Annotated in this window: 53 protein-coding genes, 11 tRNA genes and 2 riboswitches (1 of these 66 running past the window's edge); of the genes, 57 read left to right on the plus strand and 7 right to left on the minus strand. The window is 36.6% G+C overall.

The genetic code is table 11. The features are described from left to right. The 8 genes from BCI01S_RS16490 to BCI01S_RS16525 form a co-directional block, all read left to right on the plus strand. Positions 1 to 20 carry the 3' portion of a hypothetical protein gene (locus BCI01S_RS16490; protein ID WP_061800117.1) on the plus strand. It extends 694 nt beyond the left edge of the window, so only the last 20 of its 714 coding nucleotides appear in the window; its start codon lies beyond the left edge, outside the window; the stop codon is at positions 18 to 20. A 416-nt stretch (positions 21 to 436) separates the two neighbouring features. After that, on the plus strand, positions 437 to 688 hold the full coding sequence (locus BCI01S_RS16495) for a hypothetical protein (RefSeq protein ID WP_047944217.1): 252 nt from the start codon (positions 437 to 439) through the stop codon (positions 686 to 688). 272 nt (positions 689 to 960) lie between these two features. Continuing rightward, positions 961 to 1,503 carry a helix-turn-helix domain-containing protein gene (locus tag BCI01S_RS16500; protein ID WP_047944216.1) on the plus strand — a complete coding sequence of 181 codons (543 nt, stop codon included), beginning with the start codon at positions 961 to 963 and terminating at the stop codon, positions 1,501 to 1,503. A gap of 45 nt (positions 1,504 to 1,548) precedes the next feature. Continuing rightward, a complete protein-coding gene (locus tag BCI01S_RS16505; protein ID WP_047944214.1) occupies positions 1,549 to 2,655 on the plus strand; it encodes an ABC transporter ATP-binding protein in 1,107 nt (368 codons plus the stop codon). Beyond that, entirely contained in the window at positions 2,645 to 3,442 is a 798-nt protein-coding gene (locus BCI01S_RS16510; protein WP_047944213.1) for an ABC transporter permease, read from the plus strand. The genes BCI01S_RS16505 and BCI01S_RS16510 overlap by 11 nt, the downstream gene beginning before the upstream one ends. A 1-nt stretch (position 3,443) precedes the next feature. Then, positions 3,444 to 4,247 (plus strand): ABC transporter permease, encoded by an 804-nt coding sequence (locus tag BCI01S_RS16515; protein ID WP_047944212.1) that lies wholly within the window; start codon positions 3,444 to 3,446, stop codon positions 4,245 to 4,247. Beyond that, positions 4,244 to 5,317 (plus strand): ABC transporter substrate-binding protein, encoded by a 1,074-nt coding sequence (locus BCI01S_RS16520; protein WP_061800122.1) that lies wholly within the window; start codon positions 4,244 to 4,246, stop codon positions 5,315 to 5,317. Before BCI01S_RS16515 ends, BCI01S_RS16520 begins: the two co-directional genes overlap by 4 nt. A gap of 96 nt (positions 5,318 to 5,413) precedes the next feature. Next, positions 5,414 to 6,199, plus strand: coding sequence for a divergent polysaccharide deacetylase family protein (locus BCI01S_RS16525; RefSeq protein WP_061800127.1), 786 nt, complete (start codon positions 5,414 to 5,416; stop codon positions 6,197 to 6,199). 199 nt (positions 6,200 to 6,398) lie between these two features. Here the strand turns inward: BCI01S_RS16525 and BCI01S_RS16530 are convergent, their stop codons facing one another. The 5 genes from BCI01S_RS16530 to mgtE form a co-directional block, all read right to left on the minus strand. Then, positions 6,399 to 7,904 carry a mechanosensitive ion channel gene (locus BCI01S_RS16530; protein ID WP_061800133.1) on the minus strand — a complete coding sequence of 502 codons (1,506 nt, stop codon included), beginning with the start codon at positions 7,902 to 7,904 and terminating at the stop codon, positions 6,399 to 6,401. 305 nt (positions 7,905 to 8,209) lie between these two features. Then, positions 8,210 to 8,869 carry a potassium channel family protein gene (locus BCI01S_RS16535; RefSeq protein ID WP_047944208.1) on the minus strand — a complete coding sequence of 220 codons (660 nt, stop codon included), beginning with the start codon at positions 8,867 to 8,869 and terminating at the stop codon, positions 8,210 to 8,212. A 177-nt stretch (positions 8,870 to 9,046) separates the two neighbouring features. After that, positions 9,047 to 9,499, minus strand: a complete 453-nt coding sequence (locus BCI01S_RS16540; RefSeq protein WP_047944207.1) for a Dps family protein — start codon at positions 9,497 to 9,499, stop codon at positions 9,047 to 9,049. Between the two features lie 276 nt (positions 9,500 to 9,775). After that, positions 9,776 to 10,936, minus strand: coding sequence for an FtsW/RodA/SpoVE family cell cycle protein (locus tag BCI01S_RS16545; RefSeq protein WP_061800140.1), 1,161 nt, complete (start codon positions 10,934 to 10,936; stop codon positions 9,776 to 9,778). Between the two features lie 154 nt (positions 10,937 to 11,090). Continuing rightward, positions 11,091 to 12,449 carry a magnesium transporter gene (mgtE, locus tag BCI01S_RS16550; protein WP_061800145.1) on the minus strand — a complete coding sequence of 453 codons (1,359 nt, stop codon included), beginning with the start codon at positions 12,447 to 12,449 and terminating at the stop codon, positions 11,091 to 11,093. A gap of 227 nt (positions 12,450 to 12,676) precedes the next feature. After that, positions 12,677 to 12,775: riboswitch (purine riboswitch) on the plus strand. A gap of 63 nt (positions 12,776 to 12,838) precedes the next feature. Between mgtE and BCI01S_RS16555 the strand changes: the two genes are divergently transcribed. From BCI01S_RS16555 to BCI01S_RS16660, 23 genes are all read left to right on the plus strand, one after another. Further along, positions 12,839 to 14,173 carry a 5'-deoxyadenosine deaminase gene (locus BCI01S_RS16555; protein WP_047944204.1) on the plus strand — a complete coding sequence of 445 codons (1,335 nt, stop codon included), beginning with the start codon at positions 12,839 to 12,841 and terminating at the stop codon, positions 14,171 to 14,173. Between the two features lie 99 nt (positions 14,174 to 14,272). Beyond that, complete coding sequence (locus BCI01S_RS25335) at positions 14,273 to 14,431, plus strand: hypothetical protein (protein WP_156485450.1); 159 nt, start codon at positions 14,273 to 14,275, stop codon at positions 14,429 to 14,431. Positions 14,432 to 14,743: 312 nt separating this feature from the next. Then, positions 14,744 to 15,520, plus strand: a complete 777-nt coding sequence (locus BCI01S_RS16560) for a hypothetical protein (protein ID WP_047944203.1) — start codon at positions 14,744 to 14,746, stop codon at positions 15,518 to 15,520. A 27-nt stretch (positions 15,521 to 15,547) separates the two neighbouring features. Next, positions 15,548 to 16,264 carry a DNA/RNA nuclease SfsA gene (sfsA, locus tag BCI01S_RS16565; RefSeq protein WP_235844526.1) on the plus strand — a complete coding sequence of 239 codons (717 nt, stop codon included), beginning with the start codon at positions 15,548 to 15,550 and terminating at the stop codon, positions 16,262 to 16,264. 80 nt (positions 16,265 to 16,344) lie between these two features. Continuing rightward, positions 16,345 to 16,543: riboswitch (cobalamin riboswitch) on the plus strand. Positions 16,544 to 16,669: 126 nt separating this feature from the next. Further along, the gene (locus tag BCI01S_RS16570) at positions 16,670 to 17,635 is read left to right on the plus strand and encodes an ABC transporter substrate-binding protein (protein WP_047944201.1); all 966 of its coding nucleotides are present in this window, start codon (positions 16,670 to 16,672) and stop codon (positions 17,633 to 17,635) included. Continuing rightward, positions 17,622 to 18,659 (plus strand): FecCD family ABC transporter permease, encoded by a 1,038-nt coding sequence (locus tag BCI01S_RS16575; protein ID WP_172865823.1) that lies wholly within the window; start codon positions 17,622 to 17,624, stop codon positions 18,657 to 18,659. Before BCI01S_RS16570 ends, BCI01S_RS16575 begins: the two co-directional genes overlap by 14 nt. Continuing rightward, the gene (locus BCI01S_RS16580; protein WP_061800152.1) at positions 18,659 to 20,125 is read left to right on the plus strand and encodes an adenosylcobinamide amidohydrolase; all 1,467 of its coding nucleotides are present in this window, start codon (positions 18,659 to 18,661) and stop codon (positions 20,123 to 20,125) included. Before BCI01S_RS16575 ends, BCI01S_RS16580 begins: the two co-directional genes overlap by 1 nt. Beyond that, positions 20,122 to 21,084 carry an adenosylcobinamide-phosphate synthase CbiB gene (gene cbiB, locus BCI01S_RS16585; protein ID WP_061800158.1) on the plus strand — a complete coding sequence of 321 codons (963 nt, stop codon included), beginning with the start codon at positions 20,122 to 20,124 and terminating at the stop codon, positions 21,082 to 21,084. Before BCI01S_RS16580 ends, cbiB begins: the two co-directional genes overlap by 4 nt. After that, positions 21,059 to 22,150 carry a pyridoxal phosphate-dependent aminotransferase gene (locus BCI01S_RS16590; RefSeq protein WP_047944197.1) on the plus strand — a complete coding sequence of 364 codons (1,092 nt, stop codon included), beginning with the start codon at positions 21,059 to 21,061 and terminating at the stop codon, positions 22,148 to 22,150. Before cbiB ends, BCI01S_RS16590 begins: the two co-directional genes overlap by 26 nt. Further along, on the plus strand, positions 22,120 to 22,671 hold the full coding sequence (locus BCI01S_RS16595) for a bifunctional adenosylcobinamide kinase/adenosylcobinamide-phosphate guanylyltransferase (RefSeq protein WP_047944196.1): 552 nt from the start codon (positions 22,120 to 22,122) through the stop codon (positions 22,669 to 22,671). Before BCI01S_RS16590 ends, BCI01S_RS16595 begins: the two co-directional genes overlap by 31 nt. A 2-nt stretch (positions 22,672 to 22,673) precedes the next feature. After that, the gene (locus BCI01S_RS16600) at positions 22,674 to 24,179 is read left to right on the plus strand and encodes a cobyric acid synthase (RefSeq protein WP_047944195.1); all 1,506 of its coding nucleotides are present in this window, start codon (positions 22,674 to 22,676) and stop codon (positions 24,177 to 24,179) included. Beyond that, on the plus strand, positions 24,176 to 24,970 hold the full coding sequence (cobS, locus tag BCI01S_RS16605; RefSeq protein ID WP_047944194.1) for an adenosylcobinamide-GDP ribazoletransferase: 795 nt from the start codon (positions 24,176 to 24,178) through the stop codon (positions 24,968 to 24,970). Before BCI01S_RS16600 ends, cobS begins: the two co-directional genes overlap by 4 nt. Then, positions 24,928 to 25,554, plus strand: a complete 627-nt coding sequence (locus tag BCI01S_RS16610; RefSeq protein WP_047944193.1) for a histidine phosphatase family protein — start codon at positions 24,928 to 24,930, stop codon at positions 25,552 to 25,554. The genes cobS and BCI01S_RS16610 overlap by 43 nt, the downstream gene beginning before the upstream one ends. Then, positions 25,503 to 25,940, plus strand: a complete 438-nt coding sequence (locus BCI01S_RS16615; RefSeq protein ID WP_061800165.1) for a bifunctional adenosylcobinamide kinase/adenosylcobinamide-phosphate guanylyltransferase — start codon at positions 25,503 to 25,505, stop codon at positions 25,938 to 25,940. The genes BCI01S_RS16610 and BCI01S_RS16615 overlap by 52 nt, the downstream gene beginning before the upstream one ends. 77 nt (positions 25,941 to 26,017) lie before the next feature. Continuing rightward, positions 26,018 to 26,617, plus strand: coding sequence for a cob(I)yrinic acid a,c-diamide adenosyltransferase (locus tag BCI01S_RS16620; RefSeq protein ID WP_047944231.1), 600 nt, complete (start codon positions 26,018 to 26,020; stop codon positions 26,615 to 26,617). Beyond that, entirely contained in the window at positions 26,598 to 27,083 is a 486-nt protein-coding gene (locus tag BCI01S_RS16625; protein WP_047944191.1) for an ECF transporter S component, read from the plus strand. The genes BCI01S_RS16620 and BCI01S_RS16625 overlap by 20 nt, the downstream gene beginning before the upstream one ends. Next, on the plus strand, positions 27,080 to 27,793 hold the full coding sequence (locus BCI01S_RS16630) for a hypothetical protein (RefSeq protein ID WP_047944190.1): 714 nt from the start codon (positions 27,080 to 27,082) through the stop codon (positions 27,791 to 27,793). The genes BCI01S_RS16625 and BCI01S_RS16630 overlap by 4 nt, the downstream gene beginning before the upstream one ends. Positions 27,794 to 28,029: 236 nt before the next feature. Next, on the plus strand, positions 28,030 to 29,103 hold the full coding sequence (locus BCI01S_RS16635) for a D-alanine--D-alanine ligase (RefSeq protein WP_047944189.1): 1,074 nt from the start codon (positions 28,030 to 28,032) through the stop codon (positions 29,101 to 29,103). 116 nt (positions 29,104 to 29,219) lie between these two features. Beyond that, positions 29,220 to 30,581 (plus strand): UDP-N-acetylmuramoyl-tripeptide--D-alanyl-D-alanine ligase, encoded by a 1,362-nt coding sequence (locus BCI01S_RS16640; RefSeq protein WP_053215785.1) that lies wholly within the window; start codon positions 29,220 to 29,222, stop codon positions 30,579 to 30,581. Between the two features lie 141 nt (positions 30,582 to 30,722). Next, entirely contained in the window at positions 30,723 to 31,415 is a 693-nt protein-coding gene (locus BCI01S_RS16645; protein ID WP_047944188.1) for an alpha/beta hydrolase, read from the plus strand. Between the two features lie 876 nt (positions 31,416 to 32,291). Beyond that, positions 32,292 to 33,758, plus strand: a complete 1,467-nt coding sequence (gene cshA, locus BCI01S_RS16650) for a degradosome RNA helicase CshA (RefSeq protein ID WP_047944187.1) — start codon at positions 32,292 to 32,294, stop codon at positions 33,756 to 33,758. 149 nt (positions 33,759 to 33,907) lie between these two features. Next, positions 33,908 to 34,387: a PH domain-containing protein gene (locus tag BCI01S_RS16655; RefSeq protein WP_047944186.1), complete on the plus strand. Its 480-nt coding sequence runs from the start codon at positions 33,908 to 33,910 to the stop codon at positions 34,385 to 34,387. After that, positions 34,380 to 35,807 carry a PH domain-containing protein gene (locus BCI01S_RS16660; protein ID WP_047944185.1) on the plus strand — a complete coding sequence of 476 codons (1,428 nt, stop codon included), beginning with the start codon at positions 34,380 to 34,382 and terminating at the stop codon, positions 35,805 to 35,807. The genes BCI01S_RS16655 and BCI01S_RS16660 overlap by 8 nt, the downstream gene beginning before the upstream one ends. Before the next feature lie 375 nt (positions 35,808 to 36,182). On the opposite strand, the gene BCI01S_RS16665 is transcribed toward BCI01S_RS16660, so the two are convergent. After that, complete coding sequence (locus tag BCI01S_RS16665) at positions 36,183 to 36,908, minus strand: rhomboid family intramembrane serine protease (protein WP_047944184.1); 726 nt, start codon at positions 36,906 to 36,908, stop codon at positions 36,183 to 36,185. A gap of 109 nt (positions 36,909 to 37,017) precedes the next feature. Here BCI01S_RS16665 and acpS point away from each other — a divergent pair, with 109 nt between their 5' ends. The 14 genes from acpS to BCI01S_RS16735 all read left to right on the plus strand — a co-directional run bounded on the left by acpS (position 37,018) and on the right by BCI01S_RS16735 (position 47,971). Then, the gene (gene acpS, locus BCI01S_RS16670) at positions 37,018 to 37,368 is read left to right on the plus strand and encodes a holo-ACP synthase (protein ID WP_047944183.1); all 351 of its coding nucleotides are present in this window, start codon (positions 37,018 to 37,020) and stop codon (positions 37,366 to 37,368) included. Positions 37,369 to 37,685: 317 nt separating this feature from the next. Next, on the plus strand, positions 37,686 to 38,696 hold the full coding sequence (locus BCI01S_RS16675) for a LolA family protein (RefSeq protein WP_047944182.1): 1,011 nt from the start codon (positions 37,686 to 37,688) through the stop codon (positions 38,694 to 38,696). 153 nt (positions 38,697 to 38,849) lie between these two features. After that, positions 38,850 to 40,007 (plus strand): alanine racemase, encoded by a 1,158-nt coding sequence (gene alr, locus BCI01S_RS16680; protein ID WP_047944181.1) that lies wholly within the window; start codon positions 38,850 to 38,852, stop codon positions 40,005 to 40,007. 335 nt (positions 40,008 to 40,342) lie between these two features. Then, positions 40,343 to 40,624, plus strand: a complete 282-nt coding sequence (locus BCI01S_RS16685; protein ID WP_047944180.1) for a CopG family ribbon-helix-helix protein — start codon at positions 40,343 to 40,345, stop codon at positions 40,622 to 40,624. Between the two features lie 4 nt (positions 40,625 to 40,628). Continuing rightward, complete coding sequence (gene ndoA, locus BCI01S_RS16690; protein WP_016201246.1) at positions 40,629 to 40,979, plus strand: type II toxin-antitoxin system endoribonuclease NdoA; 351 nt, start codon at positions 40,629 to 40,631, stop codon at positions 40,977 to 40,979. A gap of 122 nt (positions 40,980 to 41,101) precedes the next feature. Beyond that, positions 41,102 to 41,311, plus strand: a complete 210-nt coding sequence (locus BCI01S_RS16695) for a hypothetical protein (RefSeq protein ID WP_047944179.1) — start codon at positions 41,102 to 41,104, stop codon at positions 41,309 to 41,311. A gap of 196 nt (positions 41,312 to 41,507) precedes the next feature. Further along, positions 41,508 to 41,873: an STAS domain-containing protein gene (locus tag BCI01S_RS16700; RefSeq protein ID WP_047944178.1), complete on the plus strand. Its 366-nt coding sequence runs from the start codon at positions 41,508 to 41,510 to the stop codon at positions 41,871 to 41,873. 3 nt (positions 41,874 to 41,876) lie between these two features. Further along, positions 41,877 to 42,278 carry an anti-sigma regulatory factor gene (locus BCI01S_RS16705; protein ID WP_047944177.1) on the plus strand — a complete coding sequence of 134 codons (402 nt, stop codon included), beginning with the start codon at positions 41,877 to 41,879 and terminating at the stop codon, positions 42,276 to 42,278. 11 nt (positions 42,279 to 42,289) lie between these two features. Then, positions 42,290 to 43,300: a PP2C family protein-serine/threonine phosphatase gene (locus BCI01S_RS16710; protein ID WP_047944176.1), complete on the plus strand. Its 1,011-nt coding sequence runs from the start codon at positions 42,290 to 42,292 to the stop codon at positions 43,298 to 43,300. Positions 43,301 to 43,355: 55 nt separating this feature from the next. Continuing rightward, on the plus strand, positions 43,356 to 43,688 hold the full coding sequence (locus tag BCI01S_RS16715) for an anti-sigma factor antagonist (protein ID WP_047944175.1): 333 nt from the start codon (positions 43,356 to 43,358) through the stop codon (positions 43,686 to 43,688). After that, on the plus strand, positions 43,685 to 44,155 hold the full coding sequence (gene rsbW / locus BCI01S_RS16720; RefSeq protein WP_047944173.1) for an anti-sigma B factor RsbW: 471 nt from the start codon (positions 43,685 to 43,687) through the stop codon (positions 44,153 to 44,155). The genes BCI01S_RS16715 and rsbW overlap by 4 nt, the downstream gene beginning before the upstream one ends. Next, the gene (gene sigB / locus BCI01S_RS16725) at positions 44,133 to 44,930 is read left to right on the plus strand and encodes an RNA polymerase sigma factor SigB (RefSeq protein WP_047944172.1); all 798 of its coding nucleotides are present in this window, start codon (positions 44,133 to 44,135) and stop codon (positions 44,928 to 44,930) included. Before rsbW ends, sigB begins: the two co-directional genes overlap by 23 nt. After that, positions 44,927 to 45,523, plus strand: coding sequence for a PP2C family serine/threonine-protein phosphatase (locus tag BCI01S_RS16730; protein WP_047944171.1), 597 nt, complete (start codon positions 44,927 to 44,929; stop codon positions 45,521 to 45,523). The genes sigB and BCI01S_RS16730 overlap by 4 nt, the downstream gene beginning before the upstream one ends. A 258-nt stretch (positions 45,524 to 45,781) precedes the next feature. Then, on the plus strand, positions 45,782 to 47,971 hold the full coding sequence (locus BCI01S_RS16735; protein ID WP_061800171.1) for a Tex family protein: 2,190 nt from the start codon (positions 45,782 to 45,784) through the stop codon (positions 47,969 to 47,971). An 88-nt stretch (positions 47,972 to 48,059) separates the two neighbouring features. Here BCI01S_RS16735 and cmpA read toward each other — a convergent pair whose 3' ends face one another. Continuing rightward, positions 48,060 to 48,176 (minus strand): cortex morphogenetic protein CmpA, encoded by a 117-nt coding sequence (gene cmpA / locus BCI01S_RS25340; protein WP_095258007.1) that lies wholly within the window; start codon positions 48,174 to 48,176, stop codon positions 48,060 to 48,062. A gap of 221 nt (positions 48,177 to 48,397) precedes the next feature. Here cmpA and BCI01S_RS16740 point away from each other — a divergent pair, with 221 nt between their 5' ends. From BCI01S_RS16740 to BCI01S_RS16795, 12 genes are all read left to right on the plus strand, one after another. Then, the gene (locus tag BCI01S_RS16740; protein WP_047944169.1) at positions 48,398 to 48,874 is read left to right on the plus strand and encodes a SprT family protein; all 477 of its coding nucleotides are present in this window, start codon (positions 48,398 to 48,400) and stop codon (positions 48,872 to 48,874) included. A gap of 156 nt (positions 48,875 to 49,030) precedes the next feature. Beyond that, positions 49,031 to 49,105, plus strand: a tRNA-Asn gene (locus tag BCI01S_RS16745). Between the two features lie 7 nt (positions 49,106 to 49,112). Next, positions 49,113 to 49,203 (plus strand) — tRNA-Ser (locus BCI01S_RS16750). Between the two features lie 22 nt (positions 49,204 to 49,225). Further along, positions 49,226 to 49,297 (plus strand) — tRNA-Glu (locus BCI01S_RS16755). A 23-nt stretch (positions 49,298 to 49,320) separates the two neighbouring features. Further along, positions 49,321 to 49,397 (plus strand) — tRNA-Asp (locus tag BCI01S_RS16760). Between the two features lie 14 nt (positions 49,398 to 49,411). Next, positions 49,412 to 49,486, plus strand: a tRNA-Gln gene (locus tag BCI01S_RS16765). 1 nt (position 49,487) lies between these two features. Further along, positions 49,488 to 49,563, plus strand: a tRNA-Lys gene (locus BCI01S_RS16770). Between the two features lie 16 nt (positions 49,564 to 49,579). Continuing rightward, positions 49,580 to 49,664 (plus strand) — tRNA-Leu (locus BCI01S_RS16775). Positions 49,665 to 49,720: 56 nt separating this feature from the next. Then, positions 49,721 to 49,804: transfer RNA gene (locus tag BCI01S_RS16780), tRNA-Leu, on the plus strand. Between the two features lie 64 nt (positions 49,805 to 49,868). Continuing rightward, positions 49,869 to 49,945: transfer RNA gene (locus BCI01S_RS16785), tRNA-Arg, on the plus strand. Positions 49,946 to 49,949: 4 nt separating this feature from the next. Continuing rightward, positions 49,950 to 50,026: transfer RNA gene (locus BCI01S_RS16790), tRNA-Pro, on the plus strand. Positions 50,027 to 50,066: 40 nt separating this feature from the next. Next, positions 50,067 to 50,140: transfer RNA gene (locus BCI01S_RS16795), tRNA-Gly, on the plus strand. Positions 50,141 to 50,149: the final 9 nt, after the last annotated feature.

Raw genomic sequence — 50,149 nt, forward strand, 5'->3', positions numbered from 1 at the left:
AATTAAACAGAGAACATTAAATATTACCTAAAAAAACACTTGAATAATTCAAGTGTTTTTTCTTTATCTCCTATTTTGTTCATTATTTTGAACAAAATAGGAGATTGGTATATTCGAAATAGGGGAAAAGAGTCAAAAACAGCATTTACCAATAGGGGATTGATTACCAAAAAAATAGGAAAGAGGAAGAGGTGTTCAATATATTGAAATAAACCTTTTGCCCTATTAACAATTGGGATTTTGAAACGTATTATCTATTTTTTAAAAAAATAGCATAAAAGCCTGTAATTTTTATAAAGGATTAGTATGCTTAACTTAGCAGACTTAGACAGTATATATGGTTTATGGAAAATTTAGACGAAAAAGAATAGTTATGTAAGGGAAAAGAAATCTGTTAATAGCTGCAGTAAAATGGGAGCAATAGGAGGAATAAAGATTGAAGCAATATTCCAAACTACGAATTACGGAAAAAGATGAAAATATTTATAACGCACTGTGTGATTTGTATAAGGAAAAAGGGGGAAAGGTAGGGATTGGCCCTACAGAGATTGGAATAAGAGTTGGTAGAGATTCCTATGATGCTTCAGCATATTGCAATGCATCTTTAAAAAAGCTGATTCATTTTAAAAAAATTGAAAAAATAGATAACGGAAAGTATATACCACTAGCGACAGGGAAAGAAGAGTAATAAAAGGTCGCAGTTGCCTCATAAAAAATGTTGTAGAGCGGTGTTTTGTTTACAAACACTACAAGCTTTAAAACATTATGTTATGGGGCATTTTTGCTTTATAGAAATAATTTATATGAATGCTATTGGAAAATAGTTCACAGAGCGAAAAAGGGATTGAAAGTTAAAGAAATTAATGTATAATAACTGGGTATAACTAAACTTTAAGTTTAGTTATACAAAACTTTTGTGCCTTCAAGTTTACTATTTCTAAACAAAAAGTAGGTTGAATCATGGAAATTGGAAAAAAAATAAAGAATTTACGGTTGAAAAAAGGGTTAACACAAGAAGAATTAGGAGAAAGAACCGATTTAAGCAAGGGATATATATCTCAGCTAGAGAGAGACTTAAGTTCTCCTTCCATTGAGACATTCTTTGATATTTTAGAAGTGTTGGGATGTTCACCGAAAGAATTCTTCGACGATGAAGAGCGAAAGCAGAAGGTTGTTTATACAGAGGAAGATATAACAGATTTTCTTGATGAAGAGAAAGGGTATCGGATTCAATGGCTAGTTCCTGAATCAAATGAAAAAGAAATGGAACCAATACGGCTATTCTTTTCTAAAAATGGAGAATTTAAAAAATTTGAACCTTCTTTATCAGAAACATTTGCATACGTAGTAGAAGGGGAAATTCTGTTGAAATTAGGCAGACAAGAGTATCGGGCTAAAAAAGGGGAATCTATTTACTATCATGCTACAGAGGAACATCAATTAATAAATCTAGCAGATGATGTTACGGAATTAATTCTTGTAGTCACAGATTCTTATTTATAGGAAGAATTCATAAACAATAAAAAAATAAATGAAGAGGGGGATATTATGTCTGAGCAGCATATTATTCAATTTGAAAATGTAACAAAGAGCTATGATCAAGATACGACCGTTTTAGAAAATGTAAGCTTTGAAATTGAGCGAGGAAAATTTTATACATTGCTTGGTCCATCTGGCTGTGGTAAAACGACTGTTTTACGATTAATTGCTGGATTTATGGAACCGACAGAAGGAAATATTTACTTTAACGGTAAGCTGATTAATAAAATACCAGCAAATAAAAGACAGGTAAATACCGTTTTCCAAGATTATGCGCTATTCCCCCATTTAAATGTATTTGAAAATGTGGCCTTTGGTCTTCGTATAAAAAAATGGAAGAAGCAAGTAATTGAAGAAAAAGTAAAAGAGGCTCTACGTTTTGTTAACTTGGAAGGCTATGAGAATAGAGAAATTAGTGAGATGTCTGGTGGACAGAGACAACGTGTTGCAATTGCAAGAGCTATTGTAAATGAACCAGAAATTATTCTTCTCGATGAACCATTATCTGCACTTGATTTAAAGCTTCGTACAGAAATGCAATATGAGTTAAGAGAATTACAGAGAAGATTAGGGATTACTTTTATCTTTGTGACACACGATCAGGAAGAAGCTTTGGCCATGTCAGATGAAATCTTTGTTTTAAATAAAGGACGCATTGAGCAAAGCGGAACACCAACTGACATTTATGATGAACCAATTAATCGTTTTGTAGCAGACTTTATCGGGGAATCGAATATTGTACCAGGGACGATGAAAAAAGATTTTGTTGTTCATTTTGGCAGTAAAACTTTTGATTGTGTCGATGGTGGCTTTGACGATAATGAAGCTGTTGAAGTAGTTATACGCCCGGAGGATTTAGAAATTACTTCTTTAGAAGCGGGAAAATTAAAGGTAAAGGTAGACTCTCAATTATTTAGAGGCGTACATTATGAGATTTGTGGGTATGACGAGGATGGAAATGAATGGCTTGTTCACTCTACAAAGAAAGCAACGGTAGGAACCGAAATTGGCCTTTATTTTGAACCAGAGGCTATTCATGTTATGCGCCTTGGAGAAACAGAAGAAGAGTTTGATAAACGACTAGAAGCGTATGAGGGGGCAGCCAATGAAAAGTAGTACTAAATGGTATACGGTCCCTTACTATCTTTGGATTGTACTTTTTGTTATTGCTCCAGTTGCACTTGTTGTTTATTATTCTTTCTTTGATATTGAAGGGACATTTACGTTTGAAAATTATCAGAAGTTCTTCACACCAGTTTATTTGAAAATGACGTTAAGCTCCTTTTGGTATGCTTTTTTAATAACGTTCTTTTCCTTAATTATTGCATATCCTACTGCGTATTTATTAACTAAAACGAAGCATAAGCAATTATGGCTGTTATTAATTATTTTACCATCATGGATTAATCTTCTATTAAAGGCATATGCATTCTTGGGGATATTTGGAACACATGGTGCAGCCAATCAAATGCTCAATTTCCTTGGAATTGGGGAACAACAAATACTCTTTACAGACTTTAGCTTTCTATTTGTAAGTGTGTATATCTTTATTCCTTTTATGATTCTGCCTATTTTCAATGCATTAGAGAAGATGAATCCTAGCTTAGTTGATGCGTCCCAGGATTTAGGAGCGTCATCTTGGACGACATTTAAAAAGATTGTCTTTCCTCTAACATTAAATGGAGTAAAGTCTGGGTGCCAAGCTGTATTTATTCCAGCTCTATCCCTATTTATGATCACTCGTTTAATTGCAGGGAACCGTGTTATAACATTAGGTACTGCGATTGAACAGCATTTCCTGATTACACAAGATTGGGGAATGGGTTCGACGATAGCTGTATTTTTGATTATTAGTATGATTATCATCATGGTTCTTACGGGGAACAGAAAGAGAGGGATATAAGATGAAAAAGCTATCAAAATGGTCTGTATTGTACTTATGCATTGTTTTTATCATATTATATGCCCCTATCTTTTATTTGATTTTTTACTCGTTTAATAGCGGGGGAACCATGCATGATTTTGATACCTTTACATTTGACTGGTATAAGGAGTTGTTCCAAGATACACGATTGCTCATAATCGTTTTAAATACGATTATTATTGCTCTTTTGTCTGCAGCCGTATCAACTATTATTGGAGTACTTGGGGCTATTAGTATTTCTATGATGAGAAAAAAGGGCTTAAGGAATTCTATTTTGTCTTTAAACAATGTGCTTATTGTAAGCCCTGATGTTATTATTGGTGCTTCCTTCTTAATCTTTTTTACGATCATTGGAATTAAACTAGGATTCTTTTCGGTTCTGTTGTCACATATAGCTTTCTCAATTCCTATTGTTGTGATTATGGTTTTACCTAAGCTGGAAGAAATGAGTCCGACTTTGGTCGATGCTGCATTAGATCTTGGAGCAAGCTGGAAGGATGTATTGACAAAAGTCATTATTCCTTATATTTCACCAGGAATATTTGCTGGTTTCTTTATGGCATTAACCTATTCTTTAGATGACTTTGCTGTAACATTTTTTGTAACAGGTAATGGATTTACCACCTTATCTGTAGAGATTTATTCTTTAGCACGACGAGGGATCTCTTTAAATATTAATGCATTATCGACCTTATTATTCTTATTTACGTTGCTTCTGGTCATTGGTTACTATTTCATTACGCAACGTGTTAATAAAACTCCACAAGCGGGGGTGAGAAAATGAAGTCTCTCATTCGTGGATTAATTGTTATTTTTGCACTGTCCTTCATCCTGCTATTTATTGTTCATCAATTAAATTCAAGCAGAGGATATACGAGTGGTAAGACATTAACGGTATATAACTGGGGAGATTACATTGATGCAGACTTAATTTCTAAATTTGAAGAGGAGACAGGGATTAAGGTTATTTATGAAACCTTTGATTCCAATGAGGCAATGATGACAAAGATTCAGCAGGGAGGAACAAGCTATGATATTGCGATTCCCTCTGAATATATGATCGATAAAATGAAGGAAGAAGATTTATTAATTCCGATTGATCATTCGAAGCTTCCTAACTTGAAAAATATAGACAGTCGATTTATGGATCTTTCCTTTGATCCAGGCAATAAATACTCGATTCCTTATTTCTGGGGAACAGTAGGAATTGTTTATAATCCAGCCATGCTTGATAATAAGAAAATTACTTCTTGGAATGATTTATGGGATAAGGATTTAAGAAATAAAATTATGCTGATAGATGGTGCAAGAGAAATCATGGGGATGAGCTTAAATAGCTTACATTATTCTTTAAATGATAAAAATCATGATCACTTGCGGGAAGCAAAGGAAAAATTGGATACTTTAACACCAAATGTAAAGGCAATTGTGGGCGATGAAATTCGTATGCTCATTGAAAATGAAGAAGCATCAATCGGTGTTTTATGGTCTGGAATGGCTGCTGAGATTATGTGGGAAAATGAAGATGTAGAATATGTTGTCCCAGAAGAAGGATCTAATCTATGGTTCGATAATATGGTTATTCCAAAAACAGCCAAGAATATCGATGGGGCTCATCAATTTATTAATTTTATGCTGGATGCTGAAAATGCGGCCCAAAATACAGAATATGTCGGTTATTCTACTCCTAACAAGGCAGCAATGGAATTTTTGCCAGAGGATATTACAGGGGATGAACGTTTCTATCCAGATGAAGAAATGACATCTAAATTAGAAGTATACGAAAATCTCGGTCATCGTTCTCTAGCAGAATATAATGATTTATTCTTGGAGTTTAAGATGCATCGGAAATAATGAAAACAAGACAGTTCGCTGAATTTTTAGCGGGCTGTTTTTGTATGTAACCACCTGTTATAGAAAATACTAACGAAAAACAAGGTAGGTTATAACATGAAAAAATTAATATGCTTCTTCTGTTTTTTTACGTTTCCGCTGGGAATCTTCGCTCAGGAGGCAGCACCATCTAAAAATCAAGTTAGAAAAGAGCTTGCCATCGTCATTGATGACTTTGGTAATAATATGAAAGGGACAGATGAGATGCTCAATCTACCTGTTCCTATTACGGTAGCGATTATGCCTTTTCTATCTACAAGTAAAGAAGATGCCATTCGTGCCCATAAAAAAGGACATGAAGTGATTGTTCATCTGCCGCTAGAGCCAAAAAAGGGAAAAAAGAGCTGGCTTGGACCAGGTGCTATCACAACAGATTTATCGGATCAAGAAATTAGAAAACGGGTAAAGGATGCGATTGAAAGTATTCCTTATGCGGTTGGAATGAATCATCATATGGGTTCAAAGGCGACAGAAGATAAAAGAGTAATGAGGATTATTTTAGAAGAATGTCGAAATCATAGTCTTTATTATTTAGACAGTAAGACAACAAGTGATAGTGTCATAAAGGAATTGGCCGAGGAAATAAATGTCCCTTATTTAGAAAATGATCTTTTTTTTGATCATATATATACAAGTCAATATATTAATAAGCAAGCTAGTCGATTAGCGAAAAAGCTAGATACAGAACAGGAATTTATTGCGATTGGCCATGTCGGAGTTTCTGGGCCAGCTGTAGTAAGTGTTTTAAAGGAGTACATTCCACTTTATCAAAAAGATGCTGATATTGTACCGCTTTCGACTCTAGTAGAAGGCTATGAACTGTTGGATACAGACATACCATAATTTATATAAGAGTAAAACCATCACGCTATACCGAATAATGAAATTGGTATATAACGCTGGTCTATACTCTCCTAATTAGATTAAACTATGAAACGGGTTTCATAACAATAGGCGTTTTGAAGATATTGTAAAAATACATCGTCTTACCTATATAGAAAAAGGACAGACGAGAATTTTTCGCCTGTCCTTTATAGCTTGGTTAGCTATTTAAAGGATTATCATCATTTGGTTTTTGAATAGAAGTTTGTTCCATTTTTCTATCCAGTTTATCCAAACGTTTTTTAGCAAATTCTTTGCCGCCAAGTCCAAAGGCAAGACCAAATGCTAGTGCAAGACCGCCAAGGATTAAGATAAAGGCAGCGTTGACAATAGAAGAAGCTACCTTTAATTGGTCAAGTGCCATAAAGACAGACAAAGTGATAATCGCATATTTTGCGATAATTGGTAACACTTTAAAGTGGCTGCCTTGTAAAACGCTGCTTAGCAGTTTCTGCACAAGATAACCTAGCCATAAGCCGACGCCAATAATGACAATAGCAGCAATCACCATTGGTAAATAAGCAATAACAGCCGTAGATAGTGTAACTAAAAATTCAAGTCCGACAATATTTAATGCTTGTACAGCTAATAAGAAAACAATCAGAATTTGAACAATTGTCCCAATAATGTTTGAAATACTAGTATTAGCGTTTAAGCCCATTTTTCGCACATACGTATCTAAGCTTAGTTTAACTAATAAAGTAACAACCATTTGTTTTACCCATTTTCCTATCCAAATACCAATTAAGATAAGGAAAATGGCTGTCGCAATATTAGGAATCATTGTCAGAATATCATTTAGCATGTTAATGGCTGGCTGAGAGATTCCTTGAATGTCCAATTTCTCAAGCGCTGAAATAACAGTTGGAATGAGAATTAAAATGAAAACAATGTTCCCGATAACAGAAGATAAGCTTACGTTATCAAGAAGCTTGTTAATACCTAAGCGTTTAGCTAAGGCTTCTGTGCCGATTGCTTGTAGGAAGTTTGTTAGAATCGTACGCACCATTTTTGCAACAAACCAGCCTACTAAAACGATTAATGCTGCTGCTAAAAGTTTTGGTAAGAAAGCAAGCATGTTTTGAAGCATATTAGCAAATGGTTCAGAAACACCATATAAATTAAGTGCACCTAGGATAGCAGGTAAGAATAATAAGAGTACTAAATAGAATACAATATTAGCTACTTTATCCATTATGTTTTGTGGGTTATTCTTTTCTGCAAGATTCCATTTCTGTAATCTCTCATGAACCTTTAAGGTGCTTCCTGTCTTTTTAATAAGATATCTTAATCCGGAAGCAACTACCCAGGCAATTAATAGAATTAATGCTGCCTTTAAAATATTTGGTATTGCTCCTAGAATGGTGGAAAGTAGATTTACCAACGGAGATGTAATTACCGTTAAATTTAATATATTAAAGAATAGGGTAAAGACAAAAACTAATAATAGATAGAAAACAATCTTACTAATTATCTTTTCAGATGAATATTTTTTGGGTTTGCCTTCAGGGAAAATTTTCTCATCAACATTTGTTTTTTGCAGTCCTTTATAAAGGGCTTTTTCAATGATTTTTGCAATAATCCACCCGATAATTAAAACGACCACTGCTAGAATAAAATCAGGTAGCTTGTCCCAAAAGGAATTCCAATTCCAGTTATAGTACATACTCTTCACTCCTTGATTTAAATTAGGCATTTTAAAGAATGTTGTTTCGTATAGAAATGAAATAAGTTAATTTTTACATAAGTAAAATTATTTGTTCCGATGAGCTTTAGAAAATTGATACGTTTCCTATTAAAAACAACAAACTTTAATCAGCCTTAATGTATTCTACTTAATACCCAGTGAGGATAGGATTAAACGTTGGATAAAATGGAGTTTAAGGTAGGAAAGGATTAATAAAAAAAGAGAAGACTGTAATGAAAGCCTTCTCCTAAGGAGTGATTTTCTATTATGTTTTTCTAAAAAGATTATCTTAATGCTTTTTCCTCAAATTTATATAAACAGTCATTACTGCCAACCATAATGAGGATATCGCCCTGATGGATTACTTCATTTGCGGATGGAGAGACAATTGTTTCTCCTGCTCGTTGGATGCCAATAATAGTACATCCATAATTAGCACGGACATCTAAATCTAAAATCGACTTATTATGTATTTTCGGAGAAGCTACCATTTCCACAATTCCGTGTTCTTTTGAAAGCTCTATATAATCAATCATACTATCAGAAACAACATGATGGGCAATTCTTTTTGCCATATCTTGTTCTGGATGAATGACGCGGTCAGCACCGATTTTTTCTAAAACGCGTTTATGATAGACATCGGCTGCTTTCACCCAGACCTTGCTAAGACCCATCTCTTTTAACAGCATGGTCGTAAGGGTGCTAGACTCGACGTCATCTCCAAACGAAACAAAAGCGTGATCAAAATTTCGAATACCGATTTGCGTTAGTGATGCCTCCGTAATATTTGTCATTTGCACACAAAGGGTAGCGAAAGGTCGATATTTTTCCACTTTCTCAAGAGATTGATCAATGGCTAATACTTCCGCCCCCATTTTATGAAATTCTTCCACTAAACTACCACCAAAGCTGCCTAATCCTATCACAACAAATTGTTTTTTCATATTTATCCTCCTAGGGATGAAAAATACATACTTTTGCCATCATTATACTTTTTTATCGAAAAGAAGGAAAATGATTTTTCTTCTTTTCAGAGATAAATAGGGAGAAGAAGCTTTAAGGGAAAATAAAAAACCACTTTTTCGTTAAGAAGACGAAAAAGTGGTTGATTCATTCCAATATTATTCAGAAAGGTATGCAGTTAACATCCATAAGTGTTTTTCAATTTTGCCAATTAAATCAATGGCTAAATCATTGGTAATCACATCTTCTAATTCATCTGCATGTGCTGCTAGTGCTTTTAATTGTGTATTAATATGGCTATAATCCTCTACTAAAGATTTCACCATATCATTTGCAGATCGTTTTTCCGTACTTTCTTGTAAAGTGGAAGTTTCGATAAATTCTTTTAATGTAGAAACAGGTTTACCGCCAATAGCAAGCAAGCGCTCTGCAAGTTCATCTACTGCTTCACCAGCTTCGTCATATAACTCTTCGAATTTTTCATGAAGTGTGAAGAAAAACGGTCCTTTTACATACCAGTGATGTTGATGTAGTTTTGTGTATAATACGCTCCAGTTAGCAATTTGTACGTTTAGTTCTTTTTGTAATTCTACTTTTGTTTGTAATCCCATGTTTAACAAACTCCCTTCGACTGATTATATATTAATTATAACAAATTCTAAATTAAAATCAATACTTATTTATAATTATTTTAATTTAGTTTTTATTACAATTAGATAAAACATAGTCATCTTTTTGCTGCTAAAATTTCTTTATAGTTTTTGTTGTTCTATTAAAATATATACCCTAATTACAGAGGAAAGAAAACAAAAGGGAGAAAGATTTCATCAAATGGACAAATATAAAAAAAGACTCAGCGATGCGCGGAGTCTAAATGTTCCTTATAATTAGAAAGAAAGAGATTTAGAAGAAAACATATAAGACTTATGGTGATAACGAATACTAAATATGAGTCCCATTGCCATTAAATTGCACATTAGAGAGCTGCCCCCATAACTTATAAACGGAAGGGGAATCCCTGTTATCGGCAATAATTGTATAGTCATTCCGATATTCTCAAAAACGTGGAATGTAATCATACTAATAACCCCGACACTTATATAAATACTGTAGGGATTGGCTGTTTGCAATGCAGTTCGAACTAGGTGGAATATTAAAAGAAAATAAAGAATAATGACAATACTGCCCCCAATAAATCCGTACTCCTCCCCAATAATCGTAAAAATAAAGTCTGTATGTCTTTCGGGAATATACACTTCCTCTTTTCCTAAGCCTTTACCACTAATAAGTCCAGAGCCTATCGCCATCAGCGATTTGACTAACTGCAAGCCATCATCGCCAGCATTATGAGGATCTAGCCAGGAATTAACACGAGCGAATTGATAGGGATCCACTCCTAGATATTTTTCTAATAGTTCTCTTCCGAAGATAGCTAAGTATAAAACAATGGAACCAAATGCAGCAGCAGCACCATATAAAGGAATGAGCAGTTTCCATGAAATTCCAGATACTAACATCATTCCAATTAATATAGCCATTAACACGAGTGTAGTCCCAAAATCCTGCAAAATGACTAATGCTATTGGAACACCAGCTACGATCGCCAGTTTACACATCAAAATAAAATCTGTTCGCAGAGATTTATGAATGGTTTTGACATTATGATTATTTATAACTTTAGCAATCGCTAAAATATAAAAGACCTTCATATATTCAGACGGTTGAATACTGCCAATATGGGGAATGACATACCAACTCTGCGCTCCGCCTCTGCGTGGAGTAAATGCCGTTTCTGGAGCAACTAGAAGACCGATTAATAAAACGGCCCCTATTCCATACAAAATCCAAGTGATTTGTTGAATCTGCTCATTATCAAAATACATAATAATGGCAATTACAACCGCGCCAATAACATACCACATAATTTGTGATTGTAAGTAAACAGCGTTCGCGCTGTATATAGCAATACTGCTAACTAGACAAAATAACATAAGCAAAAGACATAATGTCCAATCAAATCTTTCAGAAAAAACATTTCTTGTTCTCATTTCTGCAAACCCCTAGTTCAAATTTCTTACCTATTTATATAGACGGAAATGGAAACAGAATTGTTTCCTTATTTTTCATAATCGATAAAAAAAGATAGTTGGAAAAAATAGACAGGATTTAAAAAGACTGCCTTTTGACAGACAGTCTTTTCTTTCACATTAAATGGGCAAGAAAAATTTGTGCGATTCCGAAGTAAATAAATAACGAAAATATATCATTAAGAGTTGTAATTAATGGTCCAGACGCTACTGCTGGGTCAATATTTAACTTATAAAGAATAATGGGAATAATAGTGCCGGATAGCGTTCCAATGATAAGCGTACAAATTAAAGAAAGACCAACGACTAAGCCAAGCATGAGATCGCTTTGCCAGACATAGGCAATAATCGTAATAATAACGCCGCAGGTAATCCCAATGATCAAACCAACTAATAATTCCCTAAAAATCAGTTTTGTTACAACTGTTTTATTAATCGTATTAGAAATAAGTCCGCGAACAACAACAGCCAATGATTGTGTTCCCGTGTTCCCAGTCATTCCAGAAATCATCGGCATAAAAAAAGATAATGCTACAACTTTTGTAAGAACATCCTCATAATTGCTTATAATACTGCCAGATACAACCCCAATAAAAAGCAGCAAGATTAACCAAGGAAGTCTTCTGTAGGCTGCAACAGATGCTTTTGTATCAAAGTCTATCGATTTACCTGAAGCTGAAAGCTTTTCGATATCTTCATTTGCTTCTTGAAAAACGACATCAATCATATCATCAACTGTAACAATCCCCATTAAGATATTTTCTTCATTAACAACGGGAATGGCTAAGAAATCATATTTTTGGATGGTTTGCGCTACTTCTTCTTGGTCCTGATCCACTGTTACACTAATAACCCGTTCATACATAATGTCACGAATTTTGTCCTGCGGTTCAGCAATCAAAAGATCACGATAGGAAACAACACCAACTAATTTTCTATTCTGATCAATGACGTATAAATAGCTTAATGTTTCCGCGAAATCTGCAAACGATTTTAGTTTATCGACAGCTTCACGCGTAGTGTAATAGTCACGAATCCAGACAAAACGATTCGTCATAAGACGTCCAGCAGTTTCATCTGGGTAGTTCATTAAGTTTTGTACAATAATGGATTCTTCTTTTTTCATTCCAGAAAGGAGTTCTTTAATTCTTTCTGGTGCTAGTTCATTTAAAAGGGAAGCTAGGTCATCATTGTCCATTAAATCTAGAACTTTCCCTGTTTTGTCCATTCCTAATGTATTTAGAACTTCCAGCTGTTCCTCTTTATCCAATTCCTCCAAGAGATGGGCTAATAAGTCGACTTTTAAGAAAAGCAAAAAACGAGCCCTATGCTTATCGGGGAGACTCTCATAAATTTGAGCTATATCATATGGTTGTAGCTCATCAACGATGGATTCAAATTCAGATTTTTTATTATCTTTTAGTGTCTGAATGATGTGAAGTGTGATCTGATTTTCTGTCATTTTGTGTATCATACTTCTCACTCTCCCTTCCGATGTTTATAGGCTATTATTCGACATATACCCTGTTTTATTATATGTAATTAAGTGAAAGAATGAAATGGATAAATCTTTGTAAAAAAGGAGATTTTGAGAAAAAACAGATCCCTTGAAAAAATATTGTTAAGTTTTCTGACAATTAACTTGAAAAGAATTGCCTCTCGATTAAAATAAGGGTATAACATGCATGACCGCAGGCAACTGCTGCTATTGCGCCTTTTTTTCGTATATCCTTAATAATTGGGTTAAGGGTCTCTACTGGAAACCGTAAATTTCTTGCTACGAAAAATATGCTTTGAACTAGCATATTTTTCGTAGTTTTTTTGTGTTTATGCGGAAATTTAAACAAGCATGGGGGAGTTTAAATGGGAAATATGTTAATCAAAAATGCACAGATAGTCACAATGAATCAAGCAGAAGAAATTATAACCGGAGATATTTATATAGAAGGGAATATCATTAAGGAAATAGGAGAGAATCTTGAAAAAAATCACGTAGATAAAATGATTGATGCGACAAATAGAACGGTAATTCCTGGGTTTGTTCAGACTCATATTCACTTATGCCAGACACTTTTTCGCGGAAAAGGGGATGATCTTGAGCTAATGGATTGGCTTAAACAAAGGATCTGGCCACTTGAGGCTGCTCATGACGAGGAATCTATTTATTATTCCGCCATGCTTGGTATTGGAGAGCTATTGGAAAGCGGGACAACAACGATTGTTGATATGGAAACGGTTCATCATACGGAACATGCTTTTCGCGCACTTGCGGAAAGTGGAATCCGGGCTGTTTCTGGAAAGGTAATGATGGATAAAGGAGATGAAGTCCCCTTAGCATTGCAGGAATTAACAGCGGAGTCTATTCAACAGAGTGTAGATTTATTAGAAAAATGGGATGGCTTTGATAATGGAAGAATTCAATATGCCTTTTCGCCAAGATTTGTGGTTTCTTGTACGGAAGAGCTATTGAAAGAGGTGAAGATTCTTTCAGATAAATATGGTGTAAAAGTGCACACCCATGCCTCAGAAAATAAGGGAGAAATTCAAATCGTGCAAAAAGAAACAGGTATGAGGAATGTGGTGTACTTAGATCATCTCGGTTTAGCAAATGACCGCTTGATATTGGCGCATTGTATATGGCTGGATGAAGAAGAAAAGCGGATTATTCAAGAGAAGGGTGTCCATGTTAGTCATTGTCCCGGCTCTAATTTAAAGCTAGCATCAGGGATAGCTGATACACACCATCTTACTTGCAATCATGTTTCCGTCAGTTTAGGGGCAGATGGGGCTCCGTGTAATAATAACTTGGATATGTTTAATGAAATGAGATTAGCTGCACTTATTCAAAAGCCAATACATGGACCAACAGCAATGGATGCGAGAACAGTGTTCCGCATGGCAACCTTAGGCGGAGCAAAAGCAGTCGGACTTGAAAAGGAAATTGGCAGTCTGGAAATTGGCAAGCGAGCAGATTTAGCTATTTTAAACCTGCAAAATTTTCATACCTTTCCGTCCTATGATGTTGATCCTATCTCAAGAATTGTCTATTCCGCAACACGAGCAGATGTAGAAACAACCATTATAGACGGTAGAATAGTAATGGAAAATAAAATCATGAAAACAATAGATAAAAGTATCGTGCTAAAAGAAGCGGATAAAAGTATGAAAAGATTGTTAAGCAAAACAACCATAAGTTGAGCTGGATTTGACTGACACCGTTACTAGGATTTTGGAAAATTGCGTTATTCCATTTCCTAGTACGGTGTATTTTTGTTGGGGGGAGGTAAGTGGTCGAGATTGGCTGATAAAATCAGAAGTTTGCCTGATAAAATCAATTATTTAGCTAAAAACATTAAAATTCATCTAAAAACGACTATTACTGCCCCTTTGAACAGCACAAAATTAACTAAAATCGCTCTGATGGATGTCTCTTGGCTGAATAATCCGCAATATTAATGAATATTCCAGTTAGCTTTCTCCCTAAATGATTCACATGCCAAGTATTTACTTCCTTTTTTTTCTAAATTTTAGATTATGTAAGCTATTTTTCCTCTTTTTTGTTAAACTAAAATGGTTACAATAAGTACAACTAGATGTATGATGGATAGTATGTATAAGCAGATCATGGAATTTAAATATAATATATAAAAACAAGAGAATATTTCTTGTCATGATTTCGATAAAATGGAGTAAAGGCGATTTCGGTAACAAGAAAGTAAGCTAAAGCTCTTTAAGTTTACAAGCTAATAATGTTTGGAGGTTTACTTGATGAAAAAAGGTAATAATGATATTCGAGATGTGGTTTATATCCATCTAAATGAGAAAGAACGTTTTGTGCTTTCTTATGGTATAGAGTTTAGAGAGTTTTACAGGATTCTTGCTGATACTCTTGCCTCTATTTTGTTGTTAAAGCATCAGTTTGAAGATGGAGAATTTCATATACATACTCAGTTCGAATATGTTCCAAACAATAAATTAGCATCGTTATCGATGGAAGATGTTTATGGATATGGGGACTTTGTATGGGTCGATTTTGATGAGACGGAAACATTAGATATTTTAGAAGGGCAAACGATTGCGGAACTCTTGTATTTGGGACATAAACAGGAGCCTTTAAAAAAGCCATTTTTTCAACAATTAAACAACCAATATGCCTATTTAGCTCATGATGACGGCTGGTTTAATAAAATTTATTATAAAAACATGGAGTCCTTTTATCAATTATTTTGTGAGGTTATTGCAAATAAAGTGACAGAACTTAAATTAGAGAAAGCGTTGTTGGGAATTAAAAAGAAAAGGCTTTATCCGCCTCTTCCGAAAGAAATTGTAACAGAGTTAAAACGTTATATGAGTGAGGGCATGGTACTATCTATTGAAAAAGCCTATCAAACACGATTGAAGCTGGAGATACCAATTTGGGTTTTAGGGGATTTTGATAATATGGATGATATGTATGAAGAATATGAGAAGAACGCTAAGAAAAAAAGTGATGCTTTACTTGTTTTTGATAAAAAATTAAGAGAATGGCAATTAGCTATCGTTTAATTGGTGACGAATATGAGGGGAAAAGTAATGGTAAGCTTTCCGGCAGCATTAAAGAAAATGACGTTTGTGGAGCGCCCTAATCGGTTTATTTTACACTGTTATAATCAGGAAACAGAAGAAATAGAAAAGGTCCATTTGGCAGATCCAGGGCGGCTGATCGAGCTTTTAGTTGAAGGGGCTGTGATTTATGTTCTTCCGAGCATGAATCCTAATCGGAAAACAAAGTGGACGGCTGTATATGTGGAATCAAATGGACTGCTTGTGTCAATAAATACTACGTATCCTAATAAGTTAGTCGAATTAATGTTAAAGGAAGCCATGATAGAGGAGCTTTCTACTTATCATTGGGTTAAGTCTGAATATACCTATGGTAGTTCACGATGGGATTTCTTATTAAAAGATATAAAAGGCAATCAGCTGCTTCTCGAAGTAAAGAGTGTCACCTTAGCGAGCAATGGAATTGGGATGTTTCCAGACGCTGTTACCAAAAGGGGTTCTAAGCATGTGCAAGAATTAACTGCTATTGCGAGAGAAGGAATAATAAAAACAGCTATTTTATTTGTTGTGCAGAGAGAAGATGTGGAAATAGTGACAGGAGCAGCTGCAATTGATCCAGTATTCGCAAAAAGCTTGGAAGAAGCTGCACATGCTGGGGTGCAATTATTAAGCTACACCTGCATATTGTCAGAGCAGGGAATAGCATTAGGCCATGCGGTTCCTGTCGACCCATTTTTAAAACTTTAGTAAAGGAATATATTTATTTACACATCCTTTAATTGTATAATCAGAAAAGACGAAAAATAAAATAGATAGATGATGGTGAGACTTTTGGGAAATGGTTGATGAGGAATTCTTTAGCCTTTTTACCAGAAGTCTCTTAAAAGGGAAGTTAGTGAGAATCTAACACGGTCCCGCCACTGTAAATGATTGCAGCATGGAAAAGTGCCACTGTACGGATGTATGGGAAGGCTTCATGTGGCGAAAATCATGAGTCAGGAGACCTGCCATTCTCTATACACCAAATAAACCTACGAGGATAGGGAGGTGTGGAGCACTTTGAAAATATTTTTGAAGACATCCCAACATCTCTATGGACAATGATAGAGATGTTTTTTATTTTTCCCATATTTATTTAGGAAGGTGAACTAGATGAAAAAGTTTTATTCCATACTGTTAGCGATGCTGCTCGTTGTAGGTGTGCTTGCAGGTTGCGGAGAAACGAAGACAGAAAATAAGCATAATAAAGAACAAACTACTACTACAGAAGAGGCTAGCTTCCCTGTCACCATTAAGGATGGATTGGATCAAGAAGTTGTAATTGAGAAAAAACCAGAAAAGATAGTTTCCTTAATGCCTAGCAATACGGAAATTATATTTGCGCTTGGGCTAGGGGAGGAGTTAGTTGGAGTTAGTGACTTTGATAACTATCCAAAAGAAGCGGCAGAAAAAGAGAAGGTAGGCGGGATGGATTTTAATGTGGAGAAAATAATCTCTCTAAATCCAGATGTAGTGTTAGCACATGCATCGAGCGCTCATAATTCTACGGAAGGCTTGCAGCAAATCCGGGATGCGGGCATTGATGTTGTTGTTGTGAATGATGCCACTTCTTTTGAAGATGTTTATAAAAGCATGGACATGATTGGACAAGCCACTGGAACAGAGAAAGAGGCAAACAAGCTTGTTGCTGATATGAAAGAAAAGTTAAGTGCTATCAAGGAGAAAGCAGCAGCCATTTCCGATAGTGATAAAAAGGCAGTTTACATAGAAGTAAACGCGGAACCAAATTTATTTACGACTGGTAAAAGGACATTTATGCAAGAGATGTTAGACACTATTCGCGCAAATAATATCATTTCTGAGGAAGGCTGGATTCAAGTGGATCAAGAGGCAGTAATTGCAGCTAATCCGGATGTTATTATTACTACATATGGTGCCTACTCAGAAAAAAGTCCAATCGAGCAAATTAGCTCGAGAAAAGGCTGGGAAAAGATAAATGCAGTAAAGGAAAAGCAAATAGTAGATGTAGATTCTGACACAGTAACTCGTTCTGGTCCTCGTTTAGTCGATGGAGTAGAGGCAGTTGCCAAAGCGGTGTACCCGGATGTTTTTAAATAAAAGAAAAGCGGCTTATGTTTATGCCGCTTTTTTTCTCCTTTTTGCGATTGTGATGGGAATATCCATTGGAACGATCTCTGTCCCTGTTTTATCAGTATTAAAAATATTTGCAAGCTACATTGGACCAGAAAGCATATTAACGAATGTCGATCCCATGCATGTTAATATAGTTCAAAATATTCGCCTCCCTAGAGTGCTTTTGGCAGGACTTGTCGGTGCCAGTCTTTCCATAGCGGGAGCTGCATTTCAGGGATTATTAAGAAATCCATTGGCAGACCCATATACACTTGGGGTTTCGTCTGGAGCATCGGTTGGAGCCGTTATTACGTTATTTTTCCACTTTACCATTCCGTTTCTTGGCGGATTGACTTTGCCATTTATGAGTGTATTATTCTCCTTTCTGACGATATTATTTGTCGTTTTTTTTGCAAAAAAAATGGACCCTGCCATGCGGGTTGAAACAATTATTTTAACGGGCATCATTATTGGTTCTTTTCTAAGTGCATTTATTTCTCTTATGATTGCATTAACAGGGAACGAACTACGCCAAATTATAGGCTGGTTACTTGGAAGTGTCTCTATGAGAGGATGGGAATACATTAAAATTATCCTGCCTTTTTTTGTAGTTGGTTCCGGTCTCCTTCTTTCGCAAGGAAAGGAATTAAATGCTTTAGCATTTGGCGAAGAAAGAGCCCAGCATTTAGGGATCCATGTACAGAGAAGAAAAATGGTTATTTTGCTGGCTGGTTCCATGTTAACAGGTGCGGCTGTTGCTGTATCTGGTACGATCGGATTTATAGGTCTTGTGATTCCACACTTTGTCCGGATTATCGTAGGTCCTGATCACAGACATTTAATGGGAGTCTCTCTTTTTGCTGGCAGTGGTTTTATGATTTTGGCTGATTTATTGGCTAGGACGATTATCTCTCCGACAGAACTCCCGATAGGGGTCATAACAGCTATAGTTGGTGCTCCAGTGTTTGCAGGATTATTACTGAGAAGAAGGAAGAGGAGTTTAAAATAATGCTGAATGTACGAAATCTCTTTTTTCAATATGAAACAAAACAAATTTTACAGAATATTTCTTTTTCTGTGAATAAAGGGGAAATGATTGGTATCCTTGGGCCAAATGGCAGTGGGAAAACGACTCTAATGAAAATTATCAGCGGTATTTTAGCCCCGCGAGAGGGACAGGTGGAGATAAAGGGCACATCCATTGACCAGTATAAAACAAAAGAATTAGCAAAGGTAGTCGCCGTGCTTTCTCAGCATGTGAATGAATCATTTTCCTATACTGTTCGAGAAATTGTATCGCTCGGGAGGTATGCACATCAATCGGGGCTGTTTCAGTCCTGGACTTCTAAAGATGAAGAAGTAATCACACGAGTAATGAAACAAACGGGGGTCTTTGTTTTTCAAGACAAGTCTATTCATGCATTGTCTGGCGGGGAAAAGCAGCGTGTTTATTTGGCTCAGGCCCTGGCACAAGAGCCAGAAATCCTTCTGTTAGATGAACCTACTAACCATTTGGATCTATCCTACCAGAAGGAGTTATTGGATAGCTTAAGAGAATGGAGCAGAGAAAAAGACCTAACAATTGTTTGTATCTTTCATGATTTAAACTTGGCAGGATTATATTGTGATCGACTCCTTTTATTACATGATGGAAAAGTAGAAGTAGATGCCTCTCCTTCTGATGTATTGCAAGAAAAAAGAGTGAAAAGAATCTATAAGACAAATGTGAAAAATACTTTTCATCCAAGCATACCAGCTTCTCAAATAGCGCTTGTGCCAAGAGAGCTAGAGAGAAAGAAAGTTCAAATAGATACAACGGCAATTACTGTTACTTCAGAAAGAGTAGAAATGAAGGCTCCTTTCCCATTATACACGCTTTCATCTGGCGTAACGGGTGCTGGGATGGGCTGGTATAAAAACTTTGTAAACCGCCATGTAGATAAGACATACCGCTGCGAGGATTACCGGAAAGACATGTACGAGTATTTGCTTCAAAATGGCTTTAGCCCACAAGAGACAGTCGGAATGATGACAGCTGTTCATACAGAAGATGCAGCCTATCAGTTATTAGAGCAAGGGGATTTCTCTGTCATGATTGTGGTAACAGGTGGAGTAGGAAATGCTGTCGATGCAGCTAAGACAAACGCGCATTCATCCTCGTTCCATCCAGGGACCATTAATACTTGGATTTTTGTCAATGGGACATTATCAGAGCAAGCCTTTTTGCAAAGTGTCATTACTGCTACCGAAGCAAAAGCAGCCGTCTTGCGTGATCGGAAAATAAAGGATATGGAAACAGGAACTATTGCAACAGGTACATCAACAGATAGTATATCGGTCGCTGCCACTCAAGTAGGAACATACCTTGAATTTGCCGGTACGATTACTTCACTTGGGAAGTGTATAGCAGAAGGGGTCTATCACTGTTTAACAAAGTCATTAGATAAAAGGGATAGGAGGCTGGCAGCTAAATGATCGGTCATTTAATCAGCATTACCATTGCGATTATTTTAGATAAGTTGATTGGGGATCCTCCAAGCTGGCCACATCCTGTGAAAGGGATGGGAAAGTTAATTTCCTATTTAGATCAAAGATTAAATAAGGGGAGAAAACGGCAGTTAAAAGGATTATGGATGCTCATGAGTGTTTTAGTGCTTACCTTTTTGCTTAGCTGTTTCCTTGTTTATATTAGCTATCAGCTTCATTGGTGGATCGGCGTAATAATAGAAGCTCTACTTATCGCCACAACCATTGCCCAGAAGAGTCTGAAGGATGCTGCGATAGAGGTCTATGAACCATTGCAGGCTAATGATCTAGTGCTGGCAAGAAGAAAGCTGTCTTATATTGTGGGAAGAGATACAGAGCAGTTAGAGGAAAAAGAAATTGTCCGGGCAACGGTAGAGACTGTGGCAGAAAACACTAGTGATGGCATTACAGCTCCACTGTTTTGGGCATTTATTGGTGGTGCTCCTTTCAGTCTTGTATATAGGGCCATTAATACATGTGACAGCATGGTTGGTTATAAGAATGATAAATATAGAGAATTCGGGTATTATGCTGCGAAATGTGATGATATTGTTAACTACTTGCCGAGTCGAATAACAGCAATGCTTTTGCTTTTGGTTAGTCGTACTCCTTTCCATTCGAAAAAGGAAGCCTGGAAGCTGCTATTCCAAGATGCGAAGAAGCATCCATCTCCAAACAGCGGCTGGGGGGAAGCAGTAACTGCTATTCTCCTTGGCATACAGCTCGGTGGGATTAATTATTATCGAGGACAGAAATCAGATCGGGCTAGAATGGGAACAGCACTGCAGCCTTTAGGAAAGAAACATATTATCGAGTCGACTAAAATTGCTAATAAAGCAGTTGTTTACTTCTATCTTTTTTTATTTATAGGAGGAATTGGATTTGAACTGGCCAATGCATGGAGCTAATCCCCAGTATATATATGAAAAGACAAATTTAGAAATGCCAGTGGATGCAATTGATTTTAGTGCAAATATTAATCCATTAGGACCTCCGCCGATTTTATTAAAGAAGTGGAATGACCTTTTTCAGACCGTTCATCTTTATCCAGATCCTTTTGCAAGTCGCCTAAAAGAAAAAATTTCAAACCACTATGGAATTCCTTCCAAGCAGCTTTTGATTGGAAATGGAGCTGCGGAAATCATTTCCTTATTAGGGAGAATTCTGACGGGAAAAAAGGTATTGCTTCTTCAGCCAGCCTTTTCTGAATATGAAGAAGTGTGCCGGATTAATAATTGCGACATCTATCATCATTATTTATTCGCAGAAACAGGATGGGAGCTGTCTCCCGCTAAATTGGAAAAGGATATTCGTCAAGTTGATGCTGTATTTTTATGTAATCCTAATAATCCAACAGGGATATTTTATCCGAAGAAATTAGTAGAAGAGTTATTGGATATTTGTATGCAAAACGATTGTTCCGTTATTCTAGATGAAGCTTTCTATGATTTTGTAGTTGGATATGAGGATATGCTTCCGCTCTTAAAAAATTACCCAAATCTCATTATTTTACGTTCTTTAACTAAAATGTACAGTATACCAGGAATACGCCTAGGCTACGTATTAGCATCAGAAGAACTAATTGCACAACTGCAGCATTTGCAAACACAATGGAGTATAAATGGAATTGCTTTAAAGGCTGGCGAGTTATTAATAGAGCAGGAGGAGTTTCTAAAAAAAACGCAAAGCTATATAGAAGAGGAGAAGAAAAAGCTATTTTCCTTCTTTAAGAATGAATATTTTGCGTACTCCAACTCTGCTGCTAATTATTACTTGTTAAAGGAACCAAGGTTAACGGATCAAAAGGAATTCCTTACTTTCCTGCTAAACAATGGCATCATTGCAAGACATACATATAATTATCCAAGTTTAGAAGGAAGCTGGCTGCGGTTTGCGATTAAAAGCATAGAACAGAATCAGCGATTGCGGGGAGTGTTAACTAAATGGAAACAAAATCATCCATCATCTTTGTAACTGGTGGCGTGAGAAGTGGAAAATCTTCGCTTGCTGAGAGATTGGCAATCAAATATGCGCAAGATGAAAGAGCAGAATTGCATTATATCGCTACTGCTGTCATTACGGATGCTGAAATGGAAGAAAGAATTATCAGACACCAACAAAACAGAGAGGCACAAAAGGTGAAATGGAATAGCTATGAAAAGCCAGTTGATATTGGGGAGTTAGCGGCTGTCTTTACAAAAAAGGATGTTGTTTTGCTCGATTGTTTAACCGTTTTGGTCAATAATGAACTTTTTTTCCAAGATAAACAACAGGAAGGGATAGAGGGAAAGCTGAAAAAGGATCTAGTAGAACTAAGCCGAAGTTGCCGTTATCTTATCCTTGTTAGTAATGAGGTTACATATGAACCGTCTCTCGATCCAGATGTACAGAAATATTGCAGGATTTTAAATCGGCTGCATCATTTTCTCGTACAGCATGCACATGAGGCATATCTAGTAGAAAACGGAATCGCACAACGGAAGAAGGGAGGATAAGAATGAAGGGTGTGATGATACAAGGGACTTCATCTGATGTGGGGAAAAGTCTGATTGCGACTGCTTTATGCAGAATGCTAGCAAATGAGGGAATAAAGGTAGCGCCATTTAAATCACAAAATATGTCGAACAACTCTTATGTCACAGTAGATGGAAAAGAAATTGGAAGAGCACAAGGAGTGCAGGCGGAAGCAGCAAAGATAGAGGCAACAGTTTGGATGAATCCAATTCTCCTAAAACCAAGATCTGACTTCCAATCAGAAGTAGTCCTGCTTGGAGAAGTAAGTAATACTCTTTCAGGAAGAGGGTATCGTGAACAGTTTTATGAAGAAGGCCTTCGTGTTATTCAAAAAAGTCTTCATTACCTGCAAAGGAATTATGAGATGGTAATCATGGAAGGGGCGGGAAGTCCAGTAGAAATAAATTTAAAAGATAGAGAGCTTGTAAATATGAAGGTGGCAGCAATGGCTGACATCCCGGTTATTCTCGTTGCTGATATTGATCGCGGCGGTGTGTTTGCGAGTATTGTTGGTACCCTCTCCTTATTTTCAGAAGAGGAACGAAGCAGGGTAAAGGGGATTATTATTAATAAATTTCGCGGTGATGTCACGCTTTTTGAAGATGGTGTGCAATGGCTGAAGGAGAAGACCGGCATCCCTGTTCTCGGAGTCCTTCCTTTTATTCATAACCATATGATTGAAGGAGAGGACTCCTTGTCTATACGGGAGAAAAGAATAGCAACTTCAAAAGAAGTGCTTGATTTAGCAGTAGTAAACAATCGTTATATGTCTAATTTTACGGATATAGAACCATTTTTCCTAGAGGAAGATGTTACTATACGTCTGATTGATAAAGGCGAAGATTTAGGAAAGCCAGATGCAGTCATTATTCCAGGTACAAAAAGTACGATAGAGGGTTTAAGAGAAATGAGAAGGAATGGATTAGATGTCCAGCTTAAGCGCTATTATAAAGAAGGCGGCAGAGTAATAGGTTTATGTGGAGGCTATCAAATGCTGTGTTCTGTCTTATTGGATCCGTATGGAGCTGATACTGGAATCGCAGGCGAAGAAATAGAAGGGCTGGGGATTATACCTGCAAAGACGGTATTTGAACAGAAAAAAGAAACAATTCGCGTGAAAGGTAGTTATCATCCCTTTACAAAGCTATCCTCAGAAAAAATAGAGGGGTATGAGATTCATTTAGGTAAAACAGAGTATGAGAATTCTGCCGAAAGATGTCCGTTTCTATTACTTAATAATAGGGATGAGGGTTATTATCGAGAAGACGGAAAATTGATAGGAACCTATATGCATCATCTTTTCTACAACGATGTGTTTCGTAATACATGGTTAAATCAGATACGACTGCAAAAGGGCATGGCAGAAAGAAAAACACTGTTTATGCGAGAGCAAAAGGATAAACGCTTTGATACGCTTGCTGATGAGATGAAGAGACATCTTGATTGGGAGAAAATATGGGAAATCCTTCAAGCTGGTGATGACCAATGAAAAAATGGTGTATTGGTTTTTTAGTAAATATACAGTTCTTTACGGCAATACCAGTGAGAAAGGTGCTGCCGATGGAAGGGGAGTTTCTGCAGAAAAGTATAAAAACATTCCCTTTGCTTGGCCTTTTCCAAGGCTTTATTTATATGGGGATTTTCTTTTTGCTAAATGAATATACTCCATTTACAGCTCTCGCCGTTGCTTTTATTGTTTGGATCAGTACGATTTTATTAACAGGCGGACTTCATTTAGATGGCTGGATGGATGCAAGTGATGCTTATTTTTCTTATCAAGATGCAAAAAAAAGATTAGAAATTATGAAAGATCCTCATGTCGGTGCCTTTGGTGTTTTGTCTGTCATTCTTTTATTGAGTACGAAGTTTTTTTTTATCTATGAAATCGTGACACATATGCAAGAATTCACCTATTTTTTTGTGATGCTCTTGCCATTCTTTTCTAAAGCGGTAATGGGCTGGAGCTTACTATTTGTTCAAGAGGCAAAAAGGGACGGACTCGGCGCATACTTTAAAAAGTCTGTCCAAGGGCAGCGCATGTTTTTTTATAGTGGATATATTGCAGCTGCTTTGCTAGTTTTCTTGTTATTGTTTCCCAAATGGCTGCCATTATTCTTTTTGTTTCTTTTCGTGAGCATCGGCTGCTACTTATTATTCAGCCGATTTATGAAACAGGCTTTTGGTGGATTAACAGGTGACTTATTAGGTGCAAGTGTAGAAGGGACGGAAATGGCACTATGGGCGACACTATGGTTATTGCATTACTTCGTCATGGGCTAACGGCTGCAAATGAACGAAAGGCATATATTGGCTGGACGGATGCGCCTTTAAGTGGAAAGGGAAGAAATATGCTTTATGAAAAAGGAAGGCCAGTGTCTAAATATGACTGGATAAGTACAAGTGATTTATTGCGGACGAAAGAGACAGCAGCATTTTGGTTTCCTGAACAGATTCTGCACAGTGTTTCTGCTTTTCGCGAAATAAATTTTGGGGATTGGGAAGGAAAAACATACGAACAATTAAAAGAGTTACCTGAATATTGCAAATGGTTAAATGCTCCATTTACTAATGCTCCAACAAATGGAGAATCTTTTGCAGAGCTGATAGAGCGAGTGGATAGGGGCTGGAATCACTTAATTAAACAGAGTACTCGAAATAATAGAATGGCGGTAGTTACACATGGCGGTGTCATTCGATACTTGCTTAGTAAATATGGTGTAACAGAAAGGGATTTTTGGGATTATACGATTTCTCCTGGTGAAGGTATCGAGTTAATTTGGTCCCACAAAGAAAGTTTTAGGAGGAAGGAAAGATGCACTTTATTACAGGAGGTAGCTTTCACGGGAAAAAAAGCTGGACAGTAACATTTGCAAGAGAGCAGGAATTTACAGAAGGAAAGGTTCTCCGTCTATTTGATGAAAAGGAAATAAACATGGCAAATAATGAGAAGGGTTCTTTCTATAGGATAGAAGGACTAGAGTGGATGATCAAAAATCGTCTGCAGGAAGAAACATTGGAGCAAACAGTCGATTATATAGAAAAACTAGTGGAAGCTTTGCTTCAATGGGAAAGAGAAGAGAATAATCGCTGCGTGTTTATAATTGGCAGTGATATTACAAAAGGCGTTGTTCCGATTGATAGAAGAGATCGCTTGTGGCGTGATGCCACAGGGCTGATCTTTCAGCGAATTGCTGCCGCTGCAGACAGAGTAGATGTTATTTGGTATGGGTTAAATGAGCGATTAAAGTAGTGATCGATCGAATGATAGGAAGCAGCAAAATGCCTATAGGCATAAAAATAAGGACAAAACAGAAAGAGGGGGAGAAAATGCGTATCTATACAAAAACAGGTGATAGCGGGGAAACGAGTATTATAGGAGGGAGAGTATCAAAGGATGATATTCGAGTAGAAGCCTATGGAACGGTCGATGAGTTGAATTCTTTTGTCGGGCTAATTGTTGCGCAATTAACAGGGGAACAATTTGCTGATATTAAGGAAGATTTAGAGAAAATCCAGCATGAATTATTTGATTGTGGCGGGGATTTAGCTAGTATTTCGACGAGAAGACAACTAAAGTTAACAGCATCTGCTATCACTTATTTAGAGGACAGAATTGATAATTTTATGGAGGAGACACCAGATTTGGAGCGCTTTATCCTGCCTGGAGGGACAGAAGCGGCAGCTACTGTTCATATTGCACGAACGGTGACAAGAAGAGCGGAACGCTTAGTCGTGACATTAATGAAGACAATGGAAGACATTCCAGAAATGCCCTTAAAATATTTAAATAGACTTTCTGATTACTTTTTTGCACTGGCGAGGGTAATAAATTTCCGAAGCAATGTGGCAGATATCGAGTATATTCGAAGCGCAAAAGTATTTCGAACAAGTAAAAAGGGAGAGCGAAATGAACGCGAAGAAAATTAATGTCCTTGCTATTTTTATTGCTATATCAGTTATTGGGGCTTTTATAAAAATACCAAGTTTTATTGGAAGTGTTGCCCTTGATAGTTCTCCAAGTCTTATTGCTGGAGCACTTTTAGGCGGGCTAGCTGGAGGAATAGTTGCAGCCCTCGGTCACCTTGTTTCTGCATATTTAGGCGGGCTGCCACTAGGCATGCTTCATCTCTTTATCGCAGTAGAAATGTTTCTGCTTGTTTTTACTTTTTCAAAAATCTATCAAACTGGAAATAGCATAATCTCCATATTGTTCTTTGTGTTAGGAAATGGTGTAATACTTCCACTTCCTTTTTTATATCTAATGGGAAAGGGCTTTTACATTTCGATGGTTCCAGTACTGCTGATAGGAGCTGTATTGAACGGCATTATTGCCCAGTTGTTAATGCCAAGGCTTACAGTTTTTCTTAAAGAGTGGAGAGTGGTCAAGCAGTGAGAGATGTACAAGTCGTACCGTGGAATCAGAAAGAAGAGCTGATTATTAGTGCGGATAATAGTGGAGGAATTGGGCAGAAAGAAGCCGATCAACTTTCCGTCCCTTATGATATTGTTTCCTATTTTTCCTTTCGTGTAGCGGTTATGGAATGTATGGCAGCGGGGGGAGTACCGTTCTCGGTAATCCTGCAGAATTTTTGTGGAGACGATGCTTGGGCTTCCCTTTTGGCAGGTATATATAAAGGAATAGAGGAGCTTGGATTAGAGAGGGAAATTGGAATAACAGGAAGCACAGAAAGCAATTTTTCTCTCCGTGAATCAGCAATAGGACTCACAGTCCTTGGAAAAAGAACTGCAGATTCACAGAATGCCACTATTATCAATGGAAAAATGGCTGTAATAGGCAGTCCTCTTGTTGGAGAAGAAGTGATTCGACAAGAAGAAAATGTAGTGCCTTTAGCAGTATTTTTCCGAGTGGCGAAAGTAGATAGATGTCGAATTCAGCCTGTTGGGTCAAAGGGGATTCTTTATGAATTGGGGCAGCTAAAGGGCGATTTGATTCAAGAGGAAGAAGTGCAGTGTTCTGTAGATCTTTTAAAATCCGCTGGTCCAGCTACGTGCTTTATTGTTGAATATGAAAAGGAAGTAGAGGCAGAAATAAAAAGACTAACGAGGGGCTTTTTTCAAGAAGTGCAAGTTACTTCGAGATAAGAGAAAAGCACAAAGTGGTTTTTTCTTTCTTTAGGAGATATTTAAATAAATAAGCTTCCATTTTTCCCTTTTTTCATATTGTATTAAGAGTTAAAATGGAAAAGGATTAATAGGCACTATTACAGGAATATGTGTTTTCGATTAAATTATTATTTGACTCACATGTTTTATTTTTAAAGGTATGATTCTAGTGGTAGAATAAACAAGTGCATTGATTAAATGGAGGTATACTCATAATGAAAAAGAAACTGGGATTATTATATGGCGGTAAATCAGCTGAACATAAAGTTAGCATGCAAACAGCAATGGCTGTAATTAAAGCACTAGATACAGATAAATATGATATTCACCCAATTTACATATCAGAGAGCGGTGAATGGGTTCGTGGTCCTCAATTAATGGGACCAGTTGAAAATGTAAAAGAGCTTGCGTTTAACACACAGGAGCAAATCGGCTCGAATGCCCTTTCTACTACACTCTTTCAAGCGAATGACGAAGCTTCCTTAGATGTTATTTTTCCACTGCTTCATGGACCAAATGGAGAAGATGGAACAGTACAAGGATTGTTAGAACTTCTTAACCTTCCTTATGTTGGGAATGGTGTGCTAGCCTCTTCAGCTGGAATGGATAAAGTAATTATGAAAAACATCTTTGAAGTAGCTGGATTAAATCAAGTGAAATACAATTCTTTTATCCGCAGTGACTGGCAAAGTGATAAGGATGCAGCCTATGAACGTGTAGAAAAAGAATTAGGTTTCCCTTGTTTTGTTAAGCCTGCTAATCTTGGTTCAAGTGTAGGGATAAGTAAATGTACAACAAGAGAAGAGCTAGAAACAGCCTTTATTGAAGCATTCCAATTTGACCGCAAGATTATTGTAGAAGAAGGCTTAACAGCAAGAGAAATTGAAGTAGGGGTACTAGGAAACGACCATCCTGAAGTTTCTGTAGCTGGTGAGATTGTTCCGAAAAAAGATTTCTATGATTATAAAGCAAAATATGAAGATGGAGATACAGCTTTAATTATTCCTGCAGACGTGACAGATATGGAGTATGCAGCGATTAAAGAAGATGCTATTAAAGCATTTAAAGCACTTGATTGTTCTGGCCTAGTCCGTGCAGATTTCTTTCTGACAAAAGAAGGAAAAGTTTATATTAACGAAGTGAATACAATGCCTGGATTTACACCATTCAGTATGTTCCCGTTATTATGGAAACACACAGGTTTAGAATATGATGCACTGATCAATAAATTAGTGGATCTAGCTGTGGAAAGACACACTGAAAAGCAAAGTATTAAATATACGATTTAAAAAGAAGAACATAAAAGGAGAGGTGAGAAAAATGCCTCTTCTTTTGTTCCATCCAATGAAAGTTTTTTAGTAGAGAAGGGCAGTAGTCTCCGCTCATTTTTAAAGGAGGTTTTATTTTGATTAAGCGTACATATGCAGAAATTGCTTCAATGTCAAGCAGTACTCGTTTTTTTGAGCAATATAATGAGGTGCTTATTAGCGGGGTAACGATTGATTCGAGAAAAATAGAAGCAGGACAATTATTCATCCCTTTTAAAGGAGAAAGGACGGATGGGCATGAATATGTCGCAGATGCAATTAAACAAGGCGCTGCTGCGGCATTTTGGCAAAAGGATGTCCCGAATCCGCCTGAGAATCTCCCTCTTATCTTTGTGGACGATTCGTTAACAGCGATTCAAACGCTTGCTAAAAGCTATTTACAGCAATTGAAGGTTAAAATTGTGGGAATAACAGGAAGTAACGGAAAAACATCTACGAAGGATATGACAACAAGTCTTCTTTCTTTAAAATATAAAGTGCAAAAAACAGAAGGCAATTATAATAATCATCTTGGTCTGCCTTTAACTGTACTTGGTTTAGAGGAGAATACAGATATTGCTGTGCTCGAAATGGGCATGAGCAGTCGTGGAGAAATCGACTTTTTGAGCCGGTTAGCAGAACCAGATATTGCTGTAATTACGAATATCGGGGAGTCTCATATGCAAGATCTCGGATCAAGAGAAGGGATTGCAGAGGCGAAGTTAGAAATCTTAAATGGATTGAAGGAGAAAGGACGATTTGTTTACTTTGGAGATGAACCTCTTCTTTCAACCCGTGTTAAAGACAGGAACCTGGATATGAAAACCTTTGGAATGGATCCTGCCAATGATTTATACCCATATGAAATAAAGGCACTTGAAAATGGCAGTGTTTTTCAAATTAATAAAGCGGCAGAACCATTTGAATTGCCTGTTTTAGGAAATCATAATATTTTAAATGCGTTGGCAGCAATGCTAGTGGCAGAGTATTTTGAAATTCCTTATGAAGAGATGAATAAAGGTCTTCAATCGCTAAAACTGACAAATATGCGCATGGAGTTAGTCGAAGGGCAGTTAGGTGTGAAAGTTATTAATGATGCATACAATGCCAGTCCTACTTCTATGCTTGCAGCTATTGATGTGTTAAAGAAGCTGCCAGGTTATAAGCAAAAAATCGCAGTTCTTGGAGATATGCTAGAGTTAGGAGACCAAGAAGAAGCTTTTCATTATGAGATGGGAGAGCATTTAGAAGGAGTCGATTACGTTTTAACATATGGAAAGCTGGGTAATTTCATTGCAGAAGGTGCAAAAACAGTTCTTCCTGAAGATCATGTTTTTTCTTTCCAAGAAAAAGAGCCATTAATAGAAACTTTACTGCCTTTTCTAAATAAAGAAACAGTAATTTTAGTCAAAGCTTCTAGAGGAATGAAGTTAGAGGAAATCGTTAAGGCAATACAATAATAGAAGGAGGCCAGCCTATTTGAAAAACGAAAAACGTTTTCCTTGTAGGTTCGGCTTTTTTTAGAGTGGATAGTTAAGAAATGTATATAAAAAATGAATTACTCTTATAGTGTAAAATATCTCTAAAAGGAGGGGGAGTAAATGACAGCGTGTTTATGTATACATGGATTTACAGGTTCTCCAATGGAGGTAGAACCACTAGCTGAATATATCCAGAACTATACCAATTGGGAGTGTATGGTTCCAACACTTCCTGGGCATGGCGATCAATTAAGATTAAAAGGGATTATATATAATGAGTGGATCCAATATGCGGAAGAAGCGTTAAAGGATTTATTAAAAAGACACGACACAGTATATGTTGTTGGTTTTTCCATGGGTGGATTAATAGCAAGCTATTTAGCAGCAAAGTATCCGATTAAGAAATTAATTCTCTTAAGTGCAGCAGCCTATTATGTAAACTTAATCCAGCTTCAAAAGGATATAAGAATAATTTGTGCTGATTTTTTTCGAGGGAAAATTAGAGAGAATGAGCAATTTATCCGCTATATGAACAAAATTAAAAGTACTCCTTTAGCCGCTGCCATTCAGTTTAGGAAGCTTGTGCAATATGTAAAACCATTGTTAGCTAACATTCAAGTGCCTACATTGATTGCCCAAGGGGAGAAGGATGGAATTGTCCCATTGAAGAGTGCAACCTATTTGTATAATACAATTCGTGCAGAAAATAAGAAGATCTTATACGTGCAGGAATCCAAGCACTTAATTTGTCATTGTGAGAAAAGAGAAGCATTATTTCAAGAAATAATAACATTCCTCAAGGCGCCCTCATAAGTTAAAAGTAACCCTATTTAATCGTATAGATTTGAGGTTGATTGGAAAGAGTAAAGGAAGGGAGGTTTGGCCAATTTTGGTCTTTACTTAAAAGATCACTTTGTGTCAAAACGGCTATAAAAGAACGTAAGGGGCTCTTTATTCCGCATAAAGCGTTTACATTGTAAAAATGGTAAAAACACGTATAAAACCTAGATTTTCAGCTGCCCAATTTATTGCAAAGCGTATATCTTAATGATAATATTATTTTAAAAAGTAGGGTGACAAACTTAACATTTTGGGCATAATGTTAGAGAAAAAAACCTCTTTGTAAACGATAAATTAGTCAAATAGAGAGAAATGAATGGAAGAAGAATTCCGAGAAAATGAATTCTTTTGTTTAGGAAGGGAATAACCATTGTTCTTTGTATTTGGCTAACTTTTCTAGATTAGCTGATTTGGTTTTAAGCTCCGTGAAAAAATCATGTTTTTTCGAGCGTGAATTTTGAAGATTCTCATTTTGGAGAAACAGACTAATCATTAATTGGTAACAGAGCTATTATAAAAATAAATAGAAGTCATTTGAAATTTCCTCCTATTTATAACTAAGTTAAATAGTATCTCATAACTAATAAGACTTAAATATTTTGCATATACCCTCATCATTCTCCTGATAAAGGTTGTAAGGCTATTGAAACCAACAATAACTTTCATCATTTATATATAACGAGCATCATTTCTTTTTAATTGTATGGGGAAGGCATAATGTGATGAATACGATATGCCATTTTAATATGTTTCATTTAGAAAAATGAGGTACATACAAATGGTTGGCATGATGGATTTATTCCATCTGTTTATGGATATTTTTTAATGACTAGAAGGAGATTGGATATATTGGTAAAGTTTCAAGATTTAGGTATTAGTCCTGCTACAATGAAAGCATTAAAAAGAATGGGGTTTGAGGAAGCGACGCCTATTCAGGCAGAAACGATTCCATTGAGCCTTCAAAATAAAGACTTAATTGGTCAAGCACAAACAGGAACAGGGAAAACAGCTGCTTTTGGAGTGCCTTTAGTTGATAAAATTGACGTAGCGAATGAAGTAATTCAAGGGATTATTATTGCTCCGACAAGAGAGCTAGCTATTCAGGTTTCAGAAGAATTATACAAAATTGGTTATGGAAAGCGTACAAGAGTATTATCTATTTTCGGCGGACAGGATATAAATCGCCAAATTCGTGCATTGAAGAAAAACCCGCATATTATTGTTGGGACACCTGGACGTATATTAGATCATATTAATCGTAAAACACTTCGATTAGATAATGTTCAAACAGTTATATTAGACGAAGCTGATGAAATGCTAAACATGGGATTCATTGATGATATTGAAGCAATTCTTTCAAAAATTCCAACAGAAAGACAAACATTACTATTCTCTGCTACAATGCCTGGACCGATTAGAAAAATGGCAGAGCGCTTTATGAAAGATCCAGAAGTAGTTAAAGTGAAAGCAAAAGAAATGACTGTGCCGTTGATTGAACAGTATTATATCGAAACACAAGAGAAAACGAAATTTGATATTTTAACAAGATTGCTGGATATTCAATCTCCAGAGCTAGCTATTATATTCGGTCGCACGAAACGTCGTGTTGATGAGCTGTCTGAAGCATTAAATCTACGTGGTTATACAGCAGAAGGCATTCATGGAGATTTAAGCCAAGCGAAACGTATGTCTGTTCTTCGTAAGTTTAAAGAGGGAACGATTGATGTACTAGTGGCAACAGATGTAGCTGCACGTGGACTTGATATTTCCGGTGTAACACATGTTTATAACTTTGATATTCCTCAAGATCCAGAAAGCTATGTACATCGTATCGGACGTACTGGCCGTGCAGGAAAAGAAGGGGTAGCTATTACGTTTATTACGTATCGTGAAAGATCTTATCTGCAGGTTGTGGAAAAAACAACGAAGCGAAAAATGGAAAAGATGATTCCTCCAACAGTCGACCAAGCAATAGAAGGTCAGCAAAAAGCTGTTATGGAAAAAATATCACAAATTATAGAGGAAAATAATTTAGATTCTTATCGAAATGCTGCGGATGACTTATTGGAACAAAAAGATGCTTCTACTGTTGTAGCTGCAGTTCTAAAGATGCTTACAAAAGAACCAGATACAACTCCTGTTAAATTAACAGAAGAAAAGCCATTGCCAATGAAACGTGACCGCAGACCATATGATAAAAATAATGACCGTGGTGGACGCAAAAACTATAATCCACGTCAACGCCAAGGCTATGGCAGCAATAAACGTCAAGGTCAATCAGGCAATAGCTACAATAAATCAAAGTCTTACCGTTAAGCTTTGTGTTAAAAACCTCCATGAATGTCGTGGAGGTTTTTTATTTCGGGGATAGTGATAGAGAGACAGAAAAATATGAAACCACCTTATCGTATTTTCGTATATAGTTAAGAGATACAGACAAAATTCAGAAAATAGGAGGAGTGTAATTGATAACAATACCTCAAAATAGGTTATCGAAAAAGGGGATCACTGTTTGGCGCTTAACAGGAGTTATATCTTCGCTCATTATGATGGTTATTGGTGCTGGGGTAATTACGTTTGCTATTCTTTTTGATTGGCACATACTTATAAGTATAGGAACGATAATTTATCTTCTTTTTCATATGGCTTTTACAATTGGGATCCTGCCGCCTTTAAAGTGGAAAAGATGGAGATATGAAGTAAGAGGAGATGAAATTGAAATACAGCAAGGGGTTATTGTAATAAAGCGAACGCTCATTCCAATGATTAGAGTGCAGCATGTAGACATGAAGCAAGGACCTCTATTAAGAAAGTACGAGCTTGCCACAGTGTCGATTTCTACAGCAGCAACCGTACACGAAATCCCTGTACTTCAAGTGGATGAAGCAGAAGAGATTAGACAGTATATTTCTAGCAAAGCAAAGGTGGCAGAAGAAGATGTTTAAGCAAAACAGACTTCATCCTGTGTCCATCATTTACGTTATTTTGAAGCGGTTAAGAGAGTTTATTTTTCCGTTTATTGGAATTATTGTACTTGGAGGTAAGCCTACCGAGTGGGGATTATATACAATTCTAGGAGCGTCATTCTTACTTTTGATTATTCTCATTAGCGGATTTTTGTCATGGAACTTTTTCACCTTTTATGTAATGGGAAATGAATTACGAATCGAGTATGGTGTATTTATAAAAAAGAAACGCTACATACCCTTTGAACGAATTCAAAGTATCGATTTTACAGAGGGAATTTTTCATCGTCCATTTAGTTTAGTAAAAGTAAAAATTGAAACAGCAGGTGGTGCTGAAGCTGAAGGCGAACTTACCGCTATTTCTAAAAAGGTTGCTCAAGAATTAAAAAGATATATTATTCAAAAAAAGAATGAGCAGATTGAAACGGACGAAATAATAGAAGAGGTAGAACCTGCTCAACAAGAAATCTACCGGATTTCATCTAAAAAATTAGTCGTTTTGGCGTCAACTTCGGGCGGCGTAGGTGTGATTATCTCGGCAATATTTGCTTTTATTTCACAATTCGATGATTTAATTCCGTATAAGGAAATCTACAAACATGTTCAACAAGTCATTACAAGCGGTGTAGCGTTAGTTTCTATCGTTGTTTTTGTTTTATTTGTATTGTTATGGGTTTTATCTTGGTTCATTACTATATTAAAATATGCGAATTTTACATTATCGAAGACGAAAGATGATTTGATTATTACACGTGGCCTAATTGAAAAAAAGCAGATTACTATTCCGCTGAAACGGATTCAAGCAATTAAAATAACAGAAGCGATGCTTAGACAGCCGTTTCAATTAGTTAGTGTATCTGTTATTAGCGCTGGTGGATCTTTTGATGATATAGAAGCTTCTGATGTAGTTGCCGTTCCGTTATTAAAGAAAAAGGAATTACCACTTTTATTAAAAGAAATGGTACCTGAGTATGAATGGAATGAGGAGCTGCATTCGCCGCCCAAACGATCAATTTGGAGATATATTATTAAAAATAGTTGGATAGCATTACCTGTTATTATCGCTATGATTTACTTTTTTCATGAATGGGGAGCGTTATCGTTGTTGTTATTACTAGTTTTACCATTATGGGGCTACTGGAATTATCGTTCAGCTGGATATCGTATTTCAGGTAAGCAGTTAACATTATCCTTCCGCCAATTTAATAAAACAACTTTCCTGATGAGACGAAATCGAATTCAAGCCCTTTATTACACAGAGGGATGGTGGCAGCGAAAAGGAGAGCTTGCTTCTGTACAGGGTGTTGTTCTCTCTGGTGCTGGAGGAGCCACTGGGGTAGTTACAGACCTGACCAAAGAAGATGTAGAAAAGGTATATGAATGGTATTCGCTAAGTTAAGTGAGTGTCGGATAAAGCTAAATAGCCCAACAAGCTCTAATTTAGTAGTCAAATCAATTCGGTCTATCATTTTTTTCAAAAGAAAATAAAACGGAGCAAACTGAATACACGTACACTCCTATGGGAGCTGCGAGAAAGTCCGAGACCCTGCAGGAGATATGAGACGAAGCGGCTCGCCCCCATGGAAAGCGGAGTGTATTCAGTCTGCGGGTGATGACTACACACATTCTTTCTTAAATTGAAATAAAACTCCAAAACAAGTATACGAATTTATAAGATATATGTATACTTGTTCGGAGTTATATTTGGTCAAATTATTTATGTCTCATCTTGTTTTTGAAAGAGACTGGGACAAAGCAATATATATAATGGTTATTATTGACTAACAAATCCTATAATGGCAAGACCGAAGATGATAATCCAAATGATAATAGATTTTGCTTCGGGCTTTTTTGTGCGGCGGAGCTGTTGTCGTAAATAATACCATTCTTCTTTATAACTGGTAAGTATCTTCTTTCCCTTTGATTCCGATAAACTTCCGACGATGACCCCTGTTAGAAATCCAAAAATATGGGCAACAATATTTATATTTGGCTGTAAAAAGGTCATGATTAAGCTAAGAACAGCAATGGTCGTAATAATTTGGGCGTTCCCTTGAGAAATAATGTCTTTTCGAAATACAACTAGACTAATATAATAGCCGAATAGACCAAATATTGCTCCACTAGAACCTAAGTGGACATAAGTAAGTGGTTCGATAAGAAGAGTGATAATATTTGCTGCGATACCAGTGACTAAGTAGATAAGGAGAAACTTAAATTTGCCAAGTATTCTTTCGAGTCCGGGTCCGAATAAGAAAATGCTGAAACTGTTAAATAGAAGATGGGCAAAACCTCCATGGATGAAAATAGGAGTGATTAATCGCCACCATTCTCCTTCTACTATATAAAGGTTAACACCCATCATAGTTTCTAATAAATATTTATTTGGAAAAATAGGAAGATTGGTTAATAAATAGAGAATTAGATGAATAAGTAAGATCATGGAAACGACAGGATAATACGTAATATACTCTTTAAAGCTTTCTCTTCTGGTAAACAACAGTATTTAATACCTCCTAAATAAAGCTTCTTTCTACCATAATAGCCAAAGAATAGGGAAAGATACAATATATTATGCTCACTATGAATAGAATAGAAGGAGTTGTCTTATGATTAAAGGCACGGGAATTGATATAACAGAAATAGACAGAATCGAATCTTTACTCCAAAGTAAGCCGAAGTTTGTGAAGCGCATTCTGACAGATACGGAAATGGAAAAATTTCAGCAGCTATCTGGGCATCGTAAATGTGAGTTTTTAGCAGGACGATTTGCAGCAAAAGAAGCATTTTCAAAAGCGCTAGGCACAGGGATTGGAGCGAACTTAAGCTTTTTGGATATTGAAATAGGATATGAGGAAAAAGGGAAGCCGTGTATTGTAAAGCCATTTTCAAAAGGAGTCCATTTATCTATAACTCATAGCAAACACTATGCCTTTGCCCAAGTTATTATTGAGGAATAAGGAGAGCGAGAGGGTTTTCATCGTTTTTCTTATTCTTTTGTTTGGGAGGGGGAATGGCAGGCTTTTTGAAGCGGGTCTGTTTTTGGTTTAGGCAAGGAGAAATAAACAGAAGAAATATCAACAAAAAGACTTATGATTTCAAGTAGCATATTCCCGAAGGTTGTCTCATATATTCATAGAGAAATAGGAGAGACAAGTATGGTTTCGCGGTTTCTAATAGGCAATTCCAAGAGAGAAGGAGAGGAGTTTCTATTAGAAATGCTGTTTGCTTATTTTTCTCTCTTTCGACGTGAAATGAGAATAGGGGAGTTGAAAAAATGAACAAGAAGATTTGGTTGCTATTTGTAGGGCTAACGGTCATGCTTTTGTTAACTGCCTGCGGAACAAAATCGAAAGAAGATGTTCTGACTGATTTAAAAGAAAAGGTCGAGACAAAGGGGTATAAAGCAGACGCCGAAATGACTCTCAAGATGGGAACAGAACCACAGACTTATGAAGTGGAAGTGTGGCATAAGGACCCAAGTTTTTATCGAGTGAATTTAAAGAATTCAGCAAAAAATCAGAGCCAGATGATTTTGAAAAATGAAGAAGGCGTCTATGTATTAACGCCAGCTTTAAACAAATCCTTTAAGTTTCAAAGTGAGTGGCCGGAAAATAGTAGTCAAGCTTATCTCTATGAGTCTTTAGTGAAGGATATTGAAGAAGATAAAGAGGTGAAATTTTCTGCTACAGATAAGCATTATGTTTTTGAAACAAAAACACGCTATCAGAATAATAAAATGCTTCCAACTCAAGAGATTGCCTTCAGTAAGAAGGATCTTTCTCCTGTCAGTGTAAAAGTAAAGGATGTAGAGGGAGTAGCATTGGTTACGGTGAAGTTTTCTAATGTGAAGTTTGATGTTTCCTTTGATAAAAAGGACTTTGATTTACAAAAGAGCATGACTGCGGCTAAGATGGTAATCCCGGTTATGGGAGAAATTGAAGACAAAGACTTTACTGTGAAATATCCTGAAGAACCATTAGAAGGAGTTAGCTTGGTAGAAGAGAAAAAAATGGCTTCTGAAAACGGGAATCGTGTAATCCTCACATATGATGGAGAAAAATCTTATACGATTATTCAAGAAAAAGCAGTAGTAGCACCAGCTACAGCAGGACCAATTGTTAGTAAGGGCGATCCAGTGGATTTAGGATTTACCATTGGAGAAGTTACAGATTCTAAAGTATCATGGACGTTTGAAGGCGTCGATTATACGATTGCATCAAGTGACTTAACTCGTGATGAATTAGTTACTGTTGCGCGCTCCGTACAAGGAGAGGCAATAAAATAAGTACTACTCAGGCAGCCTTCTACAGGGGGCTGTTTTTTTATGTGGAATAATTACTTCTTCTGCTAAACTTATAAGGATAGAATTGACAAGCGGATCAATCAGTAGAATAATTTAAGGAACAAGTTTGTTAATTAAAAAGGACGTGTGTGGATTTTGAATCAAGAAGATACCTTTTATCGAGATACATGGGTGGAAATTGATCTTGATGCTATTGCATATAATGTTGGTGAATTAAGAAAAAAATTACATCCAGAAAATAAGTTAATAGCAGTAGTAAAGGCAAATGGATATGGGCATGGAGCTCTGCAAATTGCCAGAACTGCTTTACGGTCTGGTGCGAATTACTTGGCTGTAGCATTTTTAGACGAAGCAATCAGTTTAAGAAAGCAAGGAATAACAGCACCGATTCTTGTACTTGGTGCAAGTAGACCGAGAGATGTCATGACAGCGATAAAATATAAAATAACTTTAACTGTTTATTATAAAGAATGGTTAGAAGAAGCTGTCCAATTTTTAAATAAGGATGCTTCATTAACGATTCATTTAAAGTTAGATACAGGTATGGGGAGAATTGGGTTTAGAAACGAGTTGGAAATTCAATCCGTAGAAGAATTGCTGGTAAAACACCCAAATATTGTAGTCGAGGGCATTTTTACTCATTTTGCGACAGCGGATGAAAAAAACTCTTCCTACTTTGAGAGCCAAATTCAACGCTTTAAGGAATTGCTCTCTTCTTTTACAAAACTGCCTGCAATTATACATTGTAGTAATAGTGCTGCGAGTCTTTTGCATCCTGATTTACAATATAATGCTGTGCGTTTCGGTATTTCGATGTATGGATTAACACCTTCTCTTGAAATTGAACAAGATTTACCTTATCCATTACAAGAAGCCTTTTCCTTGCGGACAAAATTAGTCCAAGTGAAAAAATTAAACAAGGGCGATAAAGTAAGCTATGGAGCGACTTATGAGGCAAAAGAAGAGGAATGGATAGGGACTTTACCAATCGGTTATGCAGACGGATGGTTACGTAAACTGCAAGGTCAAGAGGTTCTCGCTGAAGGAATAAGAGCGCCGATTGTAGGGAGAATTTGCATGGATCAATGTATGATAAGGCTGCCGTTTTATTTAGAGCCAGGAACAGAAATAACGTTAATTGGGAAGCAAAGGGATGCTGAAATCTCTGTGAATGAAATTGCTGCTAAACTAGAGACGATTAATTATGAAGTCACATGTATGATTTCTACAAGAGTCCCGCGGATTTTTAAACAAAATGGAAATGTCACAGAAACAGTAAATTTCTTAATCTAGAGGAAGACAAAGCAATGGTGGTTTCGGAATCTTGCTGCCAAATGAATATTTTAAACTCAAGATCAAATAAAAGTAATGGATAAGGAAATGACTGAATACATTAATTATGGTCATAGATACCATTTGAAGATCTATTTATATGAAAAATATGGAAGAACAGCTATTATTTTTGTGAATAATTTTCGTTTTTCTATTCTTTCATGCATAAAAGGGATAATTTTTGGCGGATAATACAGTAGAATTGCTGAATGGACTTTGCAGAAACACTTATTAGTGGTATGATTAAAAAAAGCAGAGCTAAAAATGGTGTGTAGTGATGGTGGAGGTGTATGTTTGTGTCTGAATCTAGCACAACGACAGAGATCATGATAAAATTACCAAAGCATTTGTTAACTGAATTGGACGGCTTCGTTAAGCAGGAAAATGTTAATCGTAGTGAATTTATTTATCAAGCAACGAAAATGTATCTTCGCGAACGGAAAAAGAGACATATCCGCGAATCGATGAGACGAGGATATATGGAAATGGCTAAATTAAATTTATCCATTGCATCAGAAAGCTTTCTCGCAGAATACGAGGCAGAGCATACAGTAGAACGTCTTGTAAGCGGAGGGTAATCCTTTGATTGTCAAACGTGGTGACGTTTATTTTGCAGACCTATCCCCAGTTGTTGGTTCAGAGCAAGGCGGCGTCCGTCCTGTACTTGTCATTCAAAACGACATCGGGAATCGGTTCAGTCCCACAGTCATTATTGCAGCAATTACAGCTCAGATTCAAAAGGCTAAATTGCCGACTCATGTGGAAATTGATGCGAAGCGATATGGTTTTGAAAGAGATTCGGTAATTCTTTTAGAACAAATTCGTACGATAGATAAACAGAGGCTAACGGACAAAATTACTCATCTTGATGAGGAAATGATGGAAAAAGTCGATGAAGCTCTACAAATTAGTTTAGGTCTCATTGAATTTTAAGTATAATGCGCTCATTGAAGCGCTTTTTTTAATAACCCTAACTGCAACCTTTTTGTATGTAAAAAAGCTCGTATGTCAAACTAGAAAGAACCTCCTTATTTAGTAAGGAGGTTCTTTCTAGTTTGACAGGAAATAGTGAAGCATTATTTTTACTAAATAACAAAAAAATTTCTATAATAGGTTTGAAGGATAAGGAAAATGGGAATATAGAAAAGTCATCACCTATCTTTAGTAGAAAGATGAATAAATTTTCAAGTGGAGAATATGCCCAAAAGTACCACTTGTTTTTCAATATACCCATTTTTGAAAATAAAAAGTCTCTGTTAATATGATAAAATGAAGGAAGTAACTCAGGAAAATATGGAGCAATCAAATTGGTGATTATGGATGGATTTTTTTATAATCTTTAGGTTTACCAAGTGAAGCTTCTTGCATTTATTTTAGATTTTCTTCCATCTAAATAGAGGATCCCTAACGCGGGATGGATAAGTGTGTAAAAAATATTAAAAGAAAGTTGGTTGGTTTTGGGTGAATAGAGTAAGAATACCAATATTAAAACTTTATGACTACTTACTAGTATCCATTCAATGGGAATTAGATGACCAAACAGCCCTTCAGTTTCAAGAGGATTTATTAAATAAAATCCATGAAACCAGTGCGAACGGGGTAGTTATTGATTTAACTTCTATTGATTTTATAGACTCATTTATTGCAAAAGTATTAGGTGATGTTATCGGTATGTCGAAGCTAATGGGGGCTAAGGTGGTACTGACAGGGATTCAGCCTGCTGTTGCCATCACCTTAGTAGAGCTAGGTATCAGTTTAAACGATGTTTTAACTGCCTTAGATCTAGAAAAAGGTTTGGAGAAATTACAACAGGAATTGGAGGACTGACCTATGGGAGACCAATCCTGTGTAAAAATCATAAATGAATGGGATATCGTTGCCGCTCGGCAATTAGGCAGAAACCTCGCCAAAGAGCTCGGCTTCGGTACCGTTGATCAAGCCCGTATAACTACAGCAATTAGTGAATTAGCAAGAAATATATATTTATATGCTGGTCAAGGACAGATTTGTATAGAAAAGCTTTTTGATAATGGGAAAGCTGGTTTAAAACTAATTGCGATGGATAGTGGTCCTGGAATTAAGGATATTAGACAAGTGATGCAAGATGGTTTTTCTACTTCTGGCGGGTTAGGAGCCGGATTGCCAGGTGTGAAACGTTTGATGGATGAGTTTGATATTAAAACCTCTATTGGCGATGGAACAGAAATCCAGGCGGTGAAGTGGCTAAGATAGGGGGGGAGATAATGGATTTCCGAGAAATGATGGAATCTAAATATCGAGATCTTCTTGTGAACTATATAAAAGATGAATCTGAACAAGCTCTTTATCAAGGGCAAAAGTTTAGTAGGAAATCAATTGAACAAAAAATATCACCAGAAGACATAATCAGTTTACATAAATCTATTCTGATGGATTTATATCCAGATATACCTGGATATGTAACAAAATCCTTCGATATACTTCTAGAGGTTATGATAGGCTATGGATTTGCTTATAGAGAACATCAAAGCTTGCGTCATGTTCAGCAAGAGTTAAGAAGCGAAATGGAAATAGCAGCAAATGTACAGCAAACACTATTAAGCACAGATATTCCAAAGGTCGATGGATTAGATATTGGGGCAATAAGTGTACCGGCTAAAATGATGAATGGCGATTATTATCACTTTGTTCATGATGATGATCAGATTATTAACATTGCCATTGCAGATGTGATAGGGAAGGGTATTCCTGCTGCTATGTGCATGTCGATGATTAAGTATGCGATGGACAGTCTTCCGGAAAATAGGAATAAACCAAGCAATGTTCTAGAAAATTTAAATAGGGTTGTAGAACAAAATGTAGATCCTAGTATGTTTATTACCATGTTTTACGGAGCATATGATGTGCTATCACATGTATTTCATTATGCGTCAGCTGGTCATGAGCCTGGCTTATATTATCAAGCGGAAACGAAACAGTTTAGTGAGCTGAAGACTAAGGGATTGCTGCTGGGTGTTGATAAAAGAACGAAATATCAGCAGTTTGAAAAGCAAATTTATCCAGGAGATATGATTGTTTTAATGTCAGATGGAGTAACCGAGTGTAGAACAAAGGAAGGCTTTATTGAAAAAGAAACGCTTCTTGGATACATAAGGAAACATATGCATTTAGATGCACAGAATATTGTAGAAAATGTCTTTAAGGAATTAGAAAAAATTCAAGATTTTCAATTACGTGATGATTTTACTTTAATTATTTTTAAAAGAGAAGTTTAATGGTACCTCCAATAGGGTATAAGACAATATCGTAATAATGTGAAGGTGGGTCGGGATGAATATCATAATAGATGTAAAAGAAAAAGAATTGGATGTAGAAGTTAAGGTTTCTGGTGAAATTGATGCGTATACTGCTCCGAAATTAAGGGAGCGGATTTATTCCTTCTCTGAGAAAAAAGGAATAAAAATGATAATAGATTTATCCGATGTAAATTATATGGATAGTACTGGTTTAGGTGTATTTGTAGGCATATTTAAGAATGTTCGAGCGAATAATGGTGAATTTAAGTTAGTAGGTCTATCAAGCCGCTTAATCAGATTGTTTGAAATAACCGGATTAGCAGACATTATAGACATAAATAGCAAGATAGAAGGTGGAATACAATGAGTCATTTTGAGTACATCGAAATGAAAATTCCTTCTAAACCAGAGTATGTTGGGATAATTCGCTTAACGTTGTCTGGGATTGCAAGCAGAATGGGCTTTAGCTACGATGAAATTGAAGACTTAAAGATAGCAACAAGTGAAGCCTGTACAAATGCTGTGCAACATGCGTATAAAAATAAAGACGCAGGAGAAGTTTTAGTTGGATTTCGATTATATAATGATCGATTAGAAGTCATTGTAGCCGATAATGGGAAAAGCTTTGACTTTCATTCCACTACAAAGGATCTGGGTCCGTATGAGCAGGATGAGTCGGTGGAATTTCTTCGTGAAGGAGGACTTGGCCTATACTTGATCGAAACATTAATGGATGAAGTCAAGATTCACCATAATAACGGGGTAACTGTTTTCATGACAAAATACCTCGAAGGAGAGCAGGTGGAGAGGGATGCAGAAACAATCTCAACCTAATCGCCATTTATCAAAAGAAGAAGTAAATGCTTTAATTAAAGACTTTCAAAGTACACAAAATGAGAAGGCGCAAGAAGCGCTTGTTATAAACTATCGCGATTTAGTAGAAATGCTGGCACGAAAGTATTCTAAAGGTAAAATGTTTCATGAGGATATCACACAGGTTGGAATCATTGGATTAATAGGGGCTATTCATCGCTATGATGAAAGCTTCGGAAAAAGTTTTGAAGCCTTTGCGGTTCCAACCATAATTGGAGAAATTAAACGGTTTTTAAGAGATAAAACTTGGAGTGTTCATGTACCCAGAAGAATAAAAGAGCTTGGTCCTAAAATAAAGAAGACGGTTGAGCAGCTTACTACCGATTTACAGCGTTCTCCAAAGGTGGATGAAATCGCCGATTATTTAGATGTATCTGAAGAAGAAGTGCTAGAAGCAATGGAAATGGGAAGAAGTTATCAAGCATTGTCTGTTGATCATTCGATTGAAGCAGATTCGGAAGGTGGAACTGTTACACTTCTAGATATTGTCGGAGATGTAGATCAAGGCTTTGAAAAAGTAAATCAAAAGTTAGTGCTGGAAAAAGTACTCCATGTACTAACAGAGAGAGAGAAGAGTATTATTCAATATACATACTTGGATAATCTTAGTCAGAAGGAAGCTGGAGAGAAGCTGGGGATTTCTCAGATGCATGTTTCTAGGCTTCAGAGAAGAGCAATCAAAAAGCTGCAAGAAGCAATTCAGGCGGAGACCAGTAATTCGGAGTTTATCTTATGAATGAGTTGAAAGACAATAATGTTCATGTGCTTTCCTATCAGACTAGCAAGAAAGGGAAAACCCTTTGTGGAGATAGTTTCTTTTATACATCAACGGATGAATACTTTGTTTGTGTATTAGCAGATGGACTTGGCAGCGGCGAATATGCAAACGAAGCATCCGTTGCAGTTACGGAGATAATTAAAGAAAACCATGGGAAGTCTGTAGATGAATTAATGGAACTATCGAATAATGTTCTAGTCAAGAAAAGAGGAGCTGCTGTTTGTGTTTTTAAAATAAACTATGCTTCTAAGACAATTGTTTACAGTTGTGTAGGCAACATACGATTCTTTCTTTATTCTCCTTCAGGTAAACTGACATATCCACTCCCAGTAACGGGGTATTTATCAGGAAGGCCTCAACATTATCATACACAACGTTTTACTTTTGAAAATCATGCTAAATTTCTTGTTTTTTCCGATGGATTTAATATTCAAGGAATTAAAAATTTGCTAAGAGGATATTTGCCTATTAGGTCCATAGCAGATGATATTATTGGGAAATATAATAATTCTAACGATGATTCTACTTTTATACTAGGAAGCTTACTTTGAAAAGTAAGCTTTTTTTTGTTCAAAATGAAAGTTCATTCATTTAGCCGTATCCTTTGCTTCGATAGTGAAACCTATAAGCTAGTAAAATAGAAAGAGAAAGGAAGGGATGGAATTTCCTTTATGTTGATAATATGTTTTCCAAGAACCTTTTGATAAAATAGAGATAGATCAAAATAAAAGGTATTACTTCCAAGTATAAAAATAATGGAATAATAATTTACGTGATGTTCGACGGATCTAGAAAGGATAGTGAGTGTTATGGAGAAGGCTTTGGAACAGGAAAAAGGACAGAACTATTTAGCGATTATAGCAAAAGAACAGAGTGTATCAATTAAACAAGTGAAAAGCGTTATTACATTAATAGAAGATGGAAATACGGTTCCTTTTATTGCTAGATATAGAAAGGAACAAACAGGGGCACTAGATGAGGTGCAAATAAAAGATATCATTGATCGGTATACATATATTCAAAACTTAGCACAACGAAAAGAAGAAGTTATTCGTTTAATTGAGGAACAGGGGAAGCTCACAGAAGAGCTGCATAACAACATTATAAAGGCAATTAAGCTACAAGAAGTAGAAGATTTATATCGTCCGTATAAACAAAAGCGTCGAACAAAAGCAACCATTGCAAAAGAAAAAGGGCTGGAGCCTTTTGCAGAATGGTTAATTAGTAAAGAAAAGAAAAATTCTTTAGAAGAAGAAGCAAATAAATACATCTCGGAGGAAAAAGAAGTCTTATCCATTGAGGATGCAATTAATGGAGCGAAAGATATATTGGCAGAACAGATATCAGATGATGCAGAGAGCAGAAAATGGATAAGAAATAAGACAATGCTTACTGGGAAAATTCAGTCTAGCGCTAAAAAGGTAGAGAAGGACGAAAAAAATATTTATGAAATGTATTATGAATATGAAGAACCAGTAAATAAAATTGTCCCTCATCGAACTTTAGCTTTAAATAGAGGTGAAAAAGAAGATGTTTTAAAAGTAGCCATCGTTGCTCCGATAGAAGTAATTACTGAATACTTGGAGAAAAAGTGGTTAACAAATGCCCAATCCCCTGAAGGATTAATCATAAAAGAAGCTATTGATGATGGCTATAAACGTCTTATTCAGCCATCCATCGAAAGGGAAATAAGAAATGAGTTAACTGAGAAAGCGGAAGAACAGGCAATACACATTTTCTCAGAGAATCTTCGCAATCTATTATTACAGCCACCTCTAAAGGGGAAAATGGTTCTTGGAGTGGATCCAGCATATCGGACAGGCTGTAAGTTAGCGGTAGTAGATGAAACAGGAAAAGTATTAGAAATAGGGGTTATCTATCCTCATCCGCCTGTATCTAAAGCAGCAGAAGCAAAAGCAAAGTTCCAAGAAATCCTAGATCGATATGATATTGAAATGGTTGCAGTAGGTAATGGTACTGCTTCAAGAGAAACGGAACAATTTGTAGCAGATATGCTAAAAAAGCAAAATAAAGAAATCTATTATTTAATAGTGAATGAAGCGGGAGCGAGTGTATATTCTGCTTCAGAAATTGCAAGAGAAGAGTTCCCGGATTTCCAAGTAGAAGAAAGAAGTGCTGTATCGATAGCGAGAAGACTGCAAGATCCGCTTGCTGAATTGGTTAAAATTGATCCAAAATCCGTTGGAGTTGGTCAATATCAACATGATGTATCTCAAAAAAAATTAGCAGAATCATTGCACTTTGTAGTAGAAACAGCAGTTAACCAAGTTGGGGTTAATGTAAATACAGCATCTCCTTCTTTGTTACAATATGTTGCGGGTCTTTCCAAAGCGGTTGCTAATAATATCGTAAAGAAACGAGAAGAAGAAGGGAAATTCATAAGTCGAAAACAATTAAAGAAGATACCGCGCTTAGGTGCAAAAACATATGAACAGGCAATTGGGTTCCTACGTGTATTGGATGGAGAGGAGCCTTTAGATAGAACGGGCATACATCCAGAGCATTACGATGAAGTAAAAAAACTCTTATCTACATTAGGATTTAAAACAAAAGATATCGGTACTACAGCTTTAAGGGAAGCATTAACAAAGGTTAATCTGAAGGAAAGTGCACAGGAACTTAATATAGGGGAATTAACGCTAAAGGATATTATTGAGGCATTAGTTCGTCCATCCCGAGATCCACGTGACGATTTAGCTGCACCATTATTAAGAAAAGATGTATTGAAACTAGAGGATCTGCAAACGGGCATGGAACTACAAGGAACGGTGCGAAATGTAGTTGATTTTGGGGCGTTTATAGATATTGGTGTAAAGCAAGATGGCTTGGTCCATATTTCGAAGCTAAGCAATAAGTTTGTTAAGCATCCCCTTGATATAGTAGGTGTGGGAGATGTTGTTACTGTTTGGGTAGACAGCGTCGACCATAACAAAGGAAGAGTTGCACTAACGATGCTAAATCCAAAAGAAGAAAAATAGCAATAAAAAGAAGCCTGCGTTGATGGAAGAGATAACGCAGGTATTCTTAGTTTATAAAGAGAAAGTGAGTTCATTTTATAATGAAAAGTTAATTAGCAGTATTTTTGCGGCAATAGTAATACCAGCATTGATTCAACAGCTTGACTTGATAGCTATTTTTTTCATAGAAAGCTTTTTTGATTTGGTTTTGTAACCAATTAGGCATTATATTCACTCCTTGTTTTTTGATTTTGGCTAGCTAAAAAAAGATAAATTTGCTTTAGCCTTTCATGCCGATAACTAAAAAAGGTAGAAAATTGCCTAGTTTAAGGTGAGATTATAGAATTATCAATTTAACATAATTACATGATTGTGTACGTTTTAGTAAGTTATAAAACTATTGTATGCTATAATAGTTTGTCTTGTTGAGGAGGAATGAGCGGTACGATGACAAATGAGGAATTGCAAAAGTTAGTGGAGAATATATCGTGGGATTACTTTAAAAGAAGTTTTGAGCACAAGGCAATTTTTAATCCGCGATTAAGAACCACTGGTGGAAGATATTTGTTAAGCACTCATAATATTGAAATCAATAAAACATATTATGATCTGATGGGTTTGGATGAATTAGTAGGGATTATAAAACATGAATTATGTCATTATCATCTTCATTTATTAAACAAAGGATATCAGCACAAGGATGCCGATTTTAAATCTCTTCTAAAAATGGTAGGTGGTCCAAGATATTGTTCACCGTTACCAGTTGAAAGTAAGAGAGGGAAATCGAAGAAAATACTTATTTACTCTTGTGTTTCCTGTAAACAGCAATATACGAGAAGAAAAAGAATGGATATAAAAAAGTATGTTTGTGGGAAATGTAAGGGAAGATTAAAATTAGAAGAAGTGATTCAGATGGATAAGTAATGAAAGATGGATGGATTGTGTTTTAAAAAAAGTTTTGAAAGGTGCTTGACTTATTATTTATATGTCCTTATAATGTAAAGAGTCGACAAGAGAGCAGTTGTTATAACGCTGCTAGTGATTGTTTCTTTTGATAACAAATATGTCGATGACAATTATTCCGCAGTAGCTCAGTGGTAGAGCATTCGGCTGTTAACCGAACGGTCGTAGGTTCGAGTCCTACCTGCGGAGCCATTTTTTTGGGGAAGTACTCAAGAGGCTGAAGAGGCGCCCCTGCTAAGGGTGTAGGTCGCGTAAGCGGCGCGAGGGTTCAAATCCCTCCTTCTCCGCCAGAAAGCAATTTGGTGGTATTATGGCCCGTTGGTCAAGCGGTTAAGACACCGCCCTTTCACGGCGGTAACACGGGTTCGAATCCCGTACGGGTCATTTATTATTTTATAAAAAAGTTTGGTCCGGTAGTTCAGTTGGTTAGAATGCCTGCCTGTCACGCAGGAGGTCGCGGGTTCGAGTCCCGTCCGGACCGCCATTTATATTTAATATTGGGCTATAGCCAAGCGGTAAGGCAACGGACTTTGACTCCGTCATTCGTTGGTTCGAATCCAGCTAGCCCAGCCAAGAGCCATTAGCTCAGTCGGTAGAGCATCTGACTTTTAATCAGAGGGTCGGAGGTTCGAATCCTCCATGGCTCACCATTATATATTAGAATAAGCGGGTGTGGCGGAATTGGCAGACGCACTAGACTTAGGATCTAGCGCCGCAAGGCGTGGGGGTTCGACTCCCTTCACCCGCACCATCTAATTTGATGAACGAAACAGATTTATGAATGTACAATGGATCATCTCTTATAGTGCGGTCGTGGCGGAATGGCAGACGCGCTAGGTTGAGGGCCTAGTGGGGGTTAACCCCGTGGAGGTTCAAGTCCTCTCGGCCGCATCAAAAAAAGTGTTGACAGCCGATAAAAAATATTGTATGATTATAAAGTCGCTTTCGGAAATATGCGCCCGTAGCTCAATTGGATAGAGCGTCTGACTACGGATCAGAAGGTTATGGGTTCGACTCCTTTCGGGCGCGCCATATTCGGGAAGTAGCTCAGCTTGGTAGAGCACTTGGTTTGGGACCAAGGGGTCGCAGGTTCGAATCCTGTCTTCCCGACCATGAATGTTCGTCAAGCAAAAAAGTATATCACTCTTATTATGCGGGTGTAGTTTAATGGTAAAACCTCAGCCTTCCAAGCTGATGTCGTGGGTTCGATTCCCATCACCCGCTCCATTTTATTTT

The sequence above is a fragment of the Niallia circulans NBRC 13626 genome (assembly GCF_001591585.1).
In the GTDB taxonomy this organism is placed as follows: domain Bacteria; phylum Bacillota; class Bacilli; order Bacillales; family Cytobacillaceae; genus Niallia; species Niallia circulans.

What these genes read in the sequence shown, in the direction of transcription:
- rsbW (WP_047944173.1), top strand. Translation starts at nt 43,685, where the DNA reads ATGAGTCATTTTGAGTACATCGAAATGAAAATTCCTTCTAAACCAGAG.
- BCI01S_RS16530 (WP_061800133.1), bottom strand. Translation starts at nt 7,904, where the DNA reads ATGTACTATAACTGGAATTGGAATTCCTTTTGGGACAAGCTACCTGAT.
- BCI01S_RS16705 (WP_047944177.1), top strand. Translation starts at nt 41,877, where the DNA reads ATGGGAGACCAATCCTGTGTAAAAATCATAAATGAATGGGATATCGTT.
- BCI01S_RS16715 (WP_047944175.1), top strand. Translation starts at nt 43,356, where the DNA reads ATGAATATCATAATAGATGTAAAAGAAAAAGAATTGGATGTAGAAGTT.
- acpS (WP_047944183.1), top strand. Translation starts at nt 37,018, where the DNA reads ATGATTAAAGGCACGGGAATTGATATAACAGAAATAGACAGAATCGAA.
- cbiB (WP_061800158.1), top strand. Translation starts at nt 20,122, where the DNA reads ATGATCGGTCATTTAATCAGCATTACCATTGCGATTATTTTAGATAAG.
- BCI01S_RS16520 (WP_061800122.1), top strand. Translation starts at nt 4,244, where the DNA reads ATGAAGTCTCTCATTCGTGGATTAATTGTTATTTTTGCACTGTCCTTC.
- BCI01S_RS16560 (WP_047944203.1), top strand. Translation starts at nt 14,744, where the DNA reads ATGAAAAAAGGTAATAATGATATTCGAGATGTGGTTTATATCCATCTA.
- BCI01S_RS16645 (WP_047944188.1), top strand. Translation starts at nt 30,723, where the DNA reads ATGACAGCGTGTTTATGTATACATGGATTTACAGGTTCTCCAATGGAG.
- BCI01S_RS16610 (WP_047944193.1), top strand. Translation starts at nt 24,928, where the DNA reads ATGGGCGACACTATGGTTATTGCATTACTTCGTCATGGGCTAACGGCT.
- BCI01S_RS16545 (WP_061800140.1), bottom strand. Translation starts at nt 10,936, where the DNA reads ATGAGAACAAGAAATGTTTTTTCTGAAAGATTTGATTGGACATTATGT.
- BCI01S_RS16735 (WP_061800171.1), top strand. Translation starts at nt 45,782, where the DNA reads ATGGAGAAGGCTTTGGAACAGGAAAAAGGACAGAACTATTTAGCGATT.
- BCI01S_RS16515 (WP_047944212.1), top strand. Translation starts at nt 3,444, where the DNA reads ATGAAAAAGCTATCAAAATGGTCTGTATTGTACTTATGCATTGTTTTT.
- BCI01S_RS16510 (WP_047944213.1), top strand. Translation starts at nt 2,645, where the DNA reads ATGAAAAGTAGTACTAAATGGTATACGGTCCCTTACTATCTTTGGATT.
- BCI01S_RS16525 (WP_061800127.1), top strand. Translation starts at nt 5,414, where the DNA reads ATGAAAAAATTAATATGCTTCTTCTGTTTTTTTACGTTTCCGCTGGGA.
- BCI01S_RS16710 (WP_047944176.1), top strand. Translation starts at nt 42,290, where the DNA reads ATGGATTTCCGAGAAATGATGGAATCTAAATATCGAGATCTTCTTGTG.
- BCI01S_RS16620 (WP_047944231.1), top strand. Translation starts at nt 26,018, where the DNA reads ATGCGTATCTATACAAAAACAGGTGATAGCGGGGAAACGAGTATTATA.
- cmpA (WP_095258007.1), bottom strand. Translation starts at nt 48,176, where the DNA reads ATGCCTAATTGGTTACAAAACCAAATCAAAAAAGCTTTCTATGAAAAA.
- mgtE (WP_061800145.1), bottom strand. Translation starts at nt 12,449, where the DNA reads ATGATACACAAAATGACAGAAAATCAGATCACACTTCACATCATTCAG.
- BCI01S_RS16505 (WP_047944214.1), top strand. Translation starts at nt 1,549, where the DNA reads ATGTCTGAGCAGCATATTATTCAATTTGAAAATGTAACAAAGAGCTAT.
- BCI01S_RS16675 (WP_047944182.1), top strand. Translation starts at nt 37,686, where the DNA reads ATGAACAAGAAGATTTGGTTGCTATTTGTAGGGCTAACGGTCATGCTT.
- BCI01S_RS16625 (WP_047944191.1), top strand. Translation starts at nt 26,598, where the DNA reads ATGAACGCGAAGAAAATTAATGTCCTTGCTATTTTTATTGCTATATCA.
- BCI01S_RS16540 (WP_047944207.1), bottom strand. Translation starts at nt 9,499, where the DNA reads ATGGGATTACAAACAAAAGTAGAATTACAAAAAGAACTAAACGTACAA.
- BCI01S_RS16580 (WP_061800152.1), top strand. Translation starts at nt 18,659, where the DNA reads ATGCTGAATGTACGAAATCTCTTTTTTCAATATGAAACAAAACAAATT.
- BCI01S_RS16570 (WP_047944201.1), top strand. Translation starts at nt 16,670, where the DNA reads ATGAAAAAGTTTTATTCCATACTGTTAGCGATGCTGCTCGTTGTAGGT.
- BCI01S_RS16555 (WP_047944204.1), top strand. Translation starts at nt 12,839, where the DNA reads ATGGGAAATATGTTAATCAAAAATGCACAGATAGTCACAATGAATCAA.
- BCI01S_RS16595 (WP_047944196.1), top strand. Translation starts at nt 22,120, where the DNA reads ATGGAAACAAAATCATCCATCATCTTTGTAACTGGTGGCGTGAGAAGT.
- BCI01S_RS16635 (WP_047944189.1), top strand. Translation starts at nt 28,030, where the DNA reads ATGAAAAAGAAACTGGGATTATTATATGGCGGTAAATCAGCTGAACAT.
- BCI01S_RS16730 (WP_047944171.1), top strand. Translation starts at nt 44,927, where the DNA reads ATGAATGAGTTGAAAGACAATAATGTTCATGTGCTTTCCTATCAGACT.
- sigB (WP_047944172.1), top strand. Translation starts at nt 44,133, where the DNA reads ATGCAGAAACAATCTCAACCTAATCGCCATTTATCAAAAGAAGAAGTA.
- sfsA (WP_235844526.1), top strand. Translation starts at nt 15,548, where the DNA reads ATGGTAAGCTTTCCGGCAGCATTAAAGAAAATGACGTTTGTGGAGCGC.
- BCI01S_RS16615 (WP_061800165.1), top strand. Translation starts at nt 25,503, where the DNA reads ATGCACTTTATTACAGGAGGTAGCTTTCACGGGAAAAAAAGCTGGACA.
- BCI01S_RS16600 (WP_047944195.1), top strand. Translation starts at nt 22,674, where the DNA reads ATGAAGGGTGTGATGATACAAGGGACTTCATCTGATGTGGGGAAAAGT.
- BCI01S_RS16740 (WP_047944169.1), top strand. Translation starts at nt 48,398, where the DNA reads ATGACAAATGAGGAATTGCAAAAGTTAGTGGAGAATATATCGTGGGAT.
- BCI01S_RS16500 (WP_047944216.1), top strand. Translation starts at nt 961, where the DNA reads ATGGAAATTGGAAAAAAAATAAAGAATTTACGGTTGAAAAAAGGGTTA.
- BCI01S_RS16535 (WP_047944208.1), bottom strand. Translation starts at nt 8,869, where the DNA reads ATGAAAAAACAATTTGTTGTGATAGGATTAGGCAGCTTTGGTGGTAGT.
- BCI01S_RS16575 (WP_172865823.1), top strand. Translation starts at nt 17,622, where the DNA reads ATGTTTTTAAATAAAAGAAAAGCGGCTTATGTTTATGCCGCTTTTTTT.
- BCI01S_RS16660 (WP_047944185.1), top strand. Translation starts at nt 34,380, where the DNA reads ATGTTTAAGCAAAACAGACTTCATCCTGTGTCCATCATTTACGTTATT.
- cobS (WP_047944194.1), top strand. Translation starts at nt 24,176, where the DNA reads ATGAAAAAATGGTGTATTGGTTTTTTAGTAAATATACAGTTCTTTACG.